At 37.1% G+C, this 57,671-nt stretch carries 58 protein-coding genes, 1 pseudogene and 1 riboswitch (1 of these 60 running past the window's edge); of the genes and pseudogenes, 39 read left to right on the top strand and 20 right to left on the bottom strand.

The window, feature by feature from the left end; all coding sequences use genetic code 11:
- The first annotated feature begins 445 nt into the window (after window positions 1-445).
- The 8 genes from ACQKOF_RS00005 to ACQKOF_RS00040 all read left to right on the top strand — a co-directional run bounded on the left by ACQKOF_RS00005 (window position 446) and on the right by ACQKOF_RS00040 (window position 6,954).
- The gene (locus tag ACQKOF_RS00005; protein ID WP_427552444.1) at window positions 446-1,198 is read left to right on the top strand and encodes a 3-hydroxybutyrate dehydrogenase; all 753 of its coding nucleotides are present in this window, start codon (window positions 446-448) and stop codon (window positions 1,196-1,198) included.
- A gap of 16 nt (window positions 1,199-1,214) precedes the next feature.
- Entirely contained in the window at window positions 1,215-2,399 is a 1,185-nt protein-coding gene (locus ACQKOF_RS00010; protein ID WP_427552446.1) for an iron-containing alcohol dehydrogenase, read from the top strand.
- A 141-nt stretch (window positions 2,400-2,540) separates the two neighbouring features.
- Window positions 2,541-2,993, top strand: coding sequence for an HIT family protein (locus ACQKOF_RS00015; RefSeq protein WP_427552448.1), 453 nt, complete (start codon window positions 2,541-2,543; stop codon window positions 2,991-2,993).
- Complete coding sequence (locus ACQKOF_RS00020; protein ID WP_427552450.1) at window positions 2,986-3,810, top strand: protein phosphatase 2C domain-containing protein; 825 nt, start codon at window positions 2,986-2,988, stop codon at window positions 3,808-3,810. Before ACQKOF_RS00015 ends, ACQKOF_RS00020 begins: the two co-directional genes overlap by 8 nt.
- A 235-nt stretch (window positions 3,811-4,045) precedes the next feature.
- On the top strand, window positions 4,046-4,813 hold the full coding sequence (gene fadH / locus ACQKOF_RS00025; protein ID WP_427552452.1) for a 2,4-dienoyl-CoA reductase: 768 nt from the start codon (window positions 4,046-4,048) through the stop codon (window positions 4,811-4,813).
- Window positions 4,814-5,055: 242 nt separating this feature from the next.
- Entirely contained in the window at window positions 5,056-5,295 is a 240-nt protein-coding gene (locus tag ACQKOF_RS00030) for a hypothetical protein (RefSeq protein WP_049668244.1), read from the top strand.
- Between the two features lie 256 nt (window positions 5,296-5,551).
- On the top strand, window positions 5,552-5,992 hold the full coding sequence (gene cbpB, locus ACQKOF_RS00035) for a cyclic-di-AMP-binding protein CbpB (protein WP_427522606.1): 441 nt from the start codon (window positions 5,552-5,554) through the stop codon (window positions 5,990-5,992).
- Between the two features lie 68 nt (window positions 5,993-6,060).
- Entirely contained in the window at window positions 6,061-6,954 is an 894-nt protein-coding gene (locus ACQKOF_RS00040) for a LysR family transcriptional regulator (protein WP_427553140.1), read from the top strand.
- Between the two features lie 528 nt (window positions 6,955-7,482).
- Here the strand turns inward: ACQKOF_RS00040 and ACQKOF_RS00045 are convergent.
- Both ACQKOF_RS00045 and ACQKOF_RS00050 read right to left on the bottom strand, forming a co-directional pair.
- Window positions 7,483-9,044, bottom strand: a pseudogene (locus ACQKOF_RS00045) (IS3 family transposase).
- A 124-nt stretch (window positions 9,045-9,168) separates the two neighbouring features.
- On the bottom strand, window positions 9,169-9,747 hold the full coding sequence (locus ACQKOF_RS00050; protein WP_427552454.1) for a hypothetical protein: 579 nt from the start codon (window positions 9,745-9,747) through the stop codon (window positions 9,169-9,171).
- A gap of 155 nt (window positions 9,748-9,902) precedes the next feature.
- Here ACQKOF_RS00050 and ACQKOF_RS00055 point away from each other — a divergent pair, with 155 nt between their 5' ends.
- The 4 genes from ACQKOF_RS00055 to ACQKOF_RS00070 all read left to right on the top strand — a co-directional run bounded on the left by ACQKOF_RS00055 (window position 9,903) and on the right by ACQKOF_RS00070 (window position 11,880).
- The gene (locus ACQKOF_RS00055) at window positions 9,903-10,106 is read left to right on the top strand and encodes a hypothetical protein (protein WP_427552456.1); all 204 of its coding nucleotides are present in this window, start codon (window positions 9,903-9,905) and stop codon (window positions 10,104-10,106) included.
- Between the two features lie 308 nt (window positions 10,107-10,414).
- Complete coding sequence (locus ACQKOF_RS00060) at window positions 10,415-10,837, top strand: MarR family winged helix-turn-helix transcriptional regulator (protein ID WP_427552458.1); 423 nt, start codon at window positions 10,415-10,417, stop codon at window positions 10,835-10,837.
- Between the two features lie 225 nt (window positions 10,838-11,062).
- Entirely contained in the window at window positions 11,063-11,386 is a 324-nt protein-coding gene (locus tag ACQKOF_RS00065) for a hypothetical protein (RefSeq protein WP_427552460.1), read from the top strand.
- 14 nt (window positions 11,387-11,400) lie between these two features.
- Window positions 11,401-11,880, top strand: coding sequence for an EVE domain-containing protein (locus ACQKOF_RS00070; RefSeq protein WP_427552462.1), 480 nt, complete (start codon window positions 11,401-11,403; stop codon window positions 11,878-11,880).
- A gap of 58 nt (window positions 11,881-11,938) precedes the next feature.
- Here the strand turns inward: ACQKOF_RS00070 and thiW are convergent, their stop codons facing one another.
- The 7 genes from thiW to ACQKOF_RS00105 form a co-directional block, all read right to left on the bottom strand.
- Window positions 11,939-12,439: an energy coupling factor transporter S component ThiW gene (thiW, locus tag ACQKOF_RS00075; protein WP_427552464.1), complete on the bottom strand. Its 501-nt coding sequence runs from the start codon at window positions 12,437-12,439 to the stop codon at window positions 11,939-11,941.
- A gap of 442 nt (window positions 12,440-12,881) precedes the next feature.
- Window positions 12,882-12,989, bottom strand: a riboswitch (TPP riboswitch).
- Between the two features lie 67 nt (window positions 12,990-13,056).
- Window positions 13,057-14,253 carry an MFS transporter gene (locus tag ACQKOF_RS00080; RefSeq protein WP_370076959.1) on the bottom strand — a complete coding sequence of 399 codons (1,197 nt, stop codon included), beginning with the start codon at window positions 14,251-14,253 and terminating at the stop codon, window positions 13,057-13,059.
- A 715-nt stretch (window positions 14,254-14,968) separates the two neighbouring features.
- Window positions 14,969-16,042: an ABC transporter substrate-binding protein gene (locus ACQKOF_RS00085; protein ID WP_427552467.1), complete on the bottom strand. Its 1,074-nt coding sequence runs from the start codon at window positions 16,040-16,042 to the stop codon at window positions 14,969-14,971.
- Window positions 16,039-16,836 carry an ABC transporter permease gene (locus tag ACQKOF_RS00090; protein ID WP_387079681.1) on the bottom strand — a complete coding sequence of 266 codons (798 nt, stop codon included), beginning with the start codon at window positions 16,834-16,836 and terminating at the stop codon, window positions 16,039-16,041. Before ACQKOF_RS00090 ends, ACQKOF_RS00085 begins: the two co-directional genes overlap by 4 nt.
- Window positions 16,833-17,645 (bottom strand): ABC transporter permease, encoded by an 813-nt coding sequence (locus ACQKOF_RS00095; RefSeq protein ID WP_427552470.1) that lies wholly within the window; start codon window positions 17,643-17,645, stop codon window positions 16,833-16,835. Before ACQKOF_RS00095 ends, ACQKOF_RS00090 begins: the two co-directional genes overlap by 4 nt.
- Complete coding sequence (locus tag ACQKOF_RS00100) at window positions 17,635-18,741, bottom strand: ABC transporter ATP-binding protein (RefSeq protein WP_427552472.1); 1,107 nt, start codon at window positions 18,739-18,741, stop codon at window positions 17,635-17,637. Before ACQKOF_RS00100 ends, ACQKOF_RS00095 begins: the two co-directional genes overlap by 11 nt.
- 17 nt (window positions 18,742-18,758) lie before the next feature.
- Window positions 18,759-19,301: a helix-turn-helix domain-containing protein gene (locus ACQKOF_RS00105; RefSeq protein ID WP_427552474.1), complete on the bottom strand. Its 543-nt coding sequence runs from the start codon at window positions 19,299-19,301 to the stop codon at window positions 18,759-18,761.
- A gap of 406 nt (window positions 19,302-19,707) precedes the next feature.
- Here ACQKOF_RS00105 and ACQKOF_RS00110 point away from each other — a divergent pair, with 406 nt between their 5' ends.
- From ACQKOF_RS00110 to ACQKOF_RS00125, 4 genes are all read left to right on the top strand, one after another.
- A complete protein-coding gene (locus ACQKOF_RS00110) occupies window positions 19,708-20,250 on the top strand; it encodes a peroxiredoxin (protein WP_053483466.1) in 543 nt (180 codons plus the stop codon).
- Window positions 20,251-20,696: 446 nt separating this feature from the next.
- Window positions 20,697-21,149: a TlpA family protein disulfide reductase gene (locus tag ACQKOF_RS00115; protein ID WP_370045930.1), complete on the top strand. Its 453-nt coding sequence runs from the start codon at window positions 20,697-20,699 to the stop codon at window positions 21,147-21,149.
- Between the two features lie 330 nt (window positions 21,150-21,479).
- On the top strand, window positions 21,480-22,142 hold the full coding sequence (locus ACQKOF_RS00120) for a potassium channel family protein (RefSeq protein WP_370046004.1): 663 nt from the start codon (window positions 21,480-21,482) through the stop codon (window positions 22,140-22,142).
- 5 nt (window positions 22,143-22,147) lie between these two features.
- Window positions 22,148-22,627 carry a hypothetical protein gene (locus ACQKOF_RS00125; protein WP_427552476.1) on the top strand — a complete coding sequence of 160 codons (480 nt, stop codon included), beginning with the start codon at window positions 22,148-22,150 and terminating at the stop codon, window positions 22,625-22,627.
- A gap of 100 nt (window positions 22,628-22,727) precedes the next feature.
- Here ACQKOF_RS00125 and ACQKOF_RS00130 read toward each other — a convergent pair whose 3' ends face one another.
- Window positions 22,728-23,990 (bottom strand): dicarboxylate/amino acid:cation symporter, encoded by a 1,263-nt coding sequence (locus ACQKOF_RS00130; protein WP_427552478.1) that lies wholly within the window; start codon window positions 23,988-23,990, stop codon window positions 22,728-22,730.
- A gap of 437 nt (window positions 23,991-24,427) precedes the next feature.
- Here ACQKOF_RS00130 and ACQKOF_RS00135 point away from each other — a divergent pair, with 437 nt between their 5' ends.
- The 7 genes from ACQKOF_RS00135 (at window position 24,428) to ACQKOF_RS00165 (ending at window position 31,937) form a co-directional block, all read left to right on the top strand.
- Window positions 24,428-26,029, top strand: coding sequence for an ATP-binding protein (locus ACQKOF_RS00135; RefSeq protein WP_427552480.1), 1,602 nt, complete (start codon window positions 24,428-24,430; stop codon window positions 26,027-26,029).
- A complete protein-coding gene (locus ACQKOF_RS00140; RefSeq protein WP_427552482.1) occupies window positions 26,030-26,734 on the top strand; it encodes a response regulator in 705 nt (234 codons plus the stop codon).
- Between the two features lie 373 nt (window positions 26,735-27,107).
- Complete coding sequence (gene mprF, locus ACQKOF_RS00145; protein WP_427552484.1) at window positions 27,108-29,630, top strand: bifunctional lysylphosphatidylglycerol flippase/synthetase MprF; 2,523 nt, start codon at window positions 27,108-27,110, stop codon at window positions 29,628-29,630.
- A 17-nt stretch (window positions 29,631-29,647) separates the two neighbouring features.
- The gene (locus ACQKOF_RS00150) at window positions 29,648-29,977 is read left to right on the top strand and encodes a hypothetical protein (protein ID WP_427552486.1); all 330 of its coding nucleotides are present in this window, start codon (window positions 29,648-29,650) and stop codon (window positions 29,975-29,977) included.
- A gap of 239 nt (window positions 29,978-30,216) precedes the next feature.
- Window positions 30,217-30,408 (top strand): hypothetical protein, encoded by a 192-nt coding sequence (locus ACQKOF_RS00155; protein ID WP_427552488.1) that lies wholly within the window; start codon window positions 30,217-30,219, stop codon window positions 30,406-30,408.
- A 22-nt stretch (window positions 30,409-30,430) separates the two neighbouring features.
- Window positions 30,431-30,925 carry an N-acetyltransferase family protein gene (locus tag ACQKOF_RS00160; protein ID WP_427552490.1) on the top strand — a complete coding sequence of 165 codons (495 nt, stop codon included), beginning with the start codon at window positions 30,431-30,433 and terminating at the stop codon, window positions 30,923-30,925.
- A 16-nt stretch (window positions 30,926-30,941) separates the two neighbouring features.
- Window positions 30,942-31,937 carry a S66 family peptidase gene (locus tag ACQKOF_RS00165; RefSeq protein ID WP_427552492.1) on the top strand — a complete coding sequence of 332 codons (996 nt, stop codon included), beginning with the start codon at window positions 30,942-30,944 and terminating at the stop codon, window positions 31,935-31,937.
- A gap of 41 nt (window positions 31,938-31,978) precedes the next feature.
- On the opposite strand, the gene ACQKOF_RS00170 is transcribed toward ACQKOF_RS00165, so the two are convergent.
- Both ACQKOF_RS00170 and ACQKOF_RS00175 read right to left on the bottom strand, forming a co-directional pair.
- Window positions 31,979-32,533 (bottom strand): GNAT family N-acetyltransferase, encoded by a 555-nt coding sequence (locus ACQKOF_RS00170; RefSeq protein ID WP_427552494.1) that lies wholly within the window; start codon window positions 32,531-32,533, stop codon window positions 31,979-31,981.
- Between the two features lie 305 nt (window positions 32,534-32,838).
- Entirely contained in the window at window positions 32,839-35,928 is a 3,090-nt protein-coding gene (locus ACQKOF_RS00175) for an efflux RND transporter permease subunit (protein ID WP_427552496.1), read from the bottom strand.
- 98 nt (window positions 35,929-36,026) lie between these two features.
- Here ACQKOF_RS00175 and ACQKOF_RS00180 point away from each other — a divergent pair, with 98 nt between their 5' ends.
- Window positions 36,027-36,860 (top strand): TetR/AcrR family transcriptional regulator, encoded by an 834-nt coding sequence (locus tag ACQKOF_RS00180; protein ID WP_427552498.1) that lies wholly within the window; start codon window positions 36,027-36,029, stop codon window positions 36,858-36,860.
- A 291-nt stretch (window positions 36,861-37,151) separates the two neighbouring features.
- Here the strand turns inward: ACQKOF_RS00180 and rnjA are convergent, their stop codons facing one another.
- Window positions 37,152-38,819 carry a ribonuclease J1 gene (gene rnjA / locus ACQKOF_RS00185; protein WP_427552500.1) on the bottom strand — a complete coding sequence of 556 codons (1,668 nt, stop codon included), beginning with the start codon at window positions 38,817-38,819 and terminating at the stop codon, window positions 37,152-37,154.
- Window positions 38,820-38,824: 5 nt separating this feature from the next.
- Complete coding sequence (locus ACQKOF_RS00190) at window positions 38,825-39,034, bottom strand: DNA-dependent RNA polymerase subunit epsilon (RefSeq protein ID WP_427552502.1); 210 nt, start codon at window positions 39,032-39,034, stop codon at window positions 38,825-38,827.
- Between the two features lie 448 nt (window positions 39,035-39,482).
- Between ACQKOF_RS00190 and ACQKOF_RS00195 the strand changes: the two genes are divergently transcribed.
- Entirely contained in the window at window positions 39,483-40,253 is a 771-nt protein-coding gene (locus ACQKOF_RS00195) for a Cof-type HAD-IIB family hydrolase (protein WP_427552504.1), read from the top strand.
- 65 nt (window positions 40,254-40,318) lie between these two features.
- Here the strand turns inward: ACQKOF_RS00195 and ACQKOF_RS00200 are convergent, their stop codons facing one another.
- Complete coding sequence (locus ACQKOF_RS00200) at window positions 40,319-40,516, bottom strand: hypothetical protein (RefSeq protein WP_427553142.1); 198 nt, start codon at window positions 40,514-40,516, stop codon at window positions 40,319-40,321.
- Window positions 40,517-40,565: 49 nt separating this feature from the next.
- Between ACQKOF_RS00200 and phnX the strand changes: the two genes are divergently transcribed.
- Window positions 40,566-41,333: a phosphonoacetaldehyde hydrolase gene (gene phnX / locus ACQKOF_RS00205; protein WP_427552506.1), complete on the top strand. Its 768-nt coding sequence runs from the start codon at window positions 40,566-40,568 to the stop codon at window positions 41,331-41,333.
- 133 nt (window positions 41,334-41,466) lie between these two features.
- Here phnX and def read toward each other — a convergent pair whose 3' ends face one another.
- Entirely contained in the window at window positions 41,467-42,024 is a 558-nt protein-coding gene (def, locus tag ACQKOF_RS00210; protein ID WP_427552508.1) for a peptide deformylase, read from the bottom strand.
- Between the two features lie 393 nt (window positions 42,025-42,417).
- Between def and pdhA the strand changes: the two genes are divergently transcribed.
- The 7 genes from pdhA (at window position 42,418) to ACQKOF_RS00245 (ending at window position 49,690) form a co-directional block, all read left to right on the top strand.
- Complete coding sequence (gene pdhA / locus ACQKOF_RS00215) at window positions 42,418-43,533, top strand: pyruvate dehydrogenase (acetyl-transferring) E1 component subunit alpha (protein WP_427552510.1); 1,116 nt, start codon at window positions 42,418-42,420, stop codon at window positions 43,531-43,533.
- 3 nt (window positions 43,534-43,536) lie between these two features.
- Window positions 43,537-44,514: an alpha-ketoacid dehydrogenase subunit beta gene (locus ACQKOF_RS00220; RefSeq protein ID WP_370045965.1), complete on the top strand. Its 978-nt coding sequence runs from the start codon at window positions 43,537-43,539 to the stop codon at window positions 44,512-44,514.
- A gap of 48 nt (window positions 44,515-44,562) precedes the next feature.
- A complete protein-coding gene (locus ACQKOF_RS00225; protein ID WP_427552513.1) occupies window positions 44,563-45,894 on the top strand; it encodes a dihydrolipoamide acetyltransferase family protein in 1,332 nt (443 codons plus the stop codon).
- 5 nt (window positions 45,895-45,899) lie between these two features.
- On the top strand, window positions 45,900-47,315 hold the full coding sequence (gene lpdA / locus ACQKOF_RS00230; protein WP_427552515.1) for a dihydrolipoyl dehydrogenase: 1,416 nt from the start codon (window positions 45,900-45,902) through the stop codon (window positions 47,313-47,315).
- 269 nt (window positions 47,316-47,584) lie between these two features.
- Window positions 47,585-48,367, top strand: coding sequence for an SDR family NAD(P)-dependent oxidoreductase (locus tag ACQKOF_RS00235; RefSeq protein WP_427552517.1), 783 nt, complete (start codon window positions 47,585-47,587; stop codon window positions 48,365-48,367).
- Window positions 48,368-48,576: 209 nt separating this feature from the next.
- Window positions 48,577-49,020 carry a CidA/LrgA family protein gene (locus tag ACQKOF_RS00240; protein ID WP_427552519.1) on the top strand — a complete coding sequence of 148 codons (444 nt, stop codon included), beginning with the start codon at window positions 48,577-48,579 and terminating at the stop codon, window positions 49,018-49,020.
- Window positions 49,013-49,690 (top strand): LrgB family protein, encoded by a 678-nt coding sequence (locus tag ACQKOF_RS00245; RefSeq protein ID WP_370045974.1) that lies wholly within the window; start codon window positions 49,013-49,015, stop codon window positions 49,688-49,690. Before ACQKOF_RS00240 ends, ACQKOF_RS00245 begins: the two co-directional genes overlap by 8 nt.
- 35 nt (window positions 49,691-49,725) lie before the next feature.
- On the opposite strand, the gene ACQKOF_RS00250 is transcribed toward ACQKOF_RS00245, so the two are convergent.
- A complete protein-coding gene (locus ACQKOF_RS00250; protein ID WP_427552522.1) occupies window positions 49,726-50,322 on the bottom strand; it encodes a class I SAM-dependent methyltransferase in 597 nt (198 codons plus the stop codon).
- A gap of 172 nt (window positions 50,323-50,494) precedes the next feature.
- Between ACQKOF_RS00250 and ACQKOF_RS00255 the strand changes: the two genes are divergently transcribed.
- Window positions 50,495-50,830, top strand: a complete 336-nt coding sequence (locus ACQKOF_RS00255; RefSeq protein WP_427552524.1) for a helix-turn-helix transcriptional regulator — start codon at window positions 50,495-50,497, stop codon at window positions 50,828-50,830.
- Window positions 50,831-50,867: 37 nt separating this feature from the next.
- Here ACQKOF_RS00255 and ACQKOF_RS00260 read toward each other — a convergent pair whose 3' ends face one another.
- Window positions 50,868-52,337, bottom strand: a complete 1,470-nt coding sequence (locus ACQKOF_RS00260; RefSeq protein WP_427552526.1) for an aminotransferase class I/II-fold pyridoxal phosphate-dependent enzyme — start codon at window positions 52,335-52,337, stop codon at window positions 50,868-50,870.
- 149 nt (window positions 52,338-52,486) lie between these two features.
- Here ACQKOF_RS00260 and ACQKOF_RS00265 point away from each other — a divergent pair, with 149 nt between their 5' ends.
- Together ACQKOF_RS00265 and ACQKOF_RS00270 are read left to right on the top strand one after the other, a co-directional pair.
- Window positions 52,487-53,443: an NAD(P)H-dependent flavin oxidoreductase gene (locus tag ACQKOF_RS00265; protein ID WP_427552529.1), complete on the top strand. Its 957-nt coding sequence runs from the start codon at window positions 52,487-52,489 to the stop codon at window positions 53,441-53,443.
- 262 nt (window positions 53,444-53,705) lie between these two features.
- Entirely contained in the window at window positions 53,706-53,993 is a 288-nt protein-coding gene (locus ACQKOF_RS00270; protein WP_427552532.1) for a UPF0223 family protein, read from the top strand.
- 627 nt (window positions 53,994-54,620) lie between these two features.
- Here ACQKOF_RS00270 and ACQKOF_RS00275 read toward each other — a convergent pair.
- Complete coding sequence (locus tag ACQKOF_RS00275) at window positions 54,621-55,247, bottom strand: YktB family protein (RefSeq protein ID WP_427552535.1); 627 nt, start codon at window positions 55,245-55,247, stop codon at window positions 54,621-54,623.
- Between the two features lie 122 nt (window positions 55,248-55,369).
- On the opposite strand from ACQKOF_RS00275, the gene ACQKOF_RS00280 reads away from it, so the two are divergent.
- Entirely contained in the window at window positions 55,370-55,567 is a 198-nt protein-coding gene (locus ACQKOF_RS00280; RefSeq protein ID WP_053483442.1) for a hypothetical protein, read from the top strand.
- Window positions 55,568-55,734: 167 nt separating this feature from the next.
- Window positions 55,735-56,529: an inositol monophosphatase family protein gene (locus ACQKOF_RS00285; RefSeq protein WP_427552539.1), complete on the top strand. Its 795-nt coding sequence runs from the start codon at window positions 55,735-55,737 to the stop codon at window positions 56,527-56,529.
- A 41-nt stretch (window positions 56,530-56,570) separates the two neighbouring features.
- Here ACQKOF_RS00285 and ACQKOF_RS00290 read toward each other — a convergent pair whose 3' ends face one another.
- Window positions 56,571-56,756 (bottom strand): DUF5325 family protein, encoded by a 186-nt coding sequence (locus ACQKOF_RS00290; RefSeq protein WP_370045988.1) that lies wholly within the window; start codon window positions 56,754-56,756, stop codon window positions 56,571-56,573.
- A 139-nt stretch (window positions 56,757-56,895) separates the two neighbouring features.
- On the opposite strand from ACQKOF_RS00290, the gene typA reads away from it, so the two are divergent.
- Window positions 56,896-57,671: the start of a translational GTPase TypA gene (typA, locus tag ACQKOF_RS00295; RefSeq protein WP_427552543.1), read on the top strand. The gene runs 1,069 nt beyond the window's last position; only the first 776 of its 1,845 coding nucleotides appear in the window; it begins with the start codon at window positions 56,896-56,898; its stop codon lies off the right edge, out of view.

Consider the following 57,671-nt stretch of genomic DNA (forward strand, 5'->3'; position numbering starts at 1 on the left):
GGCGAAGTATATTATCTTTTGGCACAACAATATCGTAGATCGCCATATATGGACTTAAATTAAGGGTTTCTTGATTTGAAATCATCGGGGGCACCACCTACACATTAATTCTTTTATTATAAAGGAAAGCGTGACTAAAATAATAGTGTGATACATTGCGTTGTTTGGAGAAGCATCGCTCGACTCCTGCGGGAAAGCGAGACAGACGAGACCCCGCACGAAGCGAAGCGTAGGAGGAGGCTCGGCGCTCGCCCGCGGAAAGCGAGCGGAATGCTTCGGAAAACAACAGTAGAGTCACAGTGCCAAATGAAAAAAGCGAGGTATTCAACGATTTACTCGTTAAATACCTCGCGATGTGAGAAGGTATAGACTTTTTCAGTGCCCTCATTCTTTTGCAGCTCTTTTTAAATCACTTGCAAACATAATATTCTCAGGAGGGCATTGCGTGAAAGGAAAAACAGTTTTTATTACTGGAGCAGCCCGTGGTATCGGGTTATCCATGGCACTAGCGTTTGCTGAGCAGGGAGCGAAAGTCGTTATAACAGACATTAATGAACAGCTTTTAGCGGAGGCAATTCAACACAATCCGCAATTAACTGCATACACATGTGATGTTACGAATGAACAGGCAATATGTGATGCGATTGACTTTACTATTAAAAAGTTTAAGACAATAGATATTTTAATTAACAACGCAGGGTTTCAGCATGTTTCTCTTATAGAGGATTTCGCGACAGAAATCTTCGAATCCATGCAAAAAGTGATGCTCGTTGCACCTTTTATATATGTCTTACCACATATGAAGAAAAATAAGTTTGGACGCATTATTAATATGGCATCTATTAATGGCGTTATTGGGTTTGCAGGTAAAGCTGGATACAATGCCGCCAAACATGGGCTTGTCGGTTTAACGAAAGTGGCGGCACTAGAGGTTGCAACTGAGGAGATAACCGTGAATGCAATTTGTCCAGGGTATGTCGATACAGAATTAGTGCGTAATCAGTTTACGGATTTGGCAAAGACAAGGGGAATTCAAGTAGAGGAAGTGCTTGAGCAGGTGCTTTATCCACTCGTTCCTCAAAAACGTTTACTAGATGTCTCAGAAATTACAGGACTCGCGCTTTATTTAGCTAGTGATATGGCAAAGGGTTTAACAGGTCAAGCAATACTTTTGGATGGCGGTTATACAGCACAATAGCTTAGGAGGGTGAAATATGATTCAAACAAAAACAATCTATACGGTTCATTCGCCAGGAACGATCGTTTATGGACGAGATTCTTTTCAAGAAGTAGGTGAATATGCAAAAAAATTGGGGACTAAAGCTCTTATCATTAGTGATCCGATAATGGATAGCTTAGGCTTTGTTCATCAATGTAGTACTTTATTAAGAGCTAGTGGTTTGGAAGCGATTTCATATTTAGGAGTAACAACGGAACCAGTAGATACATATGTAGCAGAGGGGCTTCATATTTTACAATCTGAGGGCTGCGATATTATTATTTCCGTCGGTGGTGGGAGCTGTATCGATACAGGAAAAGCAATTGCAGTAGTTGCAACGAATGATGGCTACATTGGGGATTATATGAAAATGGCAAAAATAGCTGAGCAAGCACCGATTCCACATATTGCGATACCGACAACGGCGGGGACTGGTTCAGAAGCAACGGATGCAACAGTCATTACGAATACGAAAAATGAAGTGAAAATGATGATTAAGCAACCTCCATTTATGCCAAACATAGCAATCGTAGATCCGATTTTAACGGTTACATCTCCACCCTCCATCACTGCGGCGACTGGTATCGATGCATTAAGTCATGCTATAGAAAGTTATTTATCTCGTTTAGCACATCCTTATTCGAATGTACTTGCACTATCAGCTATGGAGTTAATCATTAATAATATTTTAAAAGTTTACGAGCAAGGTAATGATATTGAAGCTCGGGAAGCAATGTCGCTAGGCTCAATGCAAGCAGGTCTTTCATTCTCAAATGCTTCTGTCGCTTTAGTACATGGCATGTCTCGTCCAATTGGAGCGTTATTCCATGTGCCCCATGGTATTTCAAATGCCATGCTTTTGCCTGCAGTATTAGAATTTTCAAAGGATGCTTGTGTCGATCGGCTGGCGGATTTAGGTAAATTTTTCAATAAAGATAATGAGCAATTATCTCAAGAGGAGCTTGCCGATTTAGCTATTGTTTCGATTAAGGAAATGTGCAAGAAGATGGAAATAGGGAATTTAAAACAGTCGGGAATCGATGAACAAGCCTTTTACGCAGCTATTCCCAAAATGGCAGCTGATGCAATTGCCAGCGGTAGCCCTGGAAATAATCCTAAGGTTCCAACACAGGAAGAGCTAATGGAGCTTTATAAGATTGCTTATCATTATGAGTTTTAGGATTACGAAAAGAAACTGTCTAAAATAGAGTTACAAATCATATGTAATTTGTAACTCTATTTTTTATTGAATAGGAAAAGTATTCTAATTTTTAATAGCCATGTTATAATTTTGAAAATCTAAACAAGGGAGTGGGGATTAATGGAACAATGTTTTATTTGCAATAAACATGCTGGCAACATTCAAGCTTCAGAGTTAAGGATTTATGAAGACGAATATGTTTATGTTGGGCATATAGACAGGAATGAAGCACCCAATTTTTTAGGTCATATAATGATTGATTTAAAAAGGCATGTTCCCACTCTCGGAGATATGACTATAGAAGAGGCAAAAGCATTTGGTGTGATTATGGCTAGAGTCAGTAAGGCAATAATGGAGTGTGAAAAGGCAGAGCATATCTATTCGTTGGTTTCTGGAAATTCAGTGCCACATTTGCATATGCATTTAGTTCCTCGATATCCGAATACCCCTAAACAGTATTGGGGACCAAATGATGTGTATGATTGGGAAGATGCTCCGGTGGGTGACAATATAGAAGTTGTTAAACTTTGTACTCGAATAAAAACATATCTTGAGAATAATGCATATGAGTGAATCTATAGAAGATTTTAGTTGGATAGGTAGCCAAGATAATTTCATAGATCATCCAAATCTTTATCAAATTAAACATGTTATTGTTGGACGATATGGAGGTAACTCCGATGCAGGACAATATAAAAACGAAGATGGTTGTTTAGTATGGCTAGATGAAAAGCAAGATTGGGAGTTTTCTATTTTACTGGATGCTCATAATACATCTGAGAGTGCTCAAATAATTATCGAACAATTTTTTTATCATAAACATGAAATTAAACAATTATTATCTTTACCGACAAACCATCAAACCTTTAAAAGGCTTGAAGAGAAGATTTTAACGATATTTCAATCGGAAGAGTTCTTATCTGTTTGCAGGAATATTACTGGAGAAACTGCGTGTTTAATTGTCGTAAGAAAAGATAAATATGTATGGTGGTTTTCAGTTGGAGACTGTGTTCTTTTTTTATTTCATCAAGAATTGGCTGCATTAGGTCAGTTTCAATTAAATCAAAGGCAATTTTACGAATGGGTAGGACAAGTCAATACTTTTGAACAGGACGTCCCTTGCTACAGCGTTGGAATTAAAGAATTAAGAAAAGGAGAAAATCGCCTTTTTCTTACCACAGATGGCTTACTTGAATGTCCCCATGAACCATACTCTAACCCTATTAATATATATAATTCCTTCTTCAACTCTGAGGATCAAGAGAGCATTTGGTCAATGTTAAAGAATATCAAGAGAAATGGAGTCAGAGATAGCACCACCATCGTTTTTTGGAAAGTTAATATTGCAAAGGAAGCCACTAGAGCAAGTAATCAAGAAGCGAGTCCATAATGGATTCTACCCGCGCGACAGGAATACCCGCGAAAGAGAAAGTGAATAACCCACGTACGCCATGGAAATACCCACAAAAACGAAGCGAATACCTCACAACTTAAGAATCTTTGCTAGTAGGACCCTTCAATCTTGCACCCTTTCCATCATTTTGCAGAATTAATATGACATATACGAGAAAATATAGTAATATTTTAAGTGAATCATCATTCATTTTTAAAAAGGGGGAAATCGTATGTTGCAGGGGAAAACAATTATTATTACTGGTGGATCAAGTGGAATGGGGCTTTATATGGCAAAGCAATTCGTTACGGAAGGGGCAAATGTTGTCATTACAGGTCGTAACGAGGAGCGATTAGCAGAGGCGAAAGCCTTTATTTTAGAGGCTGGAAAAACGATTGAAACGTTCCAAATGGATGTTCGTGTGCCTGAACATGCTGAGGCAATGCTAGCATTTGCTGTTGAAAAGTTTGGACAGGTTGATGGGCTTGTGAATAATGCGGCTGGCAATTTTATAGTGCGTGCAGAGGATTTATCACCAAATGGTTGGAAGGCTGTTGTTGATATTGTGTTAAATGGAACATTCTTTTGTTCATCTGCAGTCGGAAAGTACTGGATTCAAAATAATATTAAAGGATCTATTCTCAATATGGTTGCAACTTACGCATGGAATGCAGGTGCTGGTGTTATTCATTCTGCAGCGGCTAAAGCAGGTGTATTGTCAATGACCCGAACGTTAGCTGTTGAATGGGGAAAACAATATGGAATTCGAGTAAATGCGATTGCTCCAGGTCCAATTGAGCGTACAGGTGGTGCGGAAAAGCTTTGGGAATCAGAGGCTGCAGCTGCTCGTACGCTAGATTCTGTTCCGTTAGGCCGGACAGGTACTCCTGAAGAAATTGCAGATTTAGCTACATTTATAATGTCTAATAAAGCAAGTTATATGAACGGTGAATGTGTGACACTTGATGGCGGGCAATGGCTAAATCAGTATCCTTTCTAACTTCTTTCAGCAATTTTTTTCTGTAGCGACAGCAAAGCGTCAGCTACAAGTGTTTTATGTAACGTAAGCGAAGTGGCTGTTACAATTATTTTCTGTGGCGAAAGCGAAGCGACAGCGGCAAATGTTTTCTGCGCGAAAGCGAAGCGACAGCGGCAATTTGCCGAGGCTAATTGATAATAAAAACTTTGCATAATGGAGAGCTGGGTTGACGCATACTAAGGGTAAAGAAAGGAGTTTTGCCGATGGGTATGTGGTTAATACCGGCTCTTATTGCCATTACGATTATTTCTGCCATTTCGCTTGTGTCGACGCTGAAAATTGCTAAAATGACGTCTCAGCGGAAATCAGAAAACGATACGCCGATTTCAGAAACCGTTGAAGAGTATGCGACTATGCTCAACCCAGTTGTTTGGGTATATATCATTTTTTTACTCTTTTTAGGAATAATGATTTTTTATTACTGGAGTAAGGCTGGATATTAAGTAAATAAATAATATCTTCATTCAGTTCATATTTTATAAATGAGGCTGAATGAAGATATTTCTCCATTGCCCTCAAATAAAAACCCTCGTATATATGCACTTTCGATACTTAGTTTTGTTCAAAATGCTAAAATAATTCGTTGCTTTATAAAAAACTCTTCTCGGCCTTGTCGTGGTCATAAAAGGAATAGTTATGATATGATAAAAGGGAAGCATCCTGTTCTGCAAAGCGGGGACAGAAAAGGAGAAGAAGTTCATGATTTCAACTAACAGCAAAGACTTATTAGCAATGCCAATTAGTGATTTTATTATTTCATCTGAAAAGGTTGCGCATGTACAAAGTGGAAATAGTGCGGAACATGCACTCCTAGTACTTACACGTACGGGGTATTCATCGATACCTGTTTTAGATTTGAAATATCGACTTCAAGGTTTACTAAGTATGAAAATGATTACTGAATCCATTCTTGGACTAGAACATATTGAATATGAAAAGCTACCCGACATTAAAGTGGATACAATAATGGAGAAAGATATCGCTGTATTAAAGTTGAAGGATACTTTCCAGCGAGCGCTCGACTTAGTTATTAATCACGCCTTTTTATGTGTTGTGGACGAAGAAGGAACATTTGCGGGAATTTTAACAAGACGTGTTATTTTAAAGCAATTGAAAAAATATATTTATCAAAAAGAGTAGTAGTTTAAGAGGGGACTCAGATGAAAATCATGAGGCCCTCTTTGCTTGTATCGGAGGTTTACTGATTGATGGCAACTGAGGCTGAAATTTTAAAAGTACTAGCAGAGGAACGTAATATGCGTAAAGCTGCAGAACGTTTATTTTTATCTCAACCAGCACTTTCACAACGGCTGCAGACTATTGAAAAGGACTGGGGTGCGCAATTATTTATTCGTTCGCAAAAAGGACTTACGGCGACACCTGCTGGAGAGCTTATTATTGCCTATGCAACAGAAATGCTCAGCAAAAAAGAAGAGATATTTGAAACAATCCAATCATTAACGACGAAAGTAAACGGGACATTAAAAATCGCCTGTGCTTCGATTGTCGGCCAAAACTGGCTTCCAATCATATTAAAGGATTTTGTAACGAAGTATCCTGATGCAAAAATCTCTCTGATGACTGGCTGGAGCTCTGAAATTGTAAAAGCGCTTTATGAGGGTGAGGCTCATATAGGGATTGTGCGTGGGCAGGTTGATTGGAAAGGGGAAAAAATTCACCTATTTCGTGACACCCTTTATTTAGTAGATAAAGAGCTAAAAACTATAGAAGATGTCCTGACGACAGATCGACCTTTTATTCAATTTAAAAGTGATTCCAATTACTATCAGGAAATTCAACAATGGTGGCAGCAACATTTCGCTTCAAATCCAAGAAAACAAATTTTAGTGGATCAGATTGAAATTTGTAAGCAAATGGCATTGAACGGCATTGGTTATGCTATTTTACCTTCCATTACTTTAAGTGACAATGATGGCATTAATAAAATAGCATTAACGAATAATGAAAAAGAATTTGGTTTAACGCGTGATACTTGGTTAATTGGCTATGAATCCTCATTTGAGTTACGACAAGTAGAGGCTTTTGTAGAAGTAGTGCAAGACCATGCACGATGTTTGTTTGATTATACGAAAAAAAAATAATATATCAAGGCAGTCTCAAGCGATTCACTTGAGGCTACTTTTTTAGCCAATTCTTAATATAGCGTGGAGGTGATTTCCGTTCCGAATGGGCGCTTTGTGCTGCCGCTTTGCTTTCGCATAGAGCCAAGCTTCCTAGGGGTGTCCGATGAGCCGCATTGCTTCGCTGCAGGGTCTCGGGCTAACAGATGTTTTTTGCGCGAAAGCGTAGTGCTAACGTAGCGGCAGCAGAGGGTTTGGTTTCGGTTGTGCGAAAGCGCAGCGACAGCAACAGCCCGATGTTGGCCACGAAGGAGTCAACCAGTCGTAACGAAGATCAACTTATTCACATGACATACGTTATAATAGAATGTCATTCCTAACTTTGGTGTTTTGCTAATTCTAAAGAGTTTATTATTTTCGTTTAATTAATAGATATTAATTACTTGACTGCTAAAATTGATTAAGACATAAAAAAGCACCTTCAAATGTTAAATAGCTTTTAACTGAACTGCTCCCTGTCAAGTAGACAGTGGAAATAATAAAAATGCTTTATGCGGCTTGATCCCTAAATTCCAAGGGACTCAGGCCGTTTAGTTTTTCTTGATAACGCTCTGAATTGTAGAACGAAATATATGTATCAATTGCTGCTTCTAAGGCTTCATATGTATCATATTTATTGAGATAATATTTTTCTGTTTTTAGCGTACCCCAAAAAGCCTCAATTGGTCCGTTATCGATACAACGTCCAACTCTCGACATACTATGTACCATATTCGCATCTTCAATCATCCGTTTGAAGAATTTTGATGTATATTGATAGCCACGATCACTATGTATAAGTGGCTGTTCGTCCATTTTTAAACCTTGTATAGCTGGTATCATCGTGTTAAAAACGAGTTTATTATTATTCGAATGACCTAATATATAACTCACAATCGAATTATCATGTAAATCAATAATAGCGCTTAAATAAGCTTTCTTCCCATTGCCATACTTGAATTCGGTCACATCTGTACAACATTTTTGATTTGGTTTATCTGCATTAAAATCACGATTTAGTATATTTTCTGCCACATAATCTGGCTTTGATTTACGATATTGTTTTCGCTTTCGACGAATCACAGATTTCAATCCACAGATTTGCATTAAACGGTACACGCGTTTTTTATTCACTTTTGGTAAATCATCTTTCTCACGTTGGCGATTGATTGTCAGTGTAATGCGACGATAGCCATAAATCCCATCTACTTGTTTATAGAGAAGTTGAATCGATTTTAAGAGTTGTTCATTCTCATTTTCTTGTGGGGATGGTTTACGGTTTAACCATTTATAATAAGCTGCACGCGAAACACCAGCGATCTCACATAATAAAATGATTGGCAATGTTTCTTTCGTTGCTAATTCCTGAATGGCGATGTAACGACTTTGAATACGAATTTTACTTAACGATGCCTCCTTTCGATTTCCTCTAACTTTTTTAAAAACAGATTTTCTGCACGTAATCGTTCATTTTCACGTTCCAACGTTGGATTTTTAAACGTAACTCATCCTCAGCGGTTAATTCTTCTACTGGCTTTGTATGACCACGTCGATCTAGTAAACCAGACTCACCCATTTCTCACCCATTGGTATACTTGTTGGTAAGAAACCTCATATCTTAACGCTGTTTCTTGATAGTTTTTCTCATTAGTTATACAAGTTTTTACAATTTCAACACGCTCTTCTACAGTAGTTTTTCTGCCTTTGGTCATAGTTTGGCTCATTCCTTTACCCGAATCTTTTAATTCACTATGACTAGTATACTTTTTAACCCAATTTCTTAAAACAGATCTACTAGAAAGTCTATACTTTCTTACAACCTCTCTTAAAGAGAATTCGCCTGAAAGATAATCTTGGACAGCCGCAAATTTTAGTTCTTTAGAATAACTATTATGCTGGTTTAATCGTTCAAGGCCCTCTTCTCCAAAATGAAGATAATCATTTTGCCAATCTTTTATTGTATCTCGATGAACATTAAATACTTTCGCTACTTCATTTAATGTAAGTGGACCTTCGTGATACAGCTTTAAAATTTCTAACTTCTCTTCTTTAGAAAAGAAATGCTTCCTCATAAAAACTCCCCATTCGATAAACAGATTTATTTTTTTAATCTGTCTACCTAATGGGGAGCATATCAAACGACATGAGGTGCTAGTATTTCTTAAAATTTAAATTGAAAGTGAAAATTTTTGTAATTTAAGGTCTTTCACAAGCGAAATTATATCCACCCTCTGAAGAAATTTCATAATAATTACCGTTCTTTTTAGGATCACCTTTAAAACCTGAATCATCTCGACTGTCAAAAACAGGACTTCCACCGATACTATAGCATTTGTCTATTAGGTTCTGTTTTATTTTATATGTTAGATATTTGTCCCACCAGAAGTAACCTATTGCTGTTACGATTCCTATCCCTGCTAGAATGGCTATTACACCAAAAGGTTGTACTGTACCCTCGTTGTTTTCTAAGTAAAGTACATCTCCCTCGTAATTTTCAATATCAATACCTTGTGATAATAGCAATTTATTCGTCTCGTCAACAGTTAATTCATTAAACTTTTCATTATAATAATCTAATTCTGAATCATTAAAATCATATTTTTCATTTGCAAACTCTTTAACTATTTCTAATTTACCTGTTTCAAAATTGTATAATATAGACTCTCCTAGGGCATTCTCTTTTTCAGTGACATCCTGTGCTTGTGCAAAATTTGGCACCATGGTAGAAAAAACAATCAACGCTATTAAAAAATAAGTAAATTTAATCTTTTTCATCAATACTTCTCCTCCTGTATTAATAGTGTAATAGAATAATTGCTAATATTACATACTACCCTCCTTTTGTAAATTCATTTCCAATATTTATATAATATGGATATATATAATTCTATCATACAATATTTGGTATAACAAGGTATTATTAAGAAATCATGGTTTATAATCATAATATTTCCATTTTATGTTTTGTTTGGGGCTTCCTAACAAGTCCGAAGAAAAAAGTACAGCGTGTAGAGGAAAAACCAATACAGGCAGAGGACACAAATGTTCCCCAGCTATTAAAGGGCATGAAAAAACGACAAAAAAAAGATGTTGCATCACTTTATAGCAATTGCCATCGTTTTTTTGTCATTTGACATATGCCTTCAGGGATTATCGCCCAACATTTAAATTTTATCGATAAACTTTAGCGATTTATCACCCAACTTTTAATTTTTTATCGACATGCACCTTCGAAAGAGCAAAAGAGGATGCATACACAAAATTGACTTTAATCAGCATAAATACGCTTTAACTGGTGAGTATCAATTTTAGAATGCTACTTTTGTGGAATTAGAGAATTTAGTGAATTCATCTTGTAAATAATGTATACAAATGTAATAATTGATGATAGTAATGAAATATTACTATAATTTTAAATTACTAATGATTTGGAGGTTCAAAAATGACCAATATAATGAATTCTTTTGGTTTTCTAAGTTTTAAATTAGGTGAGGCTTTAGAGGGAAATCTCGAGAAATATATTAGTGAAAAATATCAAATGAAATCTAGAGAAGTTGGGATCATGATTGCTGTAAAAGAAAAAAAACTTAGTCAAATTCAAATAGGGCAGATTTTAAAGTTAGATAAAAATAGTGTCCGCTTTTTTATCGATGGTTTAGAAGAAAGAAATTATGTTTATAGGGAGAAAAATCCAGAAAATAGAAGAGAGAATTTAATATGTCTTACGGAACAGGGGAGGAATTTGGCAGAAGAGTTATCGAAGACCCTTTCGATTTCTGAGAATGAAGTGTTAAACGTACTTTCGTTGGAAGAAAAAGAACTGTTGAAAAGCATATTGAAAAAAGTATATGAAAATCGTGGATAGGATTTAACTCCTTTCAGCAATCTGCTGAAAGAAGTTAAACTTCCGGCGGATGTCACGGATTCGGAAAAGAGTTCTTAAAGGAAGTTAGCCTAAAATCATTGCATCCATGCGATAACGGCTAACTGACCTGCATCACGCAGGCCTAAGCATAAAGCTGAATCAGGATGCAATTATGCCGAGACATAATTGCTAACCATATCAATAAAAAAGAAAGAGTGATGACATATGAAAGCAGTAGAGGTTATGAAGGAGTACTTGAAAAGAGTGCAAATAGAGGGTCAGGATTTATCTGACATGTATGCGGATCATGGTGAATTAAAAAATTTTAAAGGTGAAATATTTACAGGAAAAAAAGAAATACAAAACTTTTACATGTCGCCTATGCCGAAAGGCTTTAAATTAACTGTCCACAATATTGAAGGTGATGATACAGAGTGTATTGCTACAGTTTCAACTTCTTGGGATGGTTTGCCAAAGCCAGTAATTTTAGAGGAAAGGTTAATTCTAGAAAACGAAAAAATAAAATCGTTAGCAATGATTCCAAAATAAAGGGGACAGAAACTATGTCATTATATCCTAAGAAAAATCCTCTTCTTACGCCTGAAAGGGACACGAAATATTGGATTGGCGTGGTATCTCTTAATCATGTGCAAAAAGGGGTTGAGGGAGGATTCGGTCAGTTATGTCATGGTAAAGAAAGTCCTTTGAAACGAATGGCAAAAGGAGATTGGATTATTTATTATTCTCCTAAAACAAGTCTAGATAGTAATGAGCCTGTGAGAGCATTTACCGCAATAGGAAGAATAAAGGACGAGCGAATATACGAGTTCCAAATGTCAGAAAATTTTATTCCTTTTAGAAGAGATATAGACTTTTATAAAGATGCAAAAGCTGTGCCAATAAAAAGGATTTTAGATTACTTAGAATTTGTAGAAGACAAATCGAAATATGGCTATAAATTTAGATTTGGTCATTTTGAAATAAGCAAAAAGGATTTTTTATTAATTGCTCATGAAATGGGATTACCATTGAAGTATGGGTGAATTTGGTTGGCCAAAAAACGTTACTTTCATCATTCGAAGAAAGTAACGTTTTTAACTATTATTTAAGCAGAGTGTTTAGGTTAGTTACAAATACTGTCTTACGCAAATACCTAGCAACGACAATACCTAAGACAGCACCAATAGTACTTGAGGTTAAAAAGGCTGGCATGAAAAATAAAGCAGCAACGGATGTCCCCATTAATAAATGTGCGTAAGGTACTGCTAAAAGTGAGGCAATGATACCTGTCCCAAACATTTCACCGACTCCTGCAAGCCATTGCTTACCGCTGTATTTATAGGCAAGAGCTGCACATAGAGCGCCAATAACACTGCCAGGTATAGCTAGTAATGAGCCTGTGCCTGTTAAAATACGAATAATGGCTGTGACAAAGGCGACCATAACAGTAGGCACTGGACCAAGAATGATAGCACCGATAACATTAATGGCATGCTGGACAGGGTAGGCACGCGCAATCCCCGTTGGTATTGAAACGAAGGTAGAACCTGCTACTGCAATTGCTACTAATAAGGCCATGATTGTTAATTTTCGAATTGACATAATTTCCACTCCTTTGAAATGTGAATTTTATAGTTAGCGCCGCTAAAGTTGGGAGTTCTGCTGCTAAGCCAATGAGAAGCGCCGCTAAAGTGGGGAATACCGCCGCTAAAGCTATGAGAAGCGCCGCTAAACAGGAGAGTTCCGCCGCTAAGCCAATGAGAAGCGCCGCTAAACAGGAGAGTTCCGCCGCTAAGCCAATGAGAAGCGCCGCTAAACAGGAGAGTTCCGCCGCTAAGCCAATGAGAAGCACCGCTAAAGTGGGGAATACCGCCGCTAAAGCTATGAGAAGCGCCGCTAAACAGAAGAGTTCCGCCGCTAAGCCAATGAGAAGCGCCACTAAATAGGAGAATACCGTCGCTAAGCCAGTGAGAACGGCCGCTAAAGCGTAAAAAAGCCGCTTCCTAAAAAACAATAGGAAGCGGCCTTGTATCTACATAGTAAAAAGCAAGTGTCGGCACTTCCCTCCGCTAGTGTGAACTAGATCAGGTTCAAAGGGTCCGTATATGATAATATACGTCTCAGCCTTTTAAAGACTCCCCTAGTGGTAATTAATAGAATTTTTAGTTTTTCACATATTAATGTAGCATACTACTAAAAATAGTCAATAACTTTTCAGACTATTTTGTATCAGGATGCATAAGGTGTGGTGCTTTTTTCATTGTCCAAATAAGGGCAAGGAAGAAACAAGCCATTAAAATAATAGACCCGAATATATAAGGACTGTTCATATTCCAATCGAATAATATACCTGCTAGAGCTGGACCAATCATATTACCAAGACTCATATACGCATTGTTCAGACCAGCTGCATAGCCCTGTTCATTCTCAGCAAGCTTTGAAATCAATGTGTTGACAGCTGGGCGAATCAATGTCGTAGCTGTAGAGAAGATTGTCGCTACAATTAAAATAAGTGCAAAACCAGATGCGAATAATATTAAGAAAATCGAAACGGCTGCAATAAATAAATTGACTAACACTACTTTCATTTCGCCGAAGCGATTAAACAGCGGTGTAATAACAAACATCTGTACAACAACACCAAAAGCGCCGCCCATAACTAATATAATGGCGATATCAGTAGGTGTGTAATTAAACTTGTCTGTAACAAATAATGATAATGTTGTTTGGAAGTTAGCAATCCCGAAAGAGAATACAAGCATGATAATTAGCATGACAAAATAAGGCATTCGGACTGAACGGGCCATCTGCTTTGCAAGATTATCCTGCTTCTGTGCTTTTTTAGCAGTGTTCGGTTTTGTAGCAGGCAATAAAAAGAACGATAAAATAGCTGCTAAGATAGCTGCACATCCAGCAGTATAAAACGGAAAATGCAAACTAACTTTTGAGAGGAATCCGCCGATACCTGGTCCAATCATAAAACCAAAGGACATTGCTGCCCCTATCATCCCCATACCTTTTCCGCGTTCCTCGTACGTTGTGATGTCAGCCACAAATGCCATTATAGGAGGTGCCACAAATGCAGATCCAAGGCCACCTAAAAAGCGTGCCAAGAAGAGCATCCACACATCTGTAGAAAGTCCGAATCCAATTTGTGCAAGTCCTGTTACGATAAGGCCGAAAATAATGAGATTTTTACGACCGTATTGATCGGAAAGATTCCCAGCAATTGGAGAAAATACGAATTGTGCTAAGGCGAACGTTGCAATCAACATGCCAAGTACTTGTCCTGCAGCACCAAATAGTTTTAAATAATCAGGCATGACAGGAATAATAATTCCGATACTCCCCATTGCGATAAACATATTAAACATTAAAATATACAAAGCCGCCTTATTAGACTTCTGCTGGGTCATCAAATACCCCTTTCTTTCATCAAATATACTACAGTCTACCACAAGGCTTGTACATTTACTATTGACTATAAGTCTGAAATAAGAGACTTATTTATGGGGATTCTAATTATTAAAACAAATTCTGCACCCGGCTTCCCCATAGAAATTTACCATTAGCTAAACGAAAAAAGAGGCTAGGAATCAGGTGTCAATTCAGATGACCTTCCCGCAAAACGAGGGGTTGATTTCCGTTCCGACTGGGCGCTTTGCTTTCGCTACAGAAAGCAATTGTTGCTGACGCTACGTTAGCACAGAAACCATTTGTTGCTGCCGCTTTGCTTTCGCCACAGAAAACATTTGTTGCTGACGCTACGCTTTCGCACAGAGCAAAGCTTCCTGGGGGCGTCCGATGAGCCGCTTCGTTGTTGCTGTCGCTTCGCTTTCGCACAGATAAAACATTTGCTGCCGCTACGTTAGCACTACGCTTTCGCACAGAAAACATTCGCTTCGCTGCAGGGTCTCGGACCAGCACGATGCTGGTCACGAAGGCGTTATCACAGGACGTGATGGTTTTAGCCTTCGTTCCTCTATTGCTGACCCCCAAGGAGTCGCCCAGTCTCCACTCCAATCAACCACTTCACAAGCATCAGTATATTTTTATAGAAAAGTAAAAAATATTACATCAAAAAAACGCAAGAAATCAACTTTTCTAAAATTGATTTCTTGCGCTTTGAGGTTATCGAATACTCATTTTAAATTCTAAAAACAGCTCATTGTATTTGCCTAAGTAATCAGGACCTAGGTTTTTATAAACTTCTAATGTTTTACGTTGTTCTTCAGAAGGATAGAAGCGCTTATCAGAGACAACTTCCTTATCCATTACCTTCATCGCTGCAATATTAGGGGTAGAATAGCCTACATAATCAGCATTTTTAGCACCTGATTTAGCTTTCAGCATAAAATTAATGAAGGCATGTGCACCATCTATATTTTTTGATGTTTTTGGGATAACCATATTGTCAAACCATAAATTTGAGCCTTCTTTTGGTACAGCAAAGTCTAATTCTTCATTTTCTGACAACATGTCAGCTGCTTGACCAGACCAAGTGAGTGCCACAGCAGCTTCATTATTAACCATCAGCGGTGTAATTTCATCCCCGATAATGGCTTTAACATTCGGCGCCAATGTGATTAGTTTATCAGTAGCTTTACGTAGCTCCTGGTTATTTAAAGAGTTGAGTGAGTAGCCAAGGCTGTTTAAGCCCATACCAATCACCTCACGTGCACCATCTACTAAAAAGACTTTACGTTTTAACGAAGGGTCCCATAGGTCCTTCCAAGATGAGAAGTCTAAATTTTCAACGAGCTTTGGATTATAAACAATGCCGACTGTTCCCCAGAAATATGGAACAGAATATTTATTGTCGTCATCAAATGGTAAATCTAAAAAATAAGGATCGATATTTTTTAAATTAGGAATTTTCGTTTTATCTAAAGGAATAAGTAAGTTTTCTTCCTTCATTTTTTCAATCATATATTCAGAAGGTACTGCGATATCGTAAGCTGTACCACCTTGTTGAATTTTTGTCATCATTGCTTCATTTGAATCAAACGTTTCATAGATGACGTGAATGCCTGTTTCTTTTTCAAACTGCTTCAGTAAATCTGGGTCAATATATTCTCCCCAGTTAAAGATTGTTAACGTATCTTTACCACTTTTCCCACCGCCGGCACTTAGGGCGTCAGCAGCATAGAACAAAAGGGCGGAAACGACAAGGATTGCGACTGTTGCTTGAATTAATTGCTTCATTGAGTTCCCCCCGTTCTTTTACTAGCGCGGCTTGTAATGAAGTAATAGCCAACTACGACGATAACTGTTACAAAGAATACTAAACCAGAAATAGCGTTTACCGTTAAGGAAATACCGGCACGAGCCATAGAGTAAATTTCAACAGATAAAGTACTAAAGCCGTTACCTGTCACGAAAAATGTTACCGCAAAATCATCAAGAGAATACGTTAAGGCAAGGAAGAACCCCGCAAAAATCCCTGGTTGAATATACGGTAAAATAACACGCATCATGACATCTTTTTTCGTTGCTCCTAAATCTAATGCAGCATCGATTAATGATTTATTCATTTCTAATAGTTTCGGTAAAACCATTAGTACAACAATTGGGACACTGAACGCTACATGTGCTATTAACACAGAAGTAAAGCCTAATTTAATACCAATCATTGTGAATAAAATTAAAAAGCTTGCACCAATAATGACATCTGGGCTAACAATTAACACATTGTTTAAAGAAAGTAGGGTATTGCGCATTTTTGAATCTTTAACAGTGACAATGCCAATAGCTCCTAGTGTCCCGATGATTGTAGAAATCAATGCAGAGAGTAATGCCACAATCACTGTGTTAATTAGAATTACGAGTAGACGTGAATCCTCAAACACAGCTTTATAATGTTCTAACGTAAAGGACTCAAAATTATTCATCGATCCGCCACTATTGAACGAATAGAAGACTAAATAGAAGATAGGTGCATACAAAACGATAAAAACAATCGCTAAATACACTCTTGCTGTAGCAGATAGTTTTTTCATCGTACGCGACCTCCTTTATCTTTTTTCTGTCCCGTAATTAACATAACGATGACCATAAATAAAATTAAGAACACAGCAATTGTTGAACCCATTCCCCAGTTTTGAGTTACAAGGAATTGTTGTTCAATAGCTGTACCCAGTGTAATAACACGGTTTCCTGCAATTAAACGAGTAATCATGAAAAGTGATAATGCAGGAATAAATACAACTTGAATACCTGATTTAACACCGTCCATTGTTAAAGGCAATATAACGCGACGGAATGTAGTAAAGGCAGATGCCCCTAAATCACGTGCTGCATAAATAAGAGCCGGATTTAAACGATCCAATGAGTTGAAAATCGGTAAAATCATAAATGGAATAAAAATATAAACGGAAACGAACACAAAGCTAATGTCAGTAAATAGCATTTGCTTCGGATCAAAACCAAATACTTCGATAAATGCATTTAATGGACCGTATAAGCCGAAAATCCCGATAAAGGCATATGTTTTTAACAAAAGATTAATCCAAGAAGGAATAATAATTAGCAAAAGCCAAAGCTGTTTATGTTTCGTCTTAGTTAAAAAATAGGCTGTTGGATACGAAACAAGTAACGTAAAGAACGTAATTAAAAACGCATACCAGAATGAACTTAATGTCATTTTTAAATAAACCGAAGAAAAGAATGCTTTGTAGTTATCGAGCGTGAAATTGCCATGTATATCTAGTAGGGAATAGTAAACAACGAGTGCAATCGGCGCGATAACGAAAAACGCAATCCATAAAACATATGGAAATAAAGCTGATTTCGAAGTCTTAGTTTGCATCTTCGTCGTCTCCATACGCCTCTAAACGTTTATCGAATTCTTCTTCTGTTTCATTTAAGCGCATTACATGAATTGCTTCTGGATCGAAGTCTAAGCCAATTTCTGTCCCTACTTCAGCTTTTTTCAATGAATGTACAAGCCATTCATTCCCATCTTTGTCATAAGTGGATAATTCATAATGCACCCCACGGAACAATTGAGTATCAACTTTCACGACAAGTTTGCCTTTATCGATTGTTGTCATTTCTAAATCCTCTGGTCGAATGACAATATCAATTTTTTCGTTTGGTCTCATACCTTGGTCAACACATTCAAAAACTTTACCAGCAAATTCTACTTTGAAATCTTCAATCATTACGCCAGGAACAATATTTGATTCACCAATAAAATCAGCAACGAAGCGGTTAATTGGCTCATCATAAATATCTACTGGTGTACCAGATTGTTGAATTTCACCTTCACTTAAAACAAATATTTCATCACTCATCGCAAGTGCTTCTTCTTGATCGTGTGTGACAAAGACAAATGTTTTCCCAAGGCGTTGTTGTAACTCTCGTAGTTCATATTGCATCTCTGTACGTAGCTTTAAATCTAAAGCAGAAAGAGGCTCATCCAGTAAAATTACTTCAGGATCATTCACAATCGCACGAGCAATAGCAACACGCTGACGTTGGCCACCTGACATTTCAGAAATTTCACGATTGCTATAGCCTGCTAAGTTAACGAATTTTAATGCTTCAGCAACACGGTTTTTAATTTCACTTTCAGGGAGTTTTTTTATGCGAAGTCCAAATGCGACGTTTTCAAAGACATTTAAATGAGGAAATAACGCATAATCCTGAAAAACAGTATTTACTTGGCGTTCATTTGCTGGCACGGAGTTGATTTTTTTATCATGAAAATAGATATTTCCTGTAGTCGGTTCTGTGAATCCAGCAATCATACGTAAAATAGTTGTTTTACCACAACCAGAAGGACCTAGCAGTGTATAGAATTTTCCCTTTTCTAGCTCCAAGTTAATGTTTTTTAAGACGACCGTGCCGTCATTATAGGACTTTGAAACGTTTTCAAAGCGGATAATCGAATTCGTTGTCATAGATGTGCCTCCTTAAGCTATAAATATGAATCCGTTGCGACAAGTAAAATTTTTGTTTCATCAGCATGTGCATTAAAAATTTGATGATTATCTGTCGCATCAAAATAGAGAGCATTACCTTCACTCGCTATGTACTGCTCATCTCCTAAAACGAGACGAATACGCCCTTCGACAACATAAATAAATGTTTCCGAGAGTGAGGGCTCAAACTGTTTGAATTCCCCCTCAGCAGCAAGTGTTAAGAAAATAGGCTCCATCTCTTTTTCGTTTGATGTAGGAATGAGCCACTGAATTTCATATTTTTTTTCTTCATCTGTATAAGTGGATTGATCTTCCTCTGTATATACAACCTTTTGTTCAGGTGATTCATCATCGAAAAATTCCTTAGGTGTTGACCCTAAAACTTCTAATATTGAAAATAAAGATTCAATGGAAGGTGAATTAAGATCACGTTCTAATTGAGAGATATACCCTTTACTTAAATCTGTACGTTCTCCAAGCTCCTCTTGGGTAAGACCTTTTTTTAAACGAAGCGCTTTGATTTTTGCTCCTATTTGCATCTTTTCCCTCCTAGAAGAAGTTTAGCAATCATAAACTTTTGAAATATGAAGTTTACTTTAACGAAACTTTTAGTTTACTAAAACCATTACAATTATACATAATAATAAAGAATTTGCAATCGTTTTTTATGAAAAAAAAGAAGATGAAATTTTTAGAAATTATACATAAATATCGCATAGAAAAATTTTGTTTAAATAAGAATAAAATTGTTAAAAATAGCTAATAAATATGCTGTAGCAGCTATACCATTTGGGGATTTGACGGAAATTTGTCAGATAATTTAAAATGCGCACTTTTGTGAAGTTTACTTGTTTGAAAAACTACGATTACTCTGTTATCGTAGAAGACGAGTTCGCTGGTGCGAATGGAATATATACACTACATATTTAATCGGAGGGATTTATAATGGCAGAACGCATGGTAGGTAAACAAGCACCTAACTTTACAATGGAAGCAGTACTTCCAGACAAATCATTTGGTAAAGTATCATTAGAAGACATTAAAGCACAAGACAAATGGACAGTTCTTTTCTTCTATCCAATGGACTTCACTTTCGTATGTCCAACAGAAATCACTGCAATGAGCGATCGTTACGATGAGTTCGAAGACTTAGATGCAGAAGTAATCGGTGTTTCTACTGATACAATCCACACTCACTTAGCTTGGATTAACACTGACCGCACTAAAAATGGTCTTGGTGAGTTAAAATATCCATTAGCAGCAGATACAAATCACGAAATTTCAAAAGAATATGGTGTATTAATTGAAGAAGAAGGTATCGCACTACGCGGTTTATTCATCATCAACCCAGAAGGCGAATTAAAATACCAAACAGTATTCGATAACAACATCGGCCGTGATGTAGATGAAACTTTACGTGTACTTCAAGCTTTACAAACTGGTGGTCTTTGCCCAGCAAACTGGCGCCCAGGTCAAGCAACTCTATAATTTAAGAAGAGTTTTTATGTCAGGCATTGAACTGAATTCGAGGCTTGGCGAAATTGATCATTCAAAAATAAAGAGTCCCCACAGCAAGTTTGTGGGGATTTTTTTAAACTTGATATAGAAAAAGGTTCATCACCAAAAATTGTGGATGACTTTTGTTAAAACGTCTACTATGTAAATAAGTTGATTGGAGTGGAGGCTGGGCGATTCCTTGGGGATTAGCGATAGGGGAACGAAGGCTAAGAGCATCACATCCTGTGATAACGCCTTCGTGACCAACATCGTGTTGGCCCGAGACCCTGCAGCGAAGCGAAGCGGCTCATCGGACGCCTCCAGGAAGCTTTGCTCTGTGCGAAAGCGAAGCGACAGCAACAAAGCGCCCAGACGGAACGGAAATCAACCACACGTTTTGATAATGGTCCTAGAAAAAGGAAAAAGGAGAATGTTTTATGAAACTTCGTGAACAAATGCCTGAACTTGTAGGCGCAACGACTTGGTTAAATGGTGAAGTAACAAAAGCGGAATTAGTAGGCGAAAAACCAACATTAATCCACTTTTGGTCAGTTAGTTGCCATCTATGTAAAGAGGCAATGCCGGATGTGAACAATTTCCGTGACCAATACAAAGATGAGTTAAACGTTATTGCAGTGCATATGCCACGTTCTGAGGAAGATACAAATTTAGAAACAATCAAATCGGTAGCAGCAGAACATGACATTGTTCAACCAATCTTTGTAGATAGCGAATTAAAGCTAACAGATGCTTTTGAAAATCAATACGTACCTGCGTATTTTGTGTTCGATAAAGATGGTCAGCTTCGTCACATGCAAGCTGGTGGTAGCGGTATGAAAATGCTAGAAAAACGTGTGAATCGTGTTTTAGATGAAATGCGCAACGCATAAAATTGCAGATTAAGAGGCGAGGATATTTTATTCCTCGTCTTTTTTATGGAAAAAAGACGGGAGGGGAATCGGAGAGGTATCCTAGTTACCTGAACGGAAAAATCGGGCGGAACGTTCATAATCCGACCCGATCGAAAAAGCCCCAAGCCAAGCGTCCTAAGAAGTACCCTAAACAAAAAAGAGAACCAAGTGACCCTAATATGACTAGTATTCCTACAAAGGTTTCTATTAGATGTCTTTTATTGACGAATTGTCTCTTGTTTTGACGATACATATAGCAGAGAATACGTTACAATAATGGTATAGTAGTTTTCGGAGGGATTTTTAATGATGAAAAAAGAGTTTGCTGTCATTGGACTTGGACGTTTTGGAGGAAGCATCTGCCGCGAACTAATGAGTCAAGGCGCACAAGTTATGGCGATAGATCATTCCTCAGAGCGGGTGGACGAGTTTGCTTCCATTGCCACACAGGCCGTTATCGCAGATTCGACGGATGAGTCGGTATTAATTTCATTAGGTATTCGTAATTTTGAGCATGTTATCGTAGCGATTGGTGAAGATATTCAAGCTAGTATTTTGACGACTATTATTTTAAAAGAAATAGGCGTGCAGCAGATTACTGTAAAGGCACAGAATGATTACCATGAAAAAGTTCTGCGTAAAATTGGTGCAGATTTTGTCGTGCATCCTGAGCGTGATATGGGGATACGAATTGCCAATAATATGCTGTCTAATACAGTGCTTGATTATTTGGAGCTTTCGGATGAACATTCAATTATGGAGCTTAAGGCCAATGATGCGATTGCAGGTTACTCCATTATGGATTTAGATATTCGTGCAAAGTATGGGATTAATATTGTAGGTCTTAAGCGTGGTGCAGATATCATCGTGTCTCCACAGGCGAGTGATAAAATTTTGCTAGGAGATATTATGCTTGTCATTGGGGCTGATGTAGATATTAACCGCTTTGTCAAAAAGGCATTGAATGGATAATGAAAATGAATAAACGAAGATGGAGACTAGTTATATTTGCTGCAATTATTCTTATTGGCGCTTTTACATTGCAGTTTCGCGAAAAAAATGAGGAAGAGGCTATTTCTCACGTTTTAGATCACGCAGCAGAAATTGATGCAGTCGAGCTATTTAAAGGAGAGCAATCTTTATTTAGAGTAACAGGTCAAGATGCAACAGCCTATATTGAAAACTATCCTCTAAGCCATGTTAAGAAACTAAGCAAAAAAGAACGAACTATATTTGAAGAAAAACCACTCTATCATATTGTCTACGAAATTAAAGGAGAGCCTTTATATGAGGTGGATATTTTAAAGGTCGCGATTAGCTCTGAGCTAAGTGAGGAATTACAGCAGATGGTTTTTAATATTGGGGATCAGCAATATTTGATATATTGGGCAAAAGAGAAAAAAGCACTCGAGCAATCGGCAAGTACGCAACGCTTGCTTGAACAATATGTTAAATAAAAAGGGGTAGTGAAACAGCAACTAGCTGTCATCACTACCCTTTCTTGATAAAGCAAATTAATGGATAATCAAGGGCATAGTTTTCGTCTAGGCTAAAGTGCTAGGATACAATAGTAGTTTTTCCCTGAAGTGCACGTTCTTGCATTTCTACATCAAACTCTTTTTCAGATTTTGATACGACTACACAAGCTACACCGTTACCAATTAAATTTGTTACGGCACGTGCCTCAGACATGAAGCGGTCAACACCAATTAATAGCGCAATTCCTTCGACTGGAATCATTGGGAAGGCAGCAAGTGTCGCTGCTAATGTGATAAAACCAGAACCAGTTACACCAGCTGCTCCTTTGGATGTAATCATTAAAATCCCAAGAAGTGTAAGAATCTGAATCCACGTCAATTCCATTCCGTATGCTTGTGCAATAAATAATGCAGCCATTGATAGGTAGATGGAAGTTCCATCAAGATTGAAGGAATAACCAGTTGGTACTACTAAACCAACAACTTGTTTAGAGCAGCCAAAGTTTTCTAATTTACGCATCATAGATGGCAAGGCAGATTCAGATGATGAAGTACCAATTACTAAGAAAATCTCCTCTTTAATATAAGCAATAAATTTAAAAATGTTGAAGCCGAAGAATTTTGCGATTGTTCCTAAAATAAAAACTACGAATAAGAACATTGTAATGTATACTGCAGCCATTAATAGACCTAAGTTGCCTAACGATTTCAAACCAAAATTACCAATCGTATAGGCCATTGCACCAAAAGCACCTATTGGAGATATTTTCATCACCATGCTTACGATTTTGAAGAAAATTTCTGCCACTTGTTCAAAAAATGTGATGACAGGTTTTGCAGGTGCGCCAATAGAAGCAGCAGCTAAGCCGAACAAGATTGCAGAGAATAACACAGGAAGTAATTGTCCTGTTGCAAGTGCACCTACAACGTTTTCAGGAATAATGCTAGAGATAAAAGCACCTAAGCCTTGCTCAGACTCTGCTGCAGCAGATGTATATTTTGAGATATCGGCTTCGGGAGCACCTGATGTATCTAAACCTGTACCAGGGCTAACGATCAAGGCAACAGCAATACCGATTGCTAAGGCAATGGTAGAGACAACTTCGAAATACAGTAACGCCTTTCCTCCGATTTTTCCAACTTTTTTCATATCTCCCATACTACCGATTCCGATTACAACTGTTAAGAAGATAATAGGGGCGATTAACATTTTAATTAGCTTAATGAATAAGTCAGCCAGGATTTTAAGGCTTGCACCAAACTCAGGGAAGATAGCCCCAACAATCACCCCTAGAATAATTGCAGCTATCACCTGAACGGTCAGATTTTTCAGTAATTTCACTTTATGCTACCTCTTTTCTAAATTTTCTCTTTGATATCGTTTTCACTAGAATTATCATAGCGAATCCTTTTAGAAAAAAGAGGTTTAGAAAATAAGAAACATATCGTTCATTAAGTACATTCATCCATATTTTAAATAAAACGTAGTGTTTTCAATAACTTAAGCTGTTATGATACTCTGCGAATAATTTACTATTGTTATAATACAAAAATAATTATTGAAAGAAAATTTAGTTTTATGTCAATTTTTCGTAATATTGTTCATTAAGTTCATGACTTTCTCCTACTTATGTCAACTAAAAGTGTTGTCAAAAGATTTTTTTGAAGATAATCTTAAAAGCATATCATTGATAGAAGTGACATTCTGAGCCTGAGTAAAATCCGCCCATTAAGCTTTTCTAATAGTGAAATGCAAATTTGGAAAGGAAGGAATATTAAATGATAAAAATGCCTGTAAACGGCAAAATCCTGTTAGTGACATTTTTAATCATTGCATTCTCCTTTTTACTTGGTGGCATTTTTGTACTTGGAAACCTCTTAACTGAGCAAGAAAAGGAGTTTGGTCAGCGTGCTATGCTCGTTGCGCGGACTGTATCAAATGTGCCAGAAATCAGTATGCATTTGAAAAATGACAATATTAAAGAAGCGGCGAAAAATGTCAATAAAATTGTAGATGGAATTCGTGTTGTTAATAAAGCAGAGTATATTGTTGTAATGAATATGGATCGTATTAAACTATCTCACCCAGTTAGTAAAGAAATAGGGCAGCGTAGTGAATCACAGGATTTAAATGCTTCCTTTAGTGAGCATTATTATGTATCGAAGGCGCAAGGGGAAGCCGGTGTAATGATTCGAGCTTTCGTCCCCATCATTGATGACAAAAAAGAACAAGTAGGTATTGTCGTTGTAGGGTATTCACTGCCAACTTTTATAGAAATGTTGCAAAATTATGAGCATGAAATTTTTATAACTTTTCTTATATCGCTTGTTTTTAGTATTTGGGGGGCATATACACTTGGCCGACATATTAAAAAGCAAATGTTTGGGCTTGAGCCTCATGAGATTGCAAAGATGTATGTGGAACGAACAGAAACGTTCAATGCTATGCATGAAGGCATTATAGCGGTCGATAAAGGAATGAATATTACAATTTTTAATGAAAAAGCAGCTGATATATTAGGAGTTACTAGAAAGATAGAGGATTGTATCGGGGAAAAGATTTATGATGTTTTACCTGACACACGATTGCCTGAAATTGTTGAAACAGCAACACCAGTATACAATCAAGAGCTCTACATCAATCATCATAGTATTTTGAGTAATCGTGTCCCGATTATTGTAAATGGTGAGTTAGTTGGAGCAGTTGCTATGTTTAAAGATTTAACAGCAGTGAAAAAGCTTGCGGAAGAAGTAACAGGTGTTAAAGCATTTGTGCAAGCACTGCGTGTACAAACACATGAGCATAAAAATAAGCTTCATACTATTGCAGGACTTCTGCAATTGGGACATACAAAGCAGGCACTTGAATACGTTACAGCTACTACCGAAAATGAAGCTTCTTTAACGAAGTTTTTGAATGAACGCTTTCATAATGAAAATATTTCAGGATTATTGCTAAGTAAAGTTAGTTATGGCAAGGAATTAGGCATACAAGTAGAAATCGATCGAAAAAGTCATTTTAAACGCTTTCCACCATTATTAGATCACCACGATTTTGTCGTCTTGTTAGGAAATTTAATTGAAAATGCATTTGAAGCGCTAAATGTTCTTTCAAAGGATGATAAATATGTAGCGATTTCTGTAGATGAGCATGACGGTGTGCTAGCAATTGCTGTTTCTGATAATGGAATCGGGATGTCTGAAGGGGTGCAAGCTCGTATGTTTGAAAATGGATTTTCTACAAAGGCAAGTGAGAATCGCGGTATTGGCTTGCATCTAATACATGAAATCGTAAGAAAAGGTAATGGCGATATTGAGGTAGTTAGTGAATTTATGAAAGGGACAAGTTTCTTAATCTTATTCGAGTTAGGGGAAGAGTAGATGGATGTAATAAATGTGTTATTAATTGAAGATGATCCGATGGTACGAGAAGTGAACAGGCAATTTATTGAGCAAATCAAAGGATTTTCACTGATAGGCTATGCTAGTAATGGGATAGAAGGGGTAGAGAAGATTAAACAATTAAACCCTGAACTTGTCTTTATGGATATTTTTATGCCAGAGCAGGATGGTATTATTACGCTAGGAAAAATTCGTGAAGAACATATTCCAGTTGATGTTATTGCCGTAACTGCTGCGAATGATATGTCTACTGTGCAGCGAATTTTACACCTAGGCGTCTATGATTATATTATGAAACCTTTTACGTTTGAACGAATTGAACAAACTTTAAAGAATTATCAAGCTTATAGAAAGAAAATAAGTGGTATGCAAGATCTAACACAGCATGATGTGGATCATCTAATGCAGCAACGTATCCCTGAGCAAATAGTTGTTCCTCCAATCACTGAGACAATCATAATTGACGAGCTACCAAAGGGTTTTAACCGAGCAACATTAGACAAGGTACTTGCCTTTATTCAAGAGAGTAACGAAGCCGTATCAGCGGAAGAAGTGTCCACGTATATTGGAACGGCTCGTGTAACAGCTCGACGTTACTTGGATTTTTTAGAAAAACAAAATTTATTAAAGGTGGATATACAATATGGCAGTGTGGGACGTCCTATCCATCGATATTATATTTAACTTCTTTCAGCAATTATTTTCTGTACCGAAAGCGTAGCGACAGGTACAGAAGTCTCCCTCCTCTAATCTGAATTGGTTGTCTTATAAAGCTGTTTAATACATCTTTTATAGGGCACCTTTTTGTTTTTGGTTTCTCACCAATATACGGATTAGATTCTTGGAAGAAAGGGTATAGAGAAAAATAGACTCAAAAAGAGAGAATAAAATATGCTTTAACCCGAGAGACAAACTTGCTTTGACGATACATATAACAGAGAATACGTTACAATAATGGTATATTGTTTTAAGAGGATTTTTTTATCTAAAAAGAATCTGCTGTCAATGAACAGACGTATAAAGTTTCAAGAAAGCATATGGGGAGTAGGTTTAATACATGTTCAACGTTCGAAAAGAGTCGCTATTTAAATTTTTGAAAATTCTATTTCCAATAGCACTTTTAGCAATAGCAATTTATGAAATTCTACAAACGATAAGTGGGATAGATGTTCATTTGCTTCAGAAAGAAGTCAATGAATTGCAGATATGGAAGCTCTTATTTATTCTTTTTATCACCTTCTGTGCTATTACACCGATGATTTTTTATGATGTTATTTTAGTGAAAATGTTAGGAATCAAAATAAACAATCGTATTTTGCTGAATCATTCATTTATTGTGAATACCTTCTCAAATCTTATTGGCTTTGGTGGTTTAGTTGGCGTATTTCTGCGTAATTATTTCTATTCGAAATATAAAGAGGATAAGGAAGACTTGTTAAAAAGCATTGCCTCCGTAACACTCTTTTATTTAACAGGAATTTCGCTGTTAGCCTGGATTATGTATATATTCTTTTGGGACTTCCCAATGTTAAAAGAAGTACGATGGTTAAAGATAGCAGTTATTCTTGTCAGCTTATATGTTCCAATTTTTATTGCTATGCTCATCATTCGCAATAAAAAATCAGGTTCTATAAATCCAAAGATTTCTCTTCAATTGATTGCAACTTCAGTAACTGAATGGCTTGCGGTCTTTTTAGTTATCTGGATATTAACTTTTATTTTAAAGATACCAATAGAATTATCCGGATTAATTCCCGTATTTCTAATTGCTTCCTGTGCGGGAATTGTCAGTATGATACCTGGTGGAGTTGGCTCATTTGACCTTGTTTTTTTATGGGGGACTCAAAGCTTAGGAATCGCTGATGAAAAGGTTCTTTTTTTATTAATTTTGTACCGGATTGGCTACTTTGTGCTTCCATTTTTGGTCTCTTCTCTTTTATTTGTAAAAGAATATTGGAAACGTTGGAATCAATCATGGGATGACTTGCCAAATGTTATTCTTCAGAAGCTGAGTCACATGTTATTAACGATATTGGTATTTCTCTCTGGCATTGTATTATTGCTCTCAGCATCGGTTCCGGGTATTTTAAGTCGACTAAAAATAGCTCAAGAATTTTTATCTTCGCCAATCATGCATGTCTCTCATCAACTAACTGTTGCAGCTGGTTTTATTCTCTTAGGGTTATGTAGGGGGATTAAATATAAAGTAAAAAGGGCATATCAGCTTAGTCTTATAGTGCTAAGTAGTTCCGCAATATTTTCAATTTTTAAAGGCTTGGACTATGAAGAAGCTATTTTTTTACTGATTGTCGCAGGGCTGTTAATTGCCTCAAAAAAACAATTTTACCGTGAAAGTTACGTTTTAACATGGGGAATCGTTTTGATTGACCTTGCTGCAGTGACAATCATTACAGCGATGTATGTATTGATTGGTTATGTGAACTTGCCTTCTTCCAAAATTCGTATTCCAGCCGCTCTACAGGAATACATCATTACAGATTACCGAGACCTATTTTATAGTGCAGTAATTGGCATCCTAATAGCAATTGTCATTTTTTATATAGGCTATTTTATCCGCGCACCTAAGAAAATGGAAAAGCTTTTATCAAGTGAGCAAGAAGAGATCATCAAAAATCATTTGATGACCTATAAAGGGACGGAGTATTCACATTTAATTTTTTTACATGACAAATATGTACATTGGAATAAAAAAGGTACAGTTTTATTTTCTTATCAAATATTTGCTGATAAGATCGTTGTACTAGGAGATCCAGTGGGAAATGAATCTGATTTTTTATCTGCTATTCAGGAGTTTTTGGAAATGGCAGATAAGCATGGTTATACACCAATCTTTTATGAAATTAACAATAAAATTTTCCCTTCATTACATGAGCATGGGTATAGTTTTTTTAAGCTTGGCGAGCAAGCTTTTGTAGATTTAGATAAGTTTACACTTACTGGTAAAGGAATGAAGGGACGTCGAGCTGTAAAAAATAAATTTGAACGAGAAAATTTTACAGTTGAAGTAGTAAGCCCCCCTTACTCACAGGAATTAATGAATGAATTGCAAGAAGTATCAACGAAATGGTTGCAGGGAAGGTCAGAAAAAGGTTTTTCTCTTGGCTTTTTTGATGAACACTATTTAAGCACTTCTAACATTGCCGCTTTACGTGGTGCAGAAGGGGTTATTGGCTTTGCCAGTCTCATGCCAATGTACGATAATGACGAAAGACTCTCAGTAGATCTCATGCGTTTTAAGCCGGGAGCACCGTCTGGAACGATGGATTTCATTTTCCTGTCGCTCTTTGAATGGGCAAAAGCAGAAGGCTATCGCGTTTTTAATATGGGGATGTCGCCATTATCAAATGTAGGACAGTCTAGGTATTCCTTTTTGAGTGAAAAAATTGCAGCACAAATATTTTTACATGGCCAGCACTTCTACCATTTTAAAGGATTAAAAAACTTTAAATTAAAATATGCAGATTTTTGGGAGCCAAAGTATATAGCGTATCGAAAAAAATCTTCATTGCCTTTTACAATGGCACAAGTCACGTTATTAATTGGCAAAAAGAGAAAATAGATAGCCGAGTTCTTACTTTGCTTGCTAAGAGAAGAGTGGGAAGCTCAATAATCATTTTAATTAAATGCTGGTCGTACAAACATAATTATTTAGACGAAAGTATTCGCTCGGCCAATCCAAAAGAAGATGCATTGCAAAATTACTTTGCAATGCATCTTTTTTTATTATGGATTTTTATAGTCAGAAGAAAGATAAGGGCCGGAACGCCGGACATCGCTGATAAAAGAGCCGGAATCGCTGATAAAACATCGAACATCGCTGATAAAAGAGCCGGAATCGCTGATAAAACATCGAACATCGCTGATAAAAAAGCTAGAATCGCTGATAAAGTATCGAACATCGCTTGAAAACATTATGAATGTGGTATTCGGTATTCCAAATAGTATTTATTGGGCTTCATTACACGATGAAATAAAATATATGTAAAAAATGTAATTTTGTATTTGATTTTCCATTGGAGCTTTGTAATAATAGAGAAAATTTTAGTTTTGAGATAGGTGGTGATAAGTACAAATTTTTGTATATAGAACCTTTATGAGGCGGAGAAAGGCTCAAACGGTAAGTGAATTAGGGGAGGTATAGTACCGTGAAAAATTATATACAATACAATGCATTTCAGAATAAAGAGGTAATAATTGCGATACCTGCGCTTGGTGAACGTAAAGAAATGTACGCAGCATTAGCGAGCACCTTACCAGAAGCCCGTATGACTGACCTGCATCGTGCAGGCCTAAGCACAAAGCCGATTCCGGACGCAATTATGCCAAGGCATAATTGATAAAGAAAGGAGTTCGATAAAGATGTTAATAAGAGAGGCAATACGTGAAGATGCTGAACAGATCATAGCTGTCATAAAAAATGCGGAAGAGTCTAATTTAATGTTATTCGGGCCTGGTGAACGAAAGTTAGAGACGGAACAATTTACTAAATTTATCGAGAATATTCACAATAACAGTCATTCAGCTTTATTTATAGCTGAAATAGAAAAGAAAGTAGTTGGTTATTTAATTGTTCAAGGTAATAGCCCATCTAGAATAGCCCATCGAGCCAATATTGTCGTAGGTATTCATAGTGATTATAGAGGCCAGAAAATTGGCACGGCATTATTCAGTTACCTAAACGATTGGGCAAAAGAAAAGGGCATGTATCGCTTGGAACTGACAGTAATGGCGAACAACACTGCAGGTGTAGCATTATATGAAAAAATGGGATTTGAAATTGAGGGGGCTAAAAGACATTCCTTATATGTTGATGGGGAATACATGGATGAATATTGTATGTCAAAATTATTGTAAAAAAAGGAGTATCTAAATGAATCCAATAAGAAGCAGTAGCAGTATCAATATTGGTATTTTTTCTCCATCATCGCCAGCATCCGTCAGTGCCCTTTCTCGATATAAGCGTGCAAAAGCTTTTCTTGAACAAAGAAATATAAACTTAATTGAAGGAAGTCTAACTGGTAAATCTGATATTTATCGTTCTGGTACTCCAAAAGAGCGTGCTGAAGAATTAAATGAATTACTACGAAATCCAAACGTCCACATCATCATGGCGACAATCGGTGGTACAAATTCAAATAGTATGCTGCCATACATCGACTATGAGGCGTTTCAAAGTAATCCAAAAATCGTTGTTGGTTATTCTGATGCAACAGCGATTTTACTCGCGCTTTACGCAAAAACAGGAATTACAACTTTTTATGGTCCAGCTTTAGTTCCTTCCTTTGGTGAGTTTGAGCCATTAGTTAATGATACATATCAATTCTTCGAGAACTACTTTTTTAAATCGCAATCATTATCTTACGAAATTCCAATCCCTACATATTGGTCAGATGAACCTGTCAATTGGCTAGAAAAAACGGTGGAAAAAAAGTTATATAAGAATGAATGGTTGACGGTTCAAGAAGGAGTTACTGAAGGTAGATTAATTGGTGGCAATGTAAATGCTATGTATGGATTTATTGGTACTTCTTATTTCCCGATAATTAATGATGGAGATATCTTATTAATAGAAGATTGCGCTAAAAATACAGCTATCGTTGAGAAAAATTTTGCGATGCTGAAATTACATGGAGTATTTGAAAAAATAAGTGGCATTATTTTAGGTAAGCATGAACGCTATGATGATTTAGGGACTGGGCGTAAACCATATGAAATACTCCTTGAACAGTTAGACGGCATTGATATCCCGATTTTAGCAGAATTTGATATTTGCCATACTCACCCGATGCATCCAATTGCTGTAGGAAAACTAGTAAGATTAGATGCCACGGCCAAAAAAGTCTATTGTATTGAGAAATGGTTGTAAATTAAATAAGCCCTGCTGATTTTTTGCAGGGCTTAGTCCAATTATGAATTAACATAGTCATCGTCTGTAATAGCATACATTTTCACATTTTGATGAATTCCCTTAACAAACATACTTTTTCGTAAAATACCCTCGAAAAGCATACCTGATTTTTCCATCACTTTTTGAGAACCAATATTCTCCTCAAAGCATCGAGCTTGAATTCGCACTAATCCTAATTCCTTAAAGCCAAAATCGATTAGTTTTTTTGCCGCTTCAGTCGTTATCCCTTTATTCCAATAAGCTTCAGAAAGAACATAACCAATCTCCGCAAATTTATGTGTTTCGTTAATTGAAACGAAGTCAATGGTGCCAATCAATTTTTGCTCATATTCAATACCCCAAAACAAGTGTTGACCTTGTTGATAACCGGTTAAAATCAATGCAATAAAATCCTTTGTTTCATCTAAACTTTTATGTGCGTCCCATGTCACATAACGAGCTACATGTTCACTGGAAGCATAATGAAATATGGCTTCTACGTCATTCAGTGTAACTGGCCTTAATGTTAATCTTTCAGTTTTTAAAACAGGCACTGCTTGTTTTAAATCGCTCATAAAACTCTCCCTTCATTATGAAACCGTCTTAGTATTAATTATAGCAAGACTTGCCTTTTATGATAGAGCGTATTATTACAAAGTGAGTGGGGCGCGCTTATCGTATATTTTCTATAAAAAATAAAGAGGCTGGGACAAAAGTATTTTAGCTAAAGTAAAACCCGAACAAATTTGCAAGACACTCATACGGTGTTTTGCCATTGTTCGGGTTTTCTAAATACAGTGCTTAATTTATTTGAAAGTAATTCGGCTTTCGCAAAGAGCTAATTAGTTATGTCCCAGCCTCTTATTTTTAAAAGTATTTATTAATCTTCTTCAATATCTTTTCGGTTTTTCTTTAACATTTTAGATAGCATTTCATAAACGATTGGTACAACTAATAATGTTAATAGTGTTGAAGATAGTAAACCACCGATTACGGTAATCGCTAGGTCTTTTGAAATTAGACCACTACCACCATTACCAAGTGCCATTGGAATCATCGCACCGATTGTTGCTATGGCAGTCATTAGGATTGGACGTAAACGAGTTGCACCTGCCTCTAAAATGGCCTCGCGCATAGCAAGTCCGTCACGTTCCATATGGATAATGCGGTCTACTAATACGATGGCGTTTGTCACAACGATACCGATCAGCATTAATAGTCCCATCATAACAGAAACAGAAATTGTTTGACCTGTGACGAACAAGCCGACAAATGCACCAATTACTGCGAATGGTAGTGAGAACAGGATAGCAAATGGTGCTAAACCTTCACCGAATGTTACTACTAGGATGAAGTAAACGATAGCAATTGCAGCTAACATTGCAATTCCAAGCTTCGTGAATGTTTCTTGCATATCTGCAGCAACACCTCCAACGCCAGTCGTTACACCTTTAGGTAAATCTAATTTATTGATTTTTTTATCAGCCGCTGAAGTTGCTTTTGAAATATCGTCACCGATAATCGTACCAGAAACTTTTGCGAAATATTCACCTTTTGAGCGAGATAATTTGTTTAATGTAGTGCCTTCTTCTACTTTTACTAACTCGCCGATTGTCATTGTTGTGCCTAAAGCTGTTTGGATTTTAGTAGCTAAAACATCATCAATAGATTTGGCCGCAGCTTTTTCTTCATGTTGTACAATAACATCAATATCGTCACCATCATACTGAACTTTAGTTAAAACTTCTGGTGATGTATTTTCATTTAAAGCCATTACAATTTGAGCAGTAGTTAATCCGTATTGTAGAACATTCTTTTGATCTACTTTTAGGACATGCTCAACAAATGGATCTTCATTATCAGACTTAATGTCTTCTAAACCATTAACTTCTTTTAATGCACCTTCCACTTGTTTCACTGCTTTGCGAAGATTATCTAGATCTTCACTATATAATGTGTAACTTACTTCATTTGAAGACGACGACATTGATGAGAAGTTTTGAGATTTCCATGCTCCTGATTGACCGATGTTAGTTACATAGTCTTCAACTTCACTACGTGCTTCAGGGAAGTCCTTCATATCTGGATCGAAGATGAGGTACATTAAGGCACCACCAGCACCGCCACCCATCATCATTGCCGAAGGATCAACATGTTTAGGGTCATTGATCGAAACTTGTAAAATATTAACGTCTTTACGTTTCATTAATTCTTTTTCTACTTTTGCAACATTTGCTTCTGTATCTTTCATTAGCTCGCCTGTACCAGGAGTATACGTTAAGTACATAACCTTATCTTCTTGTGAGCCCATGAAACTGAAGCCAATAAGTGGTGTTAAAGCAAGAGAACCAACAAGCAATACAATCGCTATAACTGATGTAATGATTTTATGATTTAATGCTTTCAATAATACACCTTTATACCAAAGAGCTAGTTTACCAACTTCTTTATGTTGACTTTCTTTTTTCTCACCGTATATTTTTTTACGGAATAGGAAGTGAGATAAAGCTGGAACTATTGTAATCGCCACTATTAATGAAGCACCTAGCGCAAATGACATTGTTAACGCAAACGGCATGAATAATTCACCAACCATACCGCCTACAAACATTAGTGGGGCGAAAACTGCTACAGTTACTAATGTAGAAGAAAGGATTGGTTTGAACATTTCAATTGTCGCTTCACGAATAAGAGCACGACCTGTTAGTTTTTCTTCTTTTAAATGGATACGTCGATAAATATTTTCAACAACTACAATTGAGTCATCGATGACACGACCAATCGCCACGGTTATCGCACCGAGAGTCATAATGTTTAATGTGATATCCATCCAGTTTAATAGTAGTAATGCCATGAATACTGAAACTGGGATAGAAATAATCGAAATAATTGTTGATTTGAAATCACGTAAGAATAGTAGGATAATTAATACGGCAATGGCACCACCGAATACTGCTTTTTCAATCATTGTGTAGACTGAATCTTCAATCGGTTTACCTTGGTCAAGTGAGATATCCACTTTTAAGCCGTCTAATGATTTTTCTTCGTCTTTCATTAAATCTTTCACTGCATTTACGACTGTTACCGTATTTGCATCTTGACCTTTAACGATTTGAATCGCAATCGCATCTTTGCCATTTGTACGTGATACAGATTGTACTTTACCTTCTACATCAATCGTTGCAATATCGCCTAAGCGCACGAATGGTGAAGGATTTGTAGCTGAAGGTGTGACTGGGATTAATAAGTCTTTTAACTCATCGATAGATTTAACTTTACCGTCTACTGAAACTGCTTCTTCACCAACAGTAAATTGATATAAACCAAGTGATAGTGACATATCACTTGCTTGAATCATTTGCTTGACAGAATCCTCTGTTAAGCCAAGAGCAGCCATTTTTGCTTTATCATATTTAAATGATACTTCATTAATGTGCTGACCATTGATAGTTGCTGAAGCAACGCCATCAATTTTTTCGATTTTAGGAAGTAGGATGTTTTCTACTGTTGACGTTAATCCAACAATATCTTCCTTAGAGCTACTAACCGATAAACCGACAACAGGCATCATATTCATGCTAATTGCCATAATTTGTGGCTTTTGAGCACCTTCAGGTAATTTTATACTATCTAAAGCGGACTCTAATTGGCGCTTTTTCGCATCCATATCAATCCCGTAATCATATTCAACTTGAACTTGTGCTACGTTTGAAGAGGATGATGAGTAAACTGCCTTTACATCTTCTAAGCTTTCTATTGACTTTTCAAATGGAATGGAAAGCTCATTCATGATCTGTTCAGGTGTTGCGCCAGGATAAACACCCATTACAATTAAATATGGTATAGAAATATCAGGTATGGATTCCATCTTCATTCTTGTACCTGAATAAATACCAGAGACAGTGATGATAATTGTTAATAACCACACTGCCAATTTGTTTTTCAATACGAAATTAACTAAACCTTTCACCTTCACACCTACCCTTATTGACTAACTAGATTTCGTTATTTATACTAATGACTAATCGGTCATTTGTCAATGAAATACACTAGGAGAGAATTAAAAGTATGTTAAAAAAGCAACTTATTATGGAGAAAGCATTGGAGCTATTCTCAGAACAAGGCTTTGAAGCTACATCTGTACAACAAATTACAGAAAGATGTGGAATTTCAAAAGGTGCATTTTATTTATCTTTCAAAACAAAAGACGAGCTTCTAATTTCCATGGTAGAATATTATCTGCAACAGTTTGTTACTGACGTTGACCAAGTAGTCAGAAGTTCGCTTAGTAAAGATATCATATTAGTTGAATTTTACAAAAGTATTTTTCAAGCGTTTAAAAACCATGCCGCATCTGCCCGTGTGTTTTTTAATGAGAAAGTACTTCTTACAAAAAAAGAGTTGTTTCAGAAAATAATTGCCTATGATGTCGAGATGTCTAAGTCGATCATCTATATGCTGGAGCAGCTATATCAGGATGAACTCCACGAAACAAAATATGATGTCATGTATTGCATTAAAGGGTTTATGAAAAGTTATTCAGAACTTTTTATTTTTTCTGATATACCACTCGATTTAGATCAATTGGCTAAATCTCTAGCTGAAAAGACGGAAATAATTGCACGGCATACGACAATTCCTTTTATAACCGAAGAGCTCGTTCAATTAACAGCAAAACCTTGTAATGAAGAACTTTCACAGGAATCTTTGCTAGGTTTAATCGACCAACATCTAGATGGCATAGAAGATACTATAGAACGCGAGTCTCTAGAATTATTAAAATACCAAGTTGAAAATCCAACCTATAGTAAACCGATTTTAAAAGGTTTAATTGAAAACATACGCTTAAAGCGAGATTATAGTTGGGTTGCTTATGTAATAGCTAAATACTTTAATATTTAGGCATAAGGATAGGATTGATTGGTTACTCTATCGGGTGGATCCTCTTTTATCTTCATTCAGAAGATATTTTCTGTGTGATAGCTAAAATTTCGCCAAATCGAAATTGATGGAGATTAAAAAATGGTTGTACGAAAAATTGAAGTGTTTAGTGGCAATTATGTAATGGTCTAGGTGATTAGAATTGATTGCTACAATAGAGTCGTTATAATATATACGAAAAAAAGAACAAGGAGGTTTCGAAAAAACGAAAATTAAAAAACTACGCAATTTTGCGTAGTTTTTTTAATGAGGTTAGACCTCCATAATAATCGGTAAAATCATAGGGCGACGTTTTGTTTTTTCAAATAAATATGGTCCTAATACGTCAGTGATTTCATTTTTTAGCTCAGTCCATTGAGGCGTTTTGCCTTGAATTGTCTCGTTCAGGTGACGGTTTAACATTTTTTGCGCTTCATTAATCATCGTACCTGACTCACGCATGTAAACAAAGCCTCGTGAAATAATGTCTGGGCCGGAAACAATTTTTTGATTTTCCATATCCACACTGACAACAACGATCACTAAACCTTCTTCAGAAAGAATGCGTCGATCACGTAATACGATATTGCCGATATCTCCAATACCATTGCCGTCAATATAAACGTCTCCTGAAGGAATACGACCTGCTACATGTGCTTCGTTGGCACTTAATGCTAGCACGTCACCATTCTCCATAACGAATGTGTTTTTAAGTGGAACATCACAATCTTCTGCTAGATGAGTATGCATTTTCAACATACGGAATTCACCGTGAATCGGCATAAAGAATTTTGGCTTCATTAAGCGCAGCATCAATTTTTGTTCTTCCTGAGAACCGTGACCAGAAGTATGGATATTATTAAGTGCACCATGAATAACTTCTGCACCAGCACGGAAAAGTAAGTTGATGATCTTGTTTACACTTACTGTATTTCCTGGTACTGGCGAAGAAGAGAAGATAACTGTATCACCAGGCTGGATTTGGATTTGACGATGTGTACCATTGGCAATACGAGAAAGAGCCGCCATCGGTTCACCTTGAGAGCCTGTACATAATATCATTACTTCATTAGCTGGAAGACGATTAATGCTTTGGGCATCAATAAATGTATCCTTTGGTGCATTAATATAGCCTAGTTCACGACCAATTGTAATGGCATTATCCATTGAACGTCCGAAGACAGCAATTTTTCTTCCGTATTTTACTGCAGCATCTGTTGCTTGTTGTAAACGGTGAATGTTAGACGCGAAAGTTGCAAAAATAATACGGCTATCAACCTTACGGAAAATTTCATCGATACTTTTTCCGACTGTACGCTCTGACATTGTGAAGTTCGGCTTTTCTGCATTTGTACTATCTGAAAGCAAGCACAGTACTCCATCACGGCCGATTTCAGCCATTTTTGTTAAGTTGGCTGGCTCGCCTACTGGTGTAAAGTCAAATTTAAAGTCACCTGTATGCACGATGTTACCAGGTGGTGTTTTAACAACAATACCGTATGCGTCTGGAATACTATGTGTTGTTCTAAAGAAGCTAACAGATGTTTTTCTGAACTTAATAACATCCTCTTCTTTAATTTCGATAAGCTTTGTAGTACGTAGCAAGCCATGCTCGTCTAACTTATTGCGTAATAAGCCAAGTGCAAGCTTACCACCGTAGACAGGGACATTTACTTGACGTAATAAGTAGGGAATACCACCAATATGGTCTTCATGTCCATGCGTAACAAATAATCCTTTAATTTTGTCGGCGTTGCGTACTAAATACGTGTAATCCGGAATTACATAGTCAATGCCGAGTAAGTCGTCTTCTGGGAATTTAATACCGGCATCAATTAATATGATTTCATCTTGAAATTGAACGCCGTAAGTGTTTTTGCCGATTTCGCCCAGTCCGCCGAGTGCGAAAACAGCTGCTTGGTCATTTTTAACAAACTTCATGTTTGTTAAATTTCCTCCAAGATGAAGTTCGGACTTGCTTGTTCGTAGACTAAATAGTTACCTTCAAGCAGTTGAACGAACTCGATGTTGTAGTTTCGGTCTTTTAGCTTTTGACGTACTTCGCGTTCTGAAGCAGCTTCAAGGTATAGACTTTTAGTATTTTCGCGAACTGGAATTTCATTTGCATTTTCTTGATAATAAACTTTGTAAATCATAGTTTGCTCTCCTTTTATTGCGTACAATTTTATTGCACCTTTGACTAATACCACGCACGTACTACAAGAAAAAACAGCAAATTTCTAGATACTAAGGACGAAATTAGGCGTTTGAAGTTCTTGTATCTCAATGCTACAATCCAGACGTAATTACAACAAGGTGTAATTGAATAAAGCAATGAGACAGTGGTTGCACATAGCCAAATAAATGCATTTCCTTTATATTATCACGCAGTTACTCTAAAATAAAGAAAAGCCCTTCAAATAATGAAGGGCAAATGTTAGGCAATTGATTTTTTTCCGAGTATGCCGCGAAGTTGCTTCAACAATTTCCGTTTGAGTTTCTTCAGCATGGCACATCACTCCTTAGGATTATTATAACAAAAAATATTACCTCTGTAAAGTTATTAACCTTTGCAGCATATTACATAATGAAGGGGACTATAAGATGAAGAAAATATTATTTTTTGATGTAGATGGTACACTTTATAATAGTGAGAAAATATTACCTGCTTCTGCGAAAGAAGCGCTTTTTGAAGCTCGTCGTAATGGATATGAGCTAGCGATTGCAACTGGACGTGGACCTTTCATGATTCAATCCTTACTAGAAGAGTTAGATATTAATACGTATGTGACATTTAACGGACAATATGTTGTTTATCGTGGTGAAGTTGTCTATACAAATGGTGTTGAGAAAGACGAGCTAGCCAAAATCATTGCCTTTGGTGAAGCGCGAAATGAACCTGTAGTATTTTTAGACGACAAACGAATGGTTGCATCTGTAGGAAATAACGATAGGGTAGTAGAAAGCTTAAATACATTAAAATACCAGTATCCAACTATAGACTCAACTTATTATATGCAGAACGATGTCTATCAAACACTTATTTTTATGGAAGAAAAAGATGAACATTTATATCGTGAAGCATTTCCAAACGTGCAGTTTGTACGTTGGCATCGTTATTCTTGTGATATTTTACCAAATGGAGGCTCTAAGGCTGTTGGTATTGAAAAGATCCTTAAGAAAATGGGGCTGACATTAAATGATGCCATTGCTTTTGGGGATGGTATCAACGATATTGAAATGCTGCAGGCTGTTGGGGCTGGCGTAGCGATGGGGAATGGGCATGAGAGAGTAAAGGCTGTTGCTACCCATATTGCCGAGCATGTAGATGAGGACGGTCTTGCTAAAATCATGCGCCAATTAAATATTATCTAAAGAAGCTAAAGAAGCAACTAGTTGTAAAGAATTGACTACAACTAGTTGCTTTTGTATTTAGTAAATTATTCAGTGTCTTTGTTTGTATTTACAAGTTTCAACTGTACACCTTCATCTGTGAAATGATTGATAGTGTCTTTAGAGAGTGCGTAATCAGTGATAATCATATCTACCTCATTTACTGGACAAACTTGAATAGCGACATCTTTGTTGAATTTCGAAGAGTCCGCTGCTATATATACAGTTTGAGAAATATTTATAATTTGTTTACATTATGTAAGGTTATCGAAAATTATATGGCGGTGATAAACAATGAAGATTGAAGCGATTATTTTGGATTGGGCAGGTACAACTGTTGATTTTGGTTGCTTTGCTCCTGTGAATGTTTTCCTTACAGTTTTTGAAGATGCGGGAATTAAGGTAACGCTAGAGGAAGCGCGTAAACCGATGGGGATGCTAAAAATTGATCATATTCGTACAATGCTCGAAATGCCTAGAAATCGTGAAGCTTGGAACCAAAAATATGGCCGAGATTTTACGGAACAGGATGTCCTAGCTTTATATATGCAGTTCGATTCAAAATTAATGGAATCATTAGCCACTTACACAGATCCGATTCAGCATGTGAAAGAAACGGTACAGCGATTAAAAGAAGAGGGTATTCGTATTGGCTCTACGACGGGATATACAGACTCTATGATGGCGGTAGTGACTCAACATGCAACGGCAAAAGGATATGAACCTGATTTTTTAGTAACGCCTACTCAAGTAGGAGATAAAGGACGCCCATACCCATATATGGAGGCATTAGGTATTAAGGCAACGAAACAAGTTGTGAAGATTGGTGATACAACTTCAGATATTCAAGAGGCTCTAAATGCAGGCGTATGGGCTGTTGGTGTTATTGTTGGAAGCTCTGAGATGGGGTTATCTGAAGAAGAGCAGCGACTAGCTATTGAAAAAACAGCACGAATATTTAAAGAAACAGGTGCACATTATACGATTCAAACGATGAAAGAGTTGCCCGCACTGCTGGGAGAAGTTAATGAACGTTTAGAACGAGGATTAGTTAATGCATAAAAATAATGGGGGTATTTAAGTTTAGACTAATTGAAAATTGGCAGTGACGGATAGAAGATCGCAACGAGGTTGGAAAGAAAGTAGACCCCCGCAGTTTACAATAACTGCAGGGGTTTGCTTTCTTTCTGTGCTCCTAATCGCGCTCATATGGTATAGAATCTGGAATTTCCACAAATGGATTTTTTTCATTGATGCGATCGTAAAACATAATGCCGTTAAGGTGGTCTAATTCGTGTTGGAAGGCTATAGCAGGCAAGCCTTTAAGTCGCATTTTTTTCTCTTCACCGTCAATTGTTTTAAATTTAACTGTGACGCGAGCATGACGTGGTACATAGCCTGGAACATTGCGATCTACAGAAAGGCAGCCCTCACCCGCTGCAAGGTATGTGTTTTCTACAGAGTGGCTAACGATTTTTGGGTTGATTGCAACAAAACTTAATTGTTCGCCATTCTCATCTGTTAAATGAAGGGCAAACATTCGATGTAGGCTATTTACTTGATTGGCAGCTAATCCAATGCCGCTACGTAAATTATATTTATCTGCAATTTCAGGATCTTGGCTGTTTATTAAGTATTGAAGCATATTTTCTGCAAGCTGTCTTACTTCATCAGTTAAAGGGAATTTAACCTCTTCAGCTTTTGTGCGTAAAGTCGGATGACCTTCGCGAATAATATCATCCATTAAAATCATATATGAATCTTCCTTTCAACTTTGTAGTGCTTACTTATAATTATACATCACGAATTAAAACAATCACATGAAAAAAGACCTTATTTGAATATACTTAAAAAATTTTTCTATAGCTATTAGATTGTCTAGAACTGGGGCATTCTACTATTGGTAACATGTAGGGAAACTTAATAATTGTGTACTTTCAATAAGTTGTTATATTACAGTTCTTGTTAATCAATGGTACAGTATAAAACAGAGTTCTTTAATCGTTATTTTAGAAAAAATCTTTGTTTGTACGCGTAATATATGATTGACCGACAGTATTTTATTAAGTATACTGAGTGCAAAGAATAAGTTGTACTAGTTGAAATGGTGATTTATTTTAATACAGCTGAAAGGGAGATGTGACAAATGGGCAATAAAAACAATAATATTTTTGACGCTAAACAAACGCTAACTGAAATAGAAGATAAGTTTGAAATGTTTCAAATTTTGAATGAAGAAGGCGAAATTATAAATGACGAGGCAGACCCAAAGTTATCTGATGAGGAGCTAGTTGAGTTAATGACGCGTATGGTTTATACACGTATTTTAGACCAACGTTCTATCTCTCTTAACCGTCAAGGTCGATTAGGTTTCTATGCACCAACGGCTGGGCAAGAAGCTTCACAACTTGCTTCACACTTTGCATTAGAAAAAGAAGATTGGATTTTACCAGGTTACCGTGATGTACCACAAATCGTATGGCATGGTTTACCTTTAGATAAAGCGTTTTTATTCTCGCGTGGTCATTTTATGGGGAACCGAGTTCCTGAAGGTGTAAATGTATTAGCACCTCAAATCATTATCGGTGCACAATATATTCAAGCTGCAGGTGTAGCGCTTGGTATTCAAAAACGTGGTAAAAAGGCTGTGGCTGTAACTTATACAGGTGATGGTGGTTCATCGCAAGGGGATTTCTATGAAGGTATTAACTTTGCAGGTGCGTTTAAATCACCAGCAATCTTCATTGTACAAAATAACCAATATGCAATTTCAACACCTCGTGAATTACAAACAGCTGCGAAAACAATTGCTCAAAAAGGTGTAGCAGCTGGCTTACCAAGTATTTTAGTAGATGGTATGGATGCGCTAGCAGTTTACGTAGCAACACGTGATGCACGTGAGCGCGCAGTTAATGGCGAAGGTCCAACATTAATTGAAACAATGTGCTATCGCTATGGTCCTCATACAATGGCAGGGGATGACCCAACGCGTTACCGTACATCTGATACAGATAATGAATGGGCACAAAAAGACCCTCTTGTACGCTTCCGTAAATATTTAGAGGCGAAAGGTCTATGGGATGAGCAAAAAGAAGAAGCTGTTATTGAACGTGCGAAAGAAGAAATTAAAGAGGCGATCAAAAAAGCCGATGCTGCTCCAAAACAAAAAGTAACACAGTTAATGGAAAACATGTATAAAGGCGAAATGCCATCTAATTTAAAAGAACAGTATGAAATCTACAAAGAGAAGGAGTCGAAATAACCTATGGCACAAATGACAATGATTCAAGCAATTACAGATGCACTTCGCACAGAATTAAAGAATGATGAAAACGTTCTTGTATTCGGGGAAGATGTAGGTGTCAACGGTGGGGTATTCCGCGCAACTGAAGGCCTACAAAAAGAATTTGGTGTTGACCGCGTATTCGATACACCATTAGCAGAATCAGGTATTGGTGGCTTAGCAATCGGACTTTCTCTACAAGGTTTCCGTCCAGTACCTGAGATACAGTTCTTCGGTTTTGTTTATGAAGTAATGGATTCAATTAGTGGTCAATTAGCACGTCTGAGCTATCGTAGCGGTGGCGTCTATAATGCACCAGTAACAATCCGTTCTCCGTTTGGTGGTGGCGTGCATACACCTGAAATGCACTCTGATAGCTTAGAGAGCTTAATGACAGCACAGCCAGGTTTAACGGTTGTTGTCCCATCAACACCATACGATGCTAAAGGCTTACTAATTTCATCTATTCGAAATGATAACCCAGTAATTTTCTTAGAGCATTTAAAATTATATCGTTCATTCCGTGAAGAGGTACCTGAGGAAGCATACGAAATTCCACTAGGTAAAGCGGATGTAAAACGTGAAGGTAAAGATCTAACAATTATTGCCTACGGTTTAATGGTTCACGAAAGCTTAAAGGCTGCAGAAGAGCTAGAAAAAGAAGGCCACTCTGTAGAAGTTATTGATTTACGTACAATCCAACCAATTGATATTGAAACAATTATTGCGTCAGTTGAAAAAACAGGTCGTGCAATCGTTGTACAAGAGGCTCAAAAACAAGCAGGTATCGCTGCAAATGTTGTGGCTGAGATTACAGAACGCGCGATTTTAAGCTTAGAAGCACCTGTACTTCGTGTGGCTGCACCAGATACTGTGTACCCATTCCCACAAGCTGAAGGTGTTTGGTTACCGAACTATAAAGATGTAATGGAAACAGCGAAAAAAGTTTTAACATTCTAATGTAGCTTCTAAACTTGAAGGAACTGTAAATAGAAAGGATGGGTACACATGGCATTTGAATTTAGATTACCTGATATAGGCGAGGGTATTCACGAAGGCGAAATCGTGAAATGGTTCGTTAAAGCTGGAGATACAGTAAAAGAAGATGATATTCTTTGTGAAGTGCAAAATGACAAAGCAGTGGTAGAGATCCCTTCTCCGGTTGAAGGGAAAGTAGAGGAAGTTTTAGTAGGAGAAGGCACAGTAGCGGTTGTTGGTGATGTCTTAATCCGTTTTGATGCACCTGGCTATGAAGACTTAAAGCTAAAAGGTGATGACCATGCTGAAGCGAAAACAGAGGCTCAAGTTCAAGCGACAGCTGAGTCTGGTCAGGAAGTAGCAAAGGCACCTGTTGAAGGTGAGCAGGTTCCAGAGAAAACTCCTGAAAAGACTGTAGCTGTAGTTGAAGATAATAAGCGTATCATTGCAATGCCTTCCGTACGCAAATTTGCACGAGACAATGATATTAATATTCGTGAAGTTAAAGGTACAGGCAAAAATGGTCGTATTTTAAAACAAGATATTGAGAATTTCCTAAAAGGTGGAGGCGCTGCAGAGGTTGAAGTAGCACCAGTAGCTAATGAAGAAGCGGCTCAAGAAACTGCTGCACAAGCAGCACCAGTAGTACTTGAAGGTGAATTCCCAGAAACACGTGAGAAAATGTCTGGTATTCGAAAAGCGATTGCAAAAGCGATGGTTCATTCGAAACAAACGGCTCCACATGTTACACTAATGGATGAAGTCGATGTAACAGCTCTAGTAGCACATCGTAAAAAATTCAAAGATATCGCTGCTGAAAAGGGTGTAAAATTAACGTACTTACCATACGTAGTTAAAGCGCTTATTTCAACTTTACGCGAATTCCCAGAATTTAACCGCTCATTAGATGATGCAACGCAAGAAATTATTCAGAAGCATTATTACAATATTGGTATTGCAGCAGATACAGAAAAAGGCTTGCTAGTACCAGTTATTAAGCACGCAGATCGTAAATCTGTTTTTGCAGTATCAAACGAGATTAATGAATTAGCGACTAAAGCGCGTGAAGGCAAGCTGGCACCACATGAAATGAAAGGCGCTTCGATGTCGATTACGAATATCGGCTCTGCAGGAGGACAATGGTTTACTCCGGTAATTAATCATCCTGAAGTAGCGATTTTAGGTATTGGTCGAATTTCAGAAAAACCTGTAATAAAAAATGGTGAAATTGTAGCCGCACCTGTGTTAGCATTATCATTGAGCTTTGATCATCGTATGATCGATGGAGCCACTGCGCAAAATGCTTTAAATCACTTAAAGCGTTTGTTAAGTGAACCAGAATTATTATTAATGGAGGCGTAACAAAAATGGTAGTAGGAGATTTTCCAATCGAAACAGATACTCTTGTCATTGGTTCAGGTCCTGGAGGATATGTAGCAGCAATTCGTGCAGCTCAAACTGGCCAAAAAGTAACAATCGTTGAAAAAAATGTACTTGGTGGTGTGTGCTTAAACGTAGGTTGTATCCCATCAAAAGCATTAATTTCAGTAGGTCACCGTTTTGAGCATGCTAAACATTCAGATGACATGGGTATCATCGCTTCTGATGTGAAATTAGACTTCTCAAAAGCACAAGCTTTTAAAGACAGTGTTGTTAAAAAATTAACTGGCGGTGTTGAAGGCTTACTTAAAGGTAATAAAGTTGAAATTGTACAAGGTGAAGCTTATTTCGTTGACGCTCATTCAGTGCGTATCATCAATGGTGAATCTGCTCAAACTTACACATTTAACAATGTAATTATCGCAACGGGTTCTCGCCCAGTTGAAATTCCAACATTTAAATTCTCTGATCGCGTACTAAATTCTACTGGCGCACTTTCTTTACAAGAAGTACCAGGTAAATTAGTCGTTATCGGTGGAGGCTATATTGGTACAGAGTTAGGCTCAGCTTATGCTAATCTTGGCTCACAAGTAACAATTATCGAAGGCGGAAAAGATATCTTAGCTGGTTTCGAAAAACAAATGACACAAATCGTGAAAAAAGGCCTTAAAAAGAAAGGCGTTGAAATGGAAGTAAACGCATCTGCAAAAGGCGTTGAAGAAACAGAAAACGGCGTAGTAGTAACATATGAAGTTGGCGGAGAAGAGAAAAAAGTTGAAGCTGACTATGTATTAGTAACTGTAGGTCGTCGTCCAAATACAGATGAAATGGGCCTTGCTGAAATCGGTATTGAATTCGGTGAACGTGGTCTTATCAATGTTGACAAACAATGTCGTACAAATATTCCAAACATCTATGCAATTGGTGATATTGTAGCAGGTCCTCAGCTTGCTCATAAAGCATCTTACGAAGGTAAAGTTGCTGCTGAAGCAATCGCTGGTGAAAAATCAATCGTTGACTATTTAGCTGTTCCTGCTGTATGCTTCACAGATCCAGAAATGGCAACAGTTGGTTATAACGAAGATCAAGCGAAAGCAGAAGGTATCGAATACAGTGCAGCGAAATTCCCATTCGCAGCAAATGGTCGTGCACTTGCATTAAACCAAACAGAAGGTTTCGTGAAGCTTGTTGCGCGTAAAGAAGATGGCTTATTAATCGGTGCTCAAATCGTAGGTGCTGGTGCATCTGATATGATCGCTGAAATGGGCTTAGCAATTGAAGGCGGTATGACTGCTGAAGATATCGCGTTAACAATCCATGCTCACCCAACATTAGGTGAAATTACAATGGAAGCTGCTGAAGTATTACTTGGCAACCCAATCCATATTGTAGCTAAAAAATAATAAGGCTTATGAAAACGGCTATGAAGCATTTGCTTTGTAGCCGTTTTTTTGTATATTACTTGTAATTTTGATAAAGTAATTATATCGAATGAATATTCGAAAAATATAATTCAGTTAGGAATCTATTAAATGCCGGATAGACTTAGTGAAAGTGTCAGATAGATCTTGTGAAGTGCCGAATAGATCTCAGACATTGACTGCTAGATGTCCGAAAATGATAACAATATTTATGAAAAAGAGAAGTTGAACAAAAAACTGGGGTGATAACAATGGAACTAGGCTTAAAGGGGAAAGTAGCGGTTATTACAGGTTCAAGTAAGGGAATTGGTTATTATACAGCGATGCAGCTTGTGAAAGAGGGGGCGAAGGTTGTACTTTGTGCTCGTGGTGAAAAGCAGCTCCAAGTGGCCGCTGGCTGTATTAAAAACGAAACAGGCGAGGACGTATTAATTGTACCGACTGATATTACAAAGGAAAAAGATTGTAAGTACTTAATTGAACGAGCAGTAGAACATTTTGGTCGCCTTGATATTGTTATTAACAATGCAGGTACAGCTTCAGCTAATCCATTTGAATCGGTTAGCAGTGAGCTATGGCAGGCTGATCTAGATTTAAAAGTGTTTGGTGCTGTTAATTGCTCAAAATATGCTGTACCTCATTTACGTAAGGTTGGTAGTGGTGCAATTGTAAATGTGACCGCGGTAATGGCTAAAACGCCACCAGCAAGCTCACTTCCTACTACCGTAAGTCGTGCGGCAGGGCTTGCGTTAACAAAAGCTATGAGCAAAGACTTAGGTAAAGATAATATTCGTGTGAATTCTGTTTGTATTGGGCTTATTCGTAGTGATCAAATAGAGAAGAAGTGGAAAGAAGAAGCGCCAGAGCTATCGTGGGAAAATTATTCTCGCAAGGTAGGTCAAGCGATTCCGCTTGGTCGCGTGGGGGATACTCAAGAAGCAGCAAATGTCATTACTTTTTTAGTATCAGATGCAGCAAGTTATGTGACAGGAACTTCTGTAAATATTGATGGCGGTTCAGGACATGCATTATAGAGTAATAATTTTTTGAAAAGACTATTTAGCGGTGTCTAAAAATGAATGTAGAGCAGTTTTTAGACAACCTCTTTATTTAATGTATAGAAAAAGGATGGCTCAAAGTGTTTTGGAGTTATCCTTTTTTTCTATTGTTTTCCTAAAATTATAATAGACAGAAAATTCCTGCAGATGTAGAATGAACGTTATAGGGGGTGAAATGTGGCGAAATGTTGAACGAGAATTTTGCTTTGATGTTAAAGAGGGTTGTTTTTATTATTGTTCAGATTGGGATACTCTATATTTTTTATTATATGGGTGTCGGTATTGTGGCTTTACTACATGTACCTCTTCCTGGAAGTGTAATTGGATTACTATTATTAGCACTAGCACTCAATTTTAAAATAATTAAAGTTGAGTACATTCAAGATGGAGCAGGCTTTTTAATTGGTGTATTAACCTTGTTTTTCATTCCTGCAACAGTAGGAGTGATTGACTATCCTGAACTTTTTTCAACAACTGGCCTATTGATTATGCTAGCCGTTATAGCAAGCACGCTAATCTCTATTTATGTTACAGGATTACTTAGTCAAATGGTTGAGAAAAAAGAGCTGGCTAAAAAAGAAGCAGAAGCCATTGTAGAAGAAGGGGAGGGGGAATTAACTGTTGATTGAAATTATTGTTGTCGTAGGCACCGTTGTCTTGTTCGTGTTATTTACAAAGCTTTATCAACGATACCCACATCCTTTAATGATCCCACTAGTGACGACAACTATCGTCAGTGCAGTCATATTATTAGTTTTTAATATTCCATATTCTACTTATATGGAGGGAGGAAAATGGCTTCAAAAAATGCTAGGTCCAGCAGTTGTAGCCCTTGCGTATCCTCTATATAATCAGCGTGAGATCATTATGAAATATAAGTATGCAATTTTGTCAGGTATTTTTATCGCTATGATTACGGGCTTGGCGACAATATTTGTTATGCTGAAATGGATTGGCGTCAATAAAAGCTGGCTACTGACGGCCTTGCCTAAATCATTAACGACACCTGTAGGTATGCAGGTGAGTGAGACAATTGGCGGCATTCCACCATTAACAGCTGTACTCGTAATGCTAGCAGGGTTTGTAGGCGCTATTATTGGACCGTTAGTCATTAAATACGGCAAAATTGATTCAGCCGTTAGTAGAGGTGTTGCAGTAGGTAGTGCTTCACATGGCGTTGGACTTGTTAAATTAAGAGAATACGGAGAACAAGAATTATCAGTAGGCTCACTATCTATGGCTTTAACTGCAATTATAGGCGCATTTTTATGTCCACTATTTGTTTATTTATTTTTGTAAAAAAAACTATATACAGAAATCTGTATATAGTTTTTTTAACTTTTTTCGATAATAATTTGAATGGTATGAGCAAGTCCTGTGTGGAGCATACCTTCATTTCGTACTTGTTCACCTGTGAAAAAATGGATGATTTTATAAGGTTGACACCATTTTAGAACATCTAATGGGTCATATAAAAAATCAAGCTGTTTTGGGCCACCCGAGGCGTAAGGTAGTTGATAAATTGAATAAAGTTCCATCATAATACGACCGCCAGATTTTACAGAATCTACAATTCGCTTAAACACTTCTTGTTGCTGTTCAGTTTGAAAATGTCCAAACACCATAAGAGCAGCATCAAACATTTCTACTGGTAGTTCATCTTGCAGTAAGTCAGTAAGCTTTGTTTGAACTGTAACATTATGTTTTTCTGCGAGCTGTTCTGTTTTTTTAAGACCGCTTTCGGCATAATCAAAGGCAGTTACTGTATGTCCCTGTATAGCTAAAAATACAGCATTTCGACCTTCACCTTCGGCATATGCAGCCACATTTTCATAATCCTTTAAATAGTGTACATAGTCTTCTATAAATGCATTTGGGTGCTCACCATAAACATATTCGATTGTTTTGAATCGTTGATCCCATGTGTTCATTCCATCACTCCTTTACTAAATATTGTAAGTGAAGTAAGCTCTAAAATCGAATTTTTTGCTTAGTTCATGAAAGCAACTATGCGTTGCGAATTAGCAAATAACAACTTCTAGAATAAAGTGTAATAATCCATTATTATTTGATCAAAATCCTATAAGTTGGAGGTGAAATTCAATGAATTTAGAAAACCGTCTAAAGGAATTGAGAGAACAACATAAGTATACACAGGATGATGTCGCAGGTTTTTTAAATATTTCAAGACAATCAGTTTCTAAATGGGAGTTAGGAAAGGGATATCCTGATATTGATAATTTAAGAAGGTTAAGTGATTTATATAAAATTTCTTTAGATCAGCTTATTACTGGGGAAGAAAAATATCATACACTAGAAGAGTCAGCCCCAGCTTCAAATAAATCCGATCACAAAACTATTGGGGATTTTTTGTGGAGGCATTGGTGGCTTATGTTCCCTATATTAGGTATGATCTCTACTTGGTTTTATTATTATTAATTGACAAAAAGCTACCTCATTGTGAGGTAGCTTTGCATTAAATAATAGGTTTGCGTTCTTTTATGACGCGAATGGTTTTTAATGTTGTGTCTTCAGGTCCTTGAACAGGTAAACCAGCTTCAATATTCATTTGAATATAACGAATATTTTCTTGAGTAATTATTTCCCCGGGAATAAAAATCGGAATACCTGGGGGATATACCATAACGAATTCTGCACAAATACAATTATCCGCTTCTGCAAGAGGAACAACTTCAGTATCTGCATAAAATGCATCGCGTGGTGACATGGCAAGTGCAGGAATTCCAGGTACATTGACCACTGTTTCAGTAATAGCAGCCTCTGAATCGAATGCCTTTGACATACGACTAAGGGCATTGATGAGGAGATTAATTTCCTTTTTCGTATCAGCTAATGTCACTAAACATAAAATATTGTATAGATCCGATAATTCTACTTCAATATTTGCATTGTGACGAAGCCATTCTTCAGCTTGATGACCAGAAATACCTAAATCTTTAACACTTATTAGTAGCTTTAAAGGATCCATATCATAAGTTGCTGATGAATTTAATTTTTCTTTACCAGCACATTTTAAATGTGGAATTAGGTTAATGCGTTTACGAGCATCCTTTGCCAAACGAAGTGCATCACCAATTAAATCATAACCATGGATTGCTAGCTGACGTCGTGCTGTGTCAAGAGAAGCAAGTAATGGATAAGATGTCGATGTCGTCGTTAGCATCGACAGGACAGCTTGCACACGTTTTGCAGAAACAAGTCCTTCACGAACATTTAAAATAGACGTTTGAGTCATAGAACCACCAAGCTTATGTACGCTTGTTGCTGCCATATCAGCCCCAGCTTCCATTGCGGAATAAGGAAGATCATCATGAAATTTAATGTGTACACCATGTGCTTCATCGACAACTACCGGGATGTTGCGGCTATGAACGATTTCAATAATACGCTTTAAATCTGCAGAGAAGCCGTAGTACGTTGGATTAATGACAAGAACTGCCTTTGTATCTGGATAAGCATTTAAAGCTTTTTCAACAGCTTCAGGCGATATTCCATGAGAAATACCGTATTCACTATCTACTTCAGGATGAATAAAAATCGGGATTGCACCAGCGAAAACAATCGCCGACATAATGGATTTATGAACATTCCGCGGTACTAGAATCTTATCACCTGGACCGACGATGGTCAGAATCATCGTCATGATAGCGCCACTAGTACCTTGAACGGAAAAGAATGTATGATCAGCACCAAAGGCTTTGGCAGCAAGTGCTTGTGCTTCTTTAATGGCGCCCTTTGGTGAATGTAAATCGTCTAGTGGAGCAATATTAATTAAATCAATTGATAAAACGTTGTCGCCGACGAATTCTCGAAATGCAGGATCCATACCGTGACCTTTCTTATGGCCTGGAATATGGAACTGAATTGGATGTCTATTTCGATGTTTAAGTAATACGTCGAACAATGGAGTCTCTAATTGTGACAACGCAGGTACCACCTCACTTTTTAATATTTAAGAAAACAAATGAATTATAGCACCTAATTGCATGAAAAAAAAGACTTTACAGAAAAATAAAAATAAAAGGATTTCCGGATAATTTCGAGAAATTAGTATCGTAGGAAAGGGGAGATACTATGAATTGGAATACACATGTGACAAATCTCTTAAATATTAAATACCCAATTATTCAAGGAGGGTTAGCCTATTTAGCATATGCTGATTTAGCAGCAGCGGTGTCGAATGCTGGGGGGCTAGGGCAAATTACAGCAATGAGTTTACGAGATCCTGACTTATTGCGCGCTGAGATTCATAAAGTACGAACATTAACGGATAAACCGTTTGGCGTAAATTTTGCAATTGGTATGTATGGCACTAGCTATGAGGATATGGTGCGTGTTGCAGTGGAAGAAAAGGTACCAGTCGTTACAATGACTGGCGGGAATCCTGCACCTATTTTTGATATTTTGGAAGGAACGGATATAAAAAAATTAGTACTTGTTGCTGCACGTAGACAAGCTCAAAAGGCAGAAGAACTAGGCGCAGATGCTGTTATGGTTGTTGGGCAAGAGGGCGGAGGTCATCTTGGACGCGATGATATCGGGACAATGGTACTTGTGCCACAGGTTGTAGATAGTGTGAAAATACCTGTTATTGCCTCGGGTGGAATTGGTGATGGCCGTGGCTGGATGGCTGCTCATGCACTGGGAGCAGAGGGAATTGAAATGGGTACTCGTTTTATAGCGACAAAGGAATGTGTTGATGCCTCTGAGGCTTATAAAGAAGCCTTACTCGCAAGCACCGAGGCAGATACGACTGTTATAAAACGTTCTATAGGTGCACCAGCACGAGCGTTGCGCAGTGAATTTACGGAAAAGATTTTAGAAATTGAGCGCACTACACCTACGTATGAGGCATTAAAAGATTATATTAGCGGGAAAGCAAATAAACGTTTTATTTATGATGGCGAAAAAGATGAAGGACTTGGCTGGGCTGGACAAGTTACAGGAATGATTCATGATATTCCAACAGTTGAGGAGCTTATCACTCGAATGCTTGCGGAAGCAGAAAGTATTCGGGTAAAATGGGCTTAACGACATCCGAGCAAAGTATTCAATCTAAGGAGTTTAACTGAAACTAAACCTTAGATGTGTACGCAACGATACTGCGGAATTTAAGCCTTTGGAGAGTCATACTAAATGGTAGTAGCTTTTTGCGAAACCACACTCGGAGAATAAGGAAGACACAAAAACGAAAATCAAAAGATATAAGTTGTGTCACAGTAGAGATGTCTACATTTTTTAGAAATGTATATGTTTTTTGTATCGGTCAGTAACATAAAGGTGGTTATGTCCAATGGAATACTCTTATCCGTTTTCAACTGATTGGTCAACTGAGGAAATTGTTGATGTTGTCCAATTTTTTGAAGGAATTGAAAAAGCTTATGAAAAAGGCATTAAGCGTGAAGTAATGATGGCGAAATATCGTCGTTTTAAAGAAATTGTTCCTTCACAGGCCGAGGAAAAATCGATTTTCCGAGAATTTGAAGAAGCAAGTGGCTATGTCAGTTACCCTGTCGTGAAACAAACAAAAGAAGCAACTGATGGCACGATTATTAAAGTTGCCCCGAAGCAACGGCGATAAAAAATGAGGCTAGGACAAAATTGGTCACAACCTTAAAAAGCGCGAGAAATCAATTTTAGCAACATTGATTTCTCGCGCTTTTCTGATGAGAAATTTTTTAATTTTTCTTAAAAAATATGCTTATGCCCTAACCTCTTCATAGTGTTAAAAAACAAAATGATCAAGCTTTATCACTATAAATCGAGTGATACGTCAGAAGATACATGCTTTATGAAGTGGTTGATTGGAGTGGAGACTGAGCGACTCCTTGGGCTCATCGGACGCCCCCAGGAAAGCGCACAGTCGGAATGGAAATCAACCCCTCGTTTTGCCATAGGGGCATACTTAATTGACACCTAATTTTATTGACCATTTTTTTATCTGATAGCTTAACACTATCTCTGTGTTAAAAATAAGCATATTTCATATACTACATAAACAATATAATACATTTTCCGAATTTTTTTGAAAAGCAGAGAAAAAATAAATAATTTCCTCAAACCCTCATCGACAAGAATATTCTTCAAGCAAATTTTCATTTGCTAGGGATAATAAAGTAAATTTTCCACAATATATAAATATAAGGTTTTGTCATTGGAATTGTTTTAATTATTATGCCGCAAAGCTTGAAGCGTAATCCGTCAAATTTTATTTTCCAACAATGATGTTATAAATAGGGAGTAAACGGCTAAAGGTTTCTTCCGTTAATTGATGAAGTTGACTAGCTGATAGCTTAACTGCTTGGTCTTTTGGAATATGCCGACCTACTAAAAACTCGCCTTTTTTAACATCACGTAAACGAATAAGTAAATCATCTAGCTTGTCTTCCTTTGCATCTTGCATGGAGATTGCTGCTGGAGACATATGATCCCCAGAGACAATGAAATCATCAGGAAGCTGCTGTAGCATTGCTTTGTTGGTAATTAAACGTTCTGCCATCACATTTTTTTGTGGAGCTTCATAAATAATAGCTAAGACGATGAATAAATGTGTGCTCCAAAGACCAATCTGAAAGTGAGGTAATGATTTATAACCTCGTTTGTACGGAGCGAAGGCAACCCAGCTGTCATTTGGGGGATTTATTGTTCTACGCGCATGCTTCGCAACATGAGGATAAAATTCTTCTCCAAGATGACTCGAAAAGAAGGAAGAAAAATCCTCTCCAAGCAATTGGAATTTTGGTCGTACACATAAATTTAATGCATCCATTCTCTGTTCTAAACCGTCTATTTGAAAAACATTGAAGTCTTTGTTAGTCCACTTTATTTTCGGCATTTTTATTAACTCCTTTCGATTTATAAGGTTTATTTTATAAGGAAAATGGGAAAAAATCTTATAACAAGCACTTTATCGAATGTGATAAGTTTTTGTAAAAAATAAAAAAGGAAGTGATTTTTATGAAACCAATCGTAAAAATTATACGTAAAGTCGACATTGAAAAGCAATATGAACACATTTTACAATTAGAATTAGATTATGAATTAGCCTCGCTATTCTCGGCAATGAATGAAAAAAATGAGCTTGAAATTGAAAAAAGTAAAAAACGTCTGGCTGAAATACAGCTGGAACTTGAAAGCTTGCACGCCTATGCGTAATAAAAATTTTATACCAATTTGAAAAATCACTTGCTGAATATTCCGACAGCAGGTGATTTTTATTGCTATAAAGGGTAAAATAGACAGTATATCATAATGGAAAGTTATATTTTCAGGGAAGTATTATGTGCTAGGCTAAAAGTATAGAGCCTGAAGGGTGGGTTTTTATGGATTTACAACAAATTGATCAATTTGCGAAAAGTATTATATTTGAAGCGGGTAGTCGTATTCGAGAGGCCTTTTCGTACAATCTAGTTATCGAGACAAAATCAAGTGCCAATGACCTTGTCACAAATATTGACCGTGAAACAGAATTATTTTTTATCGAAAAAATACGAGGTTTCGATCCAACTCACAAAATTTTAGGGGAAGAGGGAATGGGAGAGAAAGTAGAGTCGTTAGAAGGTGTTGTATGGATTATTGATCCAATCGACGGCACGATGAATTTTGTGAAACAACATCGTCATTTTATGATTTCTATCGGTATTTTCATTAATGGAGTAGGCAAGCTTGGTTACATATTTGATGTAATGCGTGAAGATTTATTTTATGCGATTGCAGGCGAAGGAGCATGGTACAATGACTCTCCATTACGTAAATTGCAGTCAGTCAAAATTGAGGAATCGGTCATTGGCATAAACGCACACTGGGTAGCACCAAATCGACATATTCACCATGAAAAAGTAATTGAAATGGTTCGGAAAATACGTGGGACGCGGTCATATGGTTCAGCCGCAATGGAAATAGCGTTTGTTGTCAGTGGTAAATTAGATGCTTATGTATCGATGCGACTTTCTCCATGGGATATTGCTGGAGGTACTATTATCGCTAAGGAAGTTGGTGCCATTACCACTAATTTACATGGAGAGGGTTTTGATTTCCTGCATCAGGATACGTTTATCATTGCCAATCCTTCTATACACAAAGAGTTATTAGAAAAATATATTGTGCCTTATGTATAATAAAGGAGCCGTCTATTTTTTAGACAGGCTCCTTTTTACTATTAAAGTAGTCCTTGCTCACGCAGTTTACGTTTCATTTTAAAGGCTGTCATGAAAATGACACAAGTAGCCACAATGCCTGCTATTATACCTAATCCACTACCAACTGACACAGAATATCCGATAGAACACATTGCTAAAACAGCCGCTAATGCGTAAACGGCCATTACGAATTTTGCACGATTCATAGCCGAGCCTCCTATATTAAAAATTTATAATGCAAATATATTTTTTTAGAATGATGTAAATTCTAATAAGGACATTTCTATCCTTCTTGTGCTATAATATCACAGTTAAACATTCGAAAAAAGAATATGGAGTGGAATAATGACAAACTTACGTCAAGATCTTCGCAATATCGCAATTATCGCACACGTTGACCATGGTAAAACTACTTTAGTCGACCAATTATTAAAACAATCGGGTACATTCCGTTCAAACGAACATGTTGAAGAACGTGCAATGGACTCTAATGATATTGAACGTGAACGTGGTATTACAATTTTAGCGAAAAATACTGCAGTAAATTATAACGGAACTCGTATCAACATCCTTGATACGCCTGGACACGCCGACTTTGGCGGTGAGGTAGAACGTATTTTAAAAATGGTAGATGGCGTTTTACTAGTTGTCGATGCGTATGAAGGTTGTATGCCGCAAACACGCTTCGTACTGAAAAAAGCGTTAGAACAAAAATTAACACCAATTGTGGTTGTTAATAAAGTAGATAAGGACTCAGCTCGTCCACTAGAAGTAGTAGATGAAGTATTAGAATTATTCATTGAGCTTGGTGCAGATGACGATCAATTAGACTTCCCTGTTGTTTATGCTTCTGGGGTAAATGGTACTGCTTCACTGGATGCAGATCCAACGAAACAAGAAGAAAACATGCAATGTCTATTTGAAAAAGTAATCGAAGCTATTCCAGCACCTGTTGACAATTCAGCTGACCCATTACAATTCCAAGTAGCTTTACTTGACTATAATGATTACGTAGGTCGTATCGGTATCGGTCGTGTATTCCGCGGTACAATCGAAGTAGGTCAACAAGTAGCACTTATGAAATTAGATGGAACAGTAAAACAATTCCGTGTTACAAAACT

Source organism: Lysinibacillus sp. NPDC093190 (assembly GCF_050280425.1).
In the GTDB taxonomy this organism is placed as follows: Bacteria; Bacillota; Bacilli; order Bacillales_A; family Planococcaceae; genus Lysinibacillus.

Bases quoted from the DNA above. Each gene is read 5' to 3' on its own strand.
- ACQKOF_RS00010 (WP_427552446.1), top strand. From the start codon at position 1,215: ATGATTCAAACAAAAACAATCTATACGGTTCATTCGCCAGGAACGATC.
- ACQKOF_RS00015 (WP_427552448.1), top strand. From the start codon at position 2,541: ATGGAACAATGTTTTATTTGCAATAAACATGCTGGCAACATTCAAGCT.
- ACQKOF_RS00020 (WP_427552450.1), top strand. From the start codon at position 2,986: ATGAGTGAATCTATAGAAGATTTTAGTTGGATAGGTAGCCAAGATAAT.
- fadH (WP_427552452.1), top strand. From the start codon at position 4,046: ATGTTGCAGGGGAAAACAATTATTATTACTGGTGGATCAAGTGGAATG.
- ACQKOF_RS00030 (WP_049668244.1), top strand. From the start codon at position 5,056: ATGGGTATGTGGTTAATACCGGCTCTTATTGCCATTACGATTATTTCT.
- cbpB (WP_427522606.1), top strand. From the start codon at position 5,552: ATGATTTCAACTAACAGCAAAGACTTATTAGCAATGCCAATTAGTGAT.
- ACQKOF_RS00040 (WP_427553140.1), top strand. From the start codon at position 6,061: ATGGCAACTGAGGCTGAAATTTTAAAAGTACTAGCAGAGGAACGTAAT.
- ACQKOF_RS00050 (WP_427552454.1), bottom strand. From the start codon at position 9,747: ATGAAAAAGATTAAATTTACTTATTTTTTAATAGCGTTGATTGTTTTT.
- ACQKOF_RS00055 (WP_427552456.1), top strand. From the start codon at position 9,903: ATGGTTTATAATCATAATATTTCCATTTTATGTTTTGTTTGGGGCTTC.
- ACQKOF_RS00060 (WP_427552458.1), top strand. From the start codon at position 10,415: ATGACCAATATAATGAATTCTTTTGGTTTTCTAAGTTTTAAATTAGGT.
- ACQKOF_RS00065 (WP_427552460.1), top strand. From the start codon at position 11,063: ATGAAAGCAGTAGAGGTTATGAAGGAGTACTTGAAAAGAGTGCAAATA.
- ACQKOF_RS00070 (WP_427552462.1), top strand. From the start codon at position 11,401: ATGTCATTATATCCTAAGAAAAATCCTCTTCTTACGCCTGAAAGGGAC.
- thiW (WP_427552464.1), bottom strand. From the start codon at position 12,439: ATGTCAATTCGAAAATTAACAATCATGGCCTTATTAGTAGCAATTGCA.
- ACQKOF_RS00080 (WP_370076959.1), bottom strand. From the start codon at position 14,253: ATGACCCAGCAGAAGTCTAATAAGGCGGCTTTGTATATTTTAATGTTT.
- ACQKOF_RS00085 (WP_427552467.1), bottom strand. From the start codon at position 16,042: ATGAAGCAATTAATTCAAGCAACAGTCGCAATCCTTGTCGTTTCCGCC.
- ACQKOF_RS00090 (WP_387079681.1), bottom strand. From the start codon at position 16,836: ATGAAAAAACTATCTGCTACAGCAAGAGTGTATTTAGCGATTGTTTTT.
- ACQKOF_RS00095 (WP_427552470.1), bottom strand. From the start codon at position 17,645: ATGCAAACTAAGACTTCGAAATCAGCTTTATTTCCATATGTTTTATGG.
- ACQKOF_RS00100 (WP_427552472.1), bottom strand. From the start codon at position 18,741: ATGACAACGAATTCGATTATCCGCTTTGAAAACGTTTCAAAGTCCTAT.
- ACQKOF_RS00105 (WP_427552474.1), bottom strand. From the start codon at position 19,301: ATGCAAATAGGAGCAAAAATCAAAGCGCTTCGTTTAAAAAAAGGTCTT.
- ACQKOF_RS00110 (WP_053483466.1), top strand. From the start codon at position 19,708: ATGGCAGAACGCATGGTAGGTAAACAAGCACCTAACTTTACAATGGAA.
- ACQKOF_RS00115 (WP_370045930.1), top strand. From the start codon at position 20,697: ATGAAACTTCGTGAACAAATGCCTGAACTTGTAGGCGCAACGACTTGG.
- ACQKOF_RS00120 (WP_370046004.1), top strand. From the start codon at position 21,480: ATGAAAAAAGAGTTTGCTGTCATTGGACTTGGACGTTTTGGAGGAAGC.
- ACQKOF_RS00125 (WP_427552476.1), top strand. From the start codon at position 22,148: ATGAATAAACGAAGATGGAGACTAGTTATATTTGCTGCAATTATTCTT.
- ACQKOF_RS00135 (WP_427552480.1), top strand. From the start codon at position 24,428: ATGATAAAAATGCCTGTAAACGGCAAAATCCTGTTAGTGACATTTTTA.
- ACQKOF_RS00140 (WP_427552482.1), top strand. From the start codon at position 26,030: ATGGATGTAATAAATGTGTTATTAATTGAAGATGATCCGATGGTACGA.
- mprF (WP_427552484.1), top strand. From the start codon at position 27,108: ATGTTCAACGTTCGAAAAGAGTCGCTATTTAAATTTTTGAAAATTCTA.
- ACQKOF_RS00160 (WP_427552490.1), top strand. From the start codon at position 30,431: ATGTTAATAAGAGAGGCAATACGTGAAGATGCTGAACAGATCATAGCT.
- ACQKOF_RS00165 (WP_427552492.1), top strand. From the start codon at position 30,942: ATGAATCCAATAAGAAGCAGTAGCAGTATCAATATTGGTATTTTTTCT.
- ACQKOF_RS00170 (WP_427552494.1), bottom strand. From the start codon at position 32,533: ATGAGCGATTTAAAACAAGCAGTGCCTGTTTTAAAAACTGAAAGATTA.
- ACQKOF_RS00180 (WP_427552498.1), top strand. From the start codon at position 36,027: ATGTTAAAAAAGCAACTTATTATGGAGAAAGCATTGGAGCTATTCTCA.
- rnjA (WP_427552500.1), bottom strand. From the start codon at position 38,819: ATGAAGTTTGTTAAAAATGACCAAGCAGCTGTTTTCGCACTCGGCGGA.
- ACQKOF_RS00190 (WP_427552502.1), bottom strand. From the start codon at position 39,034: ATGATTTACAAAGTTTATTATCAAGAAAATGCAAATGAAATTCCAGTT.
- ACQKOF_RS00195 (WP_427552504.1), top strand. From the start codon at position 39,483: ATGAAGAAAATATTATTTTTTGATGTAGATGGTACACTTTATAATAGT.
- phnX (WP_427552506.1), top strand. From the start codon at position 40,566: ATGAAGATTGAAGCGATTATTTTGGATTGGGCAGGTACAACTGTTGAT.
- def (WP_427552508.1), bottom strand. From the start codon at position 42,024: ATGATTTTAATGGATGATATTATTCGCGAAGGTCATCCGACTTTACGC.
- pdhA (WP_427552510.1), top strand. From the start codon at position 42,418: ATGGGCAATAAAAACAATAATATTTTTGACGCTAAACAAACGCTAACT.
- ACQKOF_RS00220 (WP_370045965.1), top strand. From the start codon at position 43,537: ATGGCACAAATGACAATGATTCAAGCAATTACAGATGCACTTCGCACA.
- ACQKOF_RS00225 (WP_427552513.1), top strand. From the start codon at position 44,563: ATGGCATTTGAATTTAGATTACCTGATATAGGCGAGGGTATTCACGAA.
- lpdA (WP_427552515.1), top strand. From the start codon at position 45,900: ATGGTAGTAGGAGATTTTCCAATCGAAACAGATACTCTTGTCATTGGT.
- ACQKOF_RS00235 (WP_427552517.1), top strand. From the start codon at position 47,585: ATGGAACTAGGCTTAAAGGGGAAAGTAGCGGTTATTACAGGTTCAAGT.
- ACQKOF_RS00240 (WP_427552519.1), top strand. From the start codon at position 48,577: ATGTTGAACGAGAATTTTGCTTTGATGTTAAAGAGGGTTGTTTTTATT.
- ACQKOF_RS00250 (WP_427552522.1), bottom strand. From the start codon at position 50,322: ATGAACACATGGGATCAACGATTCAAAACAATCGAATATGTTTATGGT.
- ACQKOF_RS00255 (WP_427552524.1), top strand. From the start codon at position 50,495: ATGAATTTAGAAAACCGTCTAAAGGAATTGAGAGAACAACATAAGTAT.
- ACQKOF_RS00265 (WP_427552529.1), top strand. From the start codon at position 52,487: ATGAATTGGAATACACATGTGACAAATCTCTTAAATATTAAATACCCA.
- ACQKOF_RS00270 (WP_427552532.1), top strand. From the start codon at position 53,706: ATGGAATACTCTTATCCGTTTTCAACTGATTGGTCAACTGAGGAAATT.
- ACQKOF_RS00275 (WP_427552535.1), bottom strand. From the start codon at position 55,247: ATGCCGAAAATAAAGTGGACTAACAAAGACTTCAATGTTTTTCAAATA.
- ACQKOF_RS00280 (WP_053483442.1), top strand. From the start codon at position 55,370: ATGAAACCAATCGTAAAAATTATACGTAAAGTCGACATTGAAAAGCAA.
- ACQKOF_RS00285 (WP_427552539.1), top strand. From the start codon at position 55,735: ATGGATTTACAACAAATTGATCAATTTGCGAAAAGTATTATATTTGAA.
- ACQKOF_RS00290 (WP_370045988.1), bottom strand. From the start codon at position 56,756: ATGAATCGTGCAAAATTCGTAATGGCCGTTTACGCATTAGCGGCTGTT.